Below are 57,671 nucleotides of genomic sequence, written 5' to 3'. Positions count from 1 at the left end.
GATCACGCGCTCGCGGCGGCGCATATTGATCGCGTCGACCTCGCGCAGGAACGTCAGTGCCTGATCGGCGCCGACCTCCCCGGCGCGAGCCATGAAGGCGCGAATGTCCTTCGGCAGGCAGCCGCCGCCGAAGCCCAGGCCGGCACCGAGGAACTTACGGCCAATGCGGTCGTCGTGACCAATGGCGTCGGCAAGCTGCGTGACATCCGCGCCGACATTCTCACAGACCTCTGACACGGCGTTGATGAAGCTGATCTTCGTGGCCAGGAACGCGTTCGCTGAGACTTTCACCAGCTCAGCAGTCTGCAGATCCGTGACGATGAACGGGGTGTCGTTGTTCAGCGGCTCCGCGTACACCTCGCGGGCGACAGCTTCTGCCGTCGATGTTCCTTCGTTTTGGGTGTTCACACCCAAAACGATGCGGTCCGGGGTGATCGTGTCCTGCACGGCGTAGCCCTCACGGAGGAACTCCGGGTTCCACGCGATCTCCACGCTGGCGCCCTTGCCCGCCTGCTCGGCGAGCCTGTCCGCACGCTCCTGCAGTGCCGCCGCCGTGCCGACGGGAACGGTCGACTTGCCCAGGATCACGTGGTCACCCTCAAGGTGCGGCACGAGACTATCGACGGCAGCCTCCACATAGGTCGTATCCGCCGCATAGGACCCGCGCTGCTGCGGAGTGCCCACTCCGATGAAGTGGACGTTGGCGAACTGAGCGGCTTCTTCGTAGTCCGTGGTAAAGCTCAGACGCCCATTGGAAATGTTGCGCTCCAGCACCTCCGGAAGCCCCGGCTCGAAGAACGGCACCCTGCCATTCTTCAGAGCGTCGATCTTCGCCTGGTCAACATCAATCCCCAGCACCTCGTGCCCCAGCTCCGCCATGCAGGCGGCGTGAGTTGCTCCGAGGTAACCAGTGCCAATAACAGTCATGCGCATGGGGGCCATTATGCCCACTCAGCACGCATGTAAAAGGCTTTCACGGTTAAGCCTTGTCTAATAAGTAATGAACAAAGCGACCCAGAGGCTTAGTTGACGCTTTCGTCCTCGTTCTCGTACGAGCGCGGCTCCTGACGCTGTGCCGGCTCAATGCCGTCGTTCCAGGATGCGTTCTCGTTGTAGCCCTCCGCCTTATCGACGGTACGGACAGCCGGGTTCGTACCGTCCTCGTTCACCGTGTCCGGGTGGGTGAAGTCCTTCTCTTCGCCGTTGTCGCGGGTCTCGCTGTTGTTGTCGCGGCGGCGCTCCTGGCACTGCTGGCACGCGCAGTCGCCGTGGTCCGGAACACCACCCTCATTGCGGTGCGCGCCCTCATTGCGGTGCGCGCCCTGCTCACCGGCGTGGCCATGGCAGTGGCACTCACCGGGAGGGCAGTCGCAGGTCTTGTGGTGGCCGCAAGTGCAGCCTTCACCGTGGTTACCGCAGGTGCAGCCCTGGCCATCCGCGTGAACGTCCTTCACGCCCAGGTCAACCGGCTCGGACTTGACCACGCGGCCGTCGTCAAGCGTGCGCTCGTCGCGCAGGTGCGTGTCCACGCTGCCGTCGCGCCGCACACCGTGCTCCTCAGTGGAGGTGTCACGTGCAGAGTCGTGCAGGTCCTCGTTGCGGCGATCAGTGTCGGCGTAGCTACGGTCCGGTGCGTTATCTGCGTTGTCAATGTCACCGGTGCGGTTCTCGGAATCGAATGGGCTGGTCATGATGTCACTCCTAAATGTTGGTTCATCCGGTTTCCCCTAGCGAAAATGTTTTTCGTTGGTGAAAACCTCTTGAAAACCACGGTAGTGACAGATTGACCTCCGCGCTGTGACGGAGGCCCGCTGTGACCAAATTGTGAGGTTATGCGAACCCCTAGGCGCCAAACATCAAACAAGCGGCCCCAGAAGAGACCGCTTGTTTGAAATCCTATACGGGTGATTCCCGCGCTGTACTGTGGATTATAACGGTTGATCGGGCGGCACTGCAAGGGGGGGGGGACGTTGAAGAAACGCATAGCGGATGACGTAATAAGCCGGATCCCGGCACCCAGGTTCGCAACCTATTTGGCAGAGACCGACTCTGGGCAAGGACCAAACCCCTACACAGCCTTGGATCTCTACTTATGGAACATCGAAGCGGCGGCTGCAGTTACCAGCACGACATCGATTGTGGAAGTAGCCCTACGCGACTGCATCGACCAGCAGCTGAGGATATGGAACCAGGAAAAAATCGGCACCAAGGATTGGATTACAAAGCCAGCGGTTCCGTTATCGCACATCGTCAGGAGCACTCCACCACGCTCATGGCGCCCTACTACCAAGCGGCCCCTGTATAAATACTGGTGGGAAACCAAAGCACGTGAAAGGTGCACTAAAGATAACCCCAACCACGATGACCTAGTCGCGGCTCTATCATTCGGCACCTGGTTGCAGCTCATCCCGAAACCGCCCTCCTTAAACGGCCAGCGTTCGGGCCCTCGCGTCGACCTTTGGGAGGACGCTCTCAGCCAAGGCTTCAAAGCGTCGGCTTACCAGGCCTACACATGGGCTGAAACCTTGAGGCAAGCACGAAACCGGGCCTCGCACCTTGAACCGCTCCTCAATCTGCAGCAGCTGCGTCACTGGCACCGAGTTTCAAGCCGGCTTCTCAATAGCCTTTGGCCCGAGGCACACGTGCTAGTTAGCGGCCCAGCCCGTATACCTCGGGTAATCCAGCGCTATCCCTTGGTCACCGGAAGTTGAGGTACGCCTTCGACGGCGTCGGCCCCCGCTGGCCTTGGTACTTCGACCCGAGCTTCGACGAACCGTAAGGCGTTTCGGCCGCTGACGACATCTTGAACAGCGCGAGCTGCCCCACCTTCATGCCCGGCCACAATGTGATCGGCAGGTTGGCCACATTCGACAGTTCCAAGGTGATGTGGCCAGAAAAGCCCGGATCAATGAAGCCTGCGGTGGAGTGGGTAAGCAGGCCCAGCCGGCCCAGGGAGCTCTTGCCTTCGAGGCGGCCGGCGAGGTCGTCGGGAAGCGAGAAGGTCTCCAGCGTCGCCGCGAGCACGAACTCGCCCGGGTGCAGCACGAACGGCTCGCCCTCTTCCACCTCGACCATGGTGGTCAGATCCGGCATCTCCTGTTTCGGGTCGATGTGCGTGTACTTCGAGTTGTTGAACACGCGGAACAGGTTGTCCATGCGCACGTCGATACTGCTGGGCTGGATGTTCGCCTCATCGAAGGGGTCGATACCCAGGCGGCCGTCGCTGATGGCTGTCGTGATGTCGCGGTCTGAAAGAAGCACGGCTTCATTCTAGATGCGGGCGTTTTTCGTGGGGCACGGTGGCGGTGCTACGATTGAGCCTGCTTCACATCAGACACCATTTAACCTGGTAGAAAGCATGCCGGCGTAGTTTAGTGGTAGAACATCAGCTTCCCAAGCTGAGAGTGCGAGTTCGATTCTCGTCGCCGGCTCCACTCTCGGCCCAGGCACACGCCTGGGCCTTTCGCCGTTTTGGCGCCCGCCGCCGCACCGCGGCCGGAATACTACTGGCAAACATTAGCGCTTTTGCATGTTTCTGACCAGCACGAATCTACGAGCAGTATTCCAGAAAAAGCCGAGCAGTATTCCGGCACCACCGAGCCGGGGTCCCCCCTCCCTCCACGTGCGGTATTTAAACTAGGGGCGTGCTCTTCAACGACCCCAGCTTCGACGCCCAGCACGCGACACCTGTCCTCTACGTGCACGGCATCAACAGCCGCACCATTGCTTTTCGACGAAACGCCCGCCTGATCTCCTCCCACGGCCACTGGGTCTGGGGGTACGACTACGGCAGGATGCTCATCCCCGGTCTCGCCGGGACTGGGCGGATCGAGGACATGGTCGACGAGCTGGGCGAGAACGTCGACCACGTACTGAGTGAAACCGGAGCATCGAAGGTGAATGTAGTGGCCCACTCCCAGGGCGGGCTGCTGACCAAACTGTTCATCGCTGCCGGCGGGGCCGAACGAGTCGAGCGCGTCGTGGCCATGGGCGCCAACTTCCACGGCACCGACCTGCGCGGATACGCCGCGCGCATCAACCCCATCACGGGCCGCAACCCGAAGTTCTGGGAACGCATGGCCAGCCCCAGCGCAGTACAGCAACTCGCGGGCTCGGAATGGTCGCACGAACTCGCCACTGTGCCCGATACCAATCCGCGCGTGATGTACACCTCGCTGTACTCCCGGCGCGACCACGTGGTCACGCCTGTGGAGACCTCCATCCTCACGCCTATCGACGGCGCCGACGTGGTCAACCTGGAAATCCCCGGCGCCCCGCTCCACCCCCTCATGCCGCGCGACAGGGAAACGGCCGAACTGACCTTGTGGGGTTTAGAGCGCGAGCCGGGTGAGACTGCGCCCAGTTAACCGGCTCTAGTCGCAGCGCACGATCGGCTGCGGGTCGTAGACGGTCGTTGTCGTTTCGCGGGAGATTTCGGACCCGCCCAGGTCGCGGATGATGCGGGTGTCGGACGTCGTAAAGCCTGGTGCTCCACCCGACGGGATGCAGCCGTCGCCGGACAGCGACTGCGTTTGCGGGGATGTCTGCGCCCAGCGGCCGCCGTTGACGGACTCGACCTCGCGGGACTTCACGCCCATCATTTTCACCGTGATCTGGCCGCCGCCGAACTCCGTGACGATCTTCACCGGGTGCGGAGTGTCGTTCTTGAACACCAGGTCAATCGCGCCCTCGTAGACGGTGGCCTCGCGGCCGGCCGGGTAACGGGAAATGTAGTAGGAGTGCGGCGTGTGCGCCACGTCCGTCATGCCAGCGAAGTAGCTGGCGTTGTACAGGGTCGTGGCGAACTGGGAGATGCCGCCGCCGACCGCGCGCCCAGCGCGACCCTCGATGATGATGCCGGACTCGACATAACCCTGCGCCGTACCGCGCGGGCCGGTGAACCCGTTGAGGGAGAACTCCTGGCCCGGGCTGACAATCACGCCGTTGACCTGTTGCGCAACGATCTTGATGTTGTGCCCCGACGCCGACTCAAACCCGCCGGTGGTGAACGAGCCGACCTCCTCGTTGAAAGTGGCCTTCTCCGCATCCTCCGTCTTGAAGGTGGCGGGGACAGCCTCGTATTTGGCCTCCCACTCACGCGGTTCGTCACCGATCACGCGCTTGTCGAAGTCCTTCATCGTCTCGTCCCACTTGATCTCGTTGCCGTCCTTGGACGGAGTGACCTCGCCGGAGGCGCTGATCGTGGCGTTTTCCATCTTGGTCACAGTGTCCTTGAGCTGCTCGCCGAAGATCTCCTGTGCTTTGGCGCCGTGGACCTCAGGGATGATCTTCTTCGCCTCGGGGTCATTGCGGAACGTGACCACTTCACCCATCCGGGCCTTCTCAATGACCGCGTTGGTGTCCTGCTCCCCCTTGAGCGTCAGCGGGCCTTTCAGGGCTTTGTTGGCCGGGCCGTCGACGATCTGCTTGATCATATCGTCATTAATCGCAGGCTGCGTCACCTGCGGCTCGACCTCGACACCGTCCGGGTTGAGCCACGTTAGCGACATCGCACGCTCGAGCTCCTCACGGTTGACGGCCTGGCCATCCTTCGGGTCCGTCACTTTGACTTCGCCGCCCTCGAGGGCCACGGCGCCATCCTCCGGCTTCACGCTCAGGTCGCCAGCCACGCGCTCAGCGGAACCGACCAGCTTGTCGTGGTCGATCGTGGAGACAATGTCCACCTCTTTATTGCGGAAAAACCCAGCCAGGCGGGAGACCGGGTTGAGGGACTCCACACCGGCGTCATCCACCGTGCGCTGCCAGTCACCGCTCAGCCCCGCCTGCTCAGGGACGAATTCAGTACTCTGCTCACCGGCGGCGGCTTTCACCGGCCGAGAGCTGACGCCTCCGAGCTCTTGCTCAAGCTTGCTCACCGCCGCAGCCGGCTCCATGCCGCCGATCTCCACACCGCCGACAGTCGTGCCGCGCGGGACATGCCCCCGGTTGAACGCCACGTCTGCCAGGTACAGACCCAACAGCAGCACGAGCATGCCGACGAGGAATCCGGCCACAATCCGGCCGGTCCGCGAACCGCTACGTTGCTCGTTTCCAGCTGCGTTTATAGAACTCACCCACATAAGGTTAGTGGACTACCGAGCAACTCACAGGTTGGCATCAATAAATTGCTGCTGGACACGCGCAGCAGCAGCGTTGATCCGCTCCTCCGGAATCTCGCCGCGCTCGACCGCACCGACCGTCGCATCGATCGCCGGGCCCAGATCGCTTCCCGACGACCACAGCGCCTGATCCGCCCCAGCCGCAATTGCACGGCGCACCGCCTCCGGGGTGGGCATGAGATCCGTGATGGCGCGCATGCCGGAGAGATCATCGGTCACCGCGACACCCGCAAAAGGCTTCCCACCTGGATAGTTGCCCTCCCGGAGCATCCGGTACGCAGCCGGGTTCAACGACGACGGCGTGTTCGGTTCACCAACCCCCGGGACCACCATGTGCCCCACCATGACAGACCCCGTAGGAAACTGCGGCAACACCGTCCCGTACGGGACCAGGTCTGAGGCGTTCAGCTCCTCGATCGGCGGCGTGACCGCCAAAGTGAGGTGGGTGTCGCCTGAGGCACGGCCGTGGCCGGGGAAATGCTTGAAGGTCGGGGTGACTCCGGCGTCGACAAGCCCCTGCGAAAAAAGGGTCGCGACTTCTGACACACGCTCCGGTGTCTGACCGAACGCGCGGTCGCCGACGATGTCCAGGTCCGTGACGTCCAAGTCCAGCAGCGGCGCGTAATCGACATTGATGCCGTGCTTGCGCAGCGTGACCCCGATGTCGTAACCGGTGCCGCGGATGACTTCCGGCGGTTGATTGGCCAAGTCGCGCGGCGCGGGGAAGGAACCGAGCACGTCCGAGTGGCGCTGCACCCGGCCGCCCTCAAAGTCGATGGCCACCGTGAAGGGGCGGTCGAACTCCTCGCGGAGCGCATTGATGTTGCGGCCCGGCTCTGTGAGCAGCTTCGGGTCGGCCCAGCTGGGAATGATCAGACCGCCAGCTCCCTGCTCTAGCGCGGCGCGGGCCTGGTCATAGTCCGCCGCACCGACCACCATCAGCGAGGCCACCCGCATGCGCAGGTCCTCCGGCACGCGTTCTTCCGCCGCGGTCTTCTCCGGCACAGGTGTCACCGTGACCACGTTCGTTTCCGTTGCGGTGACCTGGACTTGCTCGGACTGAGCCTCCTCGTTGCTGGGCTGACCTCCCGGAACGCATGCGGCGCACGTCAACGCGACAGCTGCGATGGCCGCTGCTGGTCGTACGTGCACAGGTCGCTCCTTGGGTTGGTCCGGACGGGGCCGGTTGATTGCCGAGACAATCTTAGCCCCTGACCCTTGGAGACAAAACTGCGGAAAACTTTACATGCGAACCCGCTTATTGGTCCGTCCATGCAGGTCAAAAAGTGGGGCCTTTCCATCAAACGGCGGCGGACGTCAACTTTTCCGCAGCGGGCCTGCACAGACACCTGCCGGACCCCAGAGAAGACCCCAGCCGCACTTGCACAACGGCTCTGGCCTCGCACACCTGCCGTGGTAGGGTCTATGACCATGACGAACCGATTCGCTTCCTGGCCCCGCCGCTCCATCGGCCCGGTTTTGGCCAGCACTGTCACTGGCGTTGTGCTGGGGATTGTGGGCGTGATCGGCATCGCTAGCTTCTCCGGCCAGAACCAGGTCCCGGCGGGCAATGCCGTTCCCGCTGACCAGGCAGTCCTCGGCGGGCCGGAGTACGGGTCCCGACAGTAGAGGGCGCCATGCGCACGCTGCGCATTCCCCGCCGCGGTACCAGCGGCACTGCCGGCCCCCACGCTAGCCGCACCAGCCCACATCCCCTCGCCGGAATCAGCTCTGAGGCCCGCACCCACCTCATTGGCTGGATCGTACTGGCCCTCATTTCCTTCCTCCAACCCCCAGGCCGCACCGCCGCCGACACGAAGTTCGATCTGTCGGCGGACCCAGCCGGCTTCCTCGCCCAGGCCACGCAGGCCTACACCGACACGTTCACGCTGGGCCAGATCCAGAACCAGGCCTACGGTTACCTCTTCCCCCACGGCTTATTCTTCCTGATCACGGACCCGTTGCCGGATTGGGTGGCGCAGCGGTTGTGGTGGACGGTTGTCATGGGGGTGGCGTTTTCGGGGATGTACCGGTTGAGTGGGTCGCGCATAAGCGCAGCGCTGTACGCGCTGAGCCCACGGATTCTGACCACCTTGACCGCGATCTCGTCGGAGGCGTGGCCTGTTGCGCTGGTGCCGTGGACGCTGGTGCCGTTGATGCAGCGCAGCCCGAATGTTGCGGCGGCGGTCATCCCGGTCGCGCTGATGGGCGCGGTGAATGCGACCGCGACGATGATGGCGTGTTTGCCCGCGTTCGTGCTGCTCATCTGGCTGCGTGCGTGGCCTGCGCTGGCGAAATGGCTCGTCGGTGTCGCGGCAGTGAGCGCGTGGTGGATCGGGCCGCTGCTGGTACTCGGCCGTTATTCGCCACCGTTCACGGACTTCATCGAGTCCTCATTCGTGACCACGCGCTGGCTCAACCTCGCCGAATTGCTGCGCGGCACAACGTCGTGGTCACCGTTCGTGGACACCGAGCGCGTCGCGGGGCATCTGCTGGTCACCGAGCCGGTGTTTGTGCTGGCCACGCTCGCGATCGCCGCGCTGGGCATCGCCGGGCTCGCGCTCGAAGGCCGCGGTTACCCCATCGTGTTGCTGTGCCTCGGTGTTGCGCTCATGGGCACGCATGCCAGTTTCTGGCTTTCCCTTCTCGACGCCCCCCTCGCCCCCTTCCGCAACCTGCACAAACTCGATCCACTGGTCAGGCTGCCCATCTGTCTCGGCGTGGGGTACGCGGTAGCGCGGATGAAACCGCGCGGGCCGGGGGTTGTGGCCGTCGTGCTCGTTGCCGTGATCGCGGTCGCGCCGGCGTGGACGCTGCGGCTGCTGCCGGAAGGCACGTGGACGGAGGTCTCCGAGGACTGGCAGACCGCCGCTGCATTCCTCAATGAGGAGGCAGCCGGCACCCGCACTCTCGTCGTGCCGGCGACATCCTTCGCGCGGCAGACCTGGGGCTGGACGCGTGATGAGCCGATCCAGGCCCTCACCGATGTCCCCTTCGCCGTCCGCGACGCCATCCCGCTTGTGGACCCAGAGGCCATCCGCGGCCTCGACGGCCAGATCGCCGCGCTCGACCCAGAGGCGCTGCGTTCGATCGGTGTTGGAGCCGTCGTGGTGCGCGGGGATCTCGCCGCCGACCCCGAGCTGCCTGAGCTCGCTGAAGGCTTCGGAAAGCCCAAGGTCTTCGGTGACCTCTCGGTCTACCTGTTCGACCGCGAGCGCGGCATGATGATCGGCGCTGACCCCGCGGCGGTCGCCGGCGGAGGCGAAGTCCTGCCGCTGCTCGACCGCGAATTCGGCTACTCCCCGCGCACCCTCACCGCCTCGCCTGCAGACGCCGACATCATCACCGACACCCCCGCCCTGGTGAAACGCAATTACGGCACGCTCAAAGGCCCGACAACGGCGCACCTGCCCTACGGCACCATCGAGGACGACATCTGGGAGGGCGGCGACGTGCACAACCGTCTCCCCGACTACCCCTCTGAGGGTCGCCTTGTGGGGGTGAGTGAGGAGGGGATTGGTCGGGCGTCGTCAAGCGCCGCGGACGTCGACGCATTCGGCGGCGCGAAACCATCCAAGTCCATGAACAGCGCGTTCGACGGCATTGAGGACACCGCGTGGCACCCCGCGCCGGGCGACCGCGACCCGTGGATCGAGGCCGTCGCCGACGGTGAGCCCGGCGCGTTCACGATCACCGCGACCGACGACACGACCGTGCACTGGTCCGGCACGCTTGACAGCGGCACCCTCGAGCTACGCGCCGACGAGCCTGAAGCGGTCGATATCAAGGGCGACTCGGTCACCATCGAGCTCACCGAACCCGTCGGTATCAGCGAACTCGAGTTCGGCGTGCGCCGCATCGTCACTGTCGACGGCATCGCCGACACCTACTTCTTCCAGCGACTTTTCCCCGCAACCGAGCTTCTGCACCGCTCCTTCGAGACAGAGGCAGGCACATTCGAGCTGTCCACCCGCGCGCTTATCGACGGCACACCCCGCCCCCCAGGCCCCGTCACCCTCAGCGCTGGCCGCCACACCATTGTGACCAAATCCGAGACTGTGGCCTTGACGCGCGCGGGTGCTGAATCCGGCGCTGCTGCTTCGCCGTGGGAGCCCTTCGACGGCACCGTCACTGCTTCCGGTCCTGCTTCCGATCGTGATCGGATCATCATGACCGCCCGCGCCTACAACTCCGGGCTGCGCGGTTTCATCGGCGACGTCCCCCTCGAGCCGACGCGCATCGATTCCGGCATGCAAGCTTTCACCGTCCCCGCCGGCCTGACTGGCGAGTTCAGCATGTCCTTCGCCGGGTCTCGATTCTTCTATTTCAGCCTTGTTTTCGGCGGCGCGCTCAGCCTGCTCGCCGTGGCCGCCTGCCTGTGCATCGACTCGCGCCGGCCGCGCTCGGCCGCGGCACCTTTCGCGGCTAATGTTGCCGCCGCCCCCGCCGCGTGGGCCTCCCAGGTAGTGACCGCGCTGGCCACGCTCGCCGCGACCACCCTCGTCGGTGGCTGGTACGGGGTCGGCGCATGGTTGGTCACCCTGCTCATCCGCCGTTTCACCTTGATTCCCGGGTGGGCGCTCGCAGCCGGCGCTGTGGGATTCATGGGTCTCTGGCTCGCCCGCGCTCCCTGGCCTGCCGCCAACTACGCGGGTGACTCGGTGCTGGTGACGATAGCCGGGTGCGTCGCCATCACCAGCCTTGCCGGCGAGTGGTGGCGGCGGCGGTAGTCTGCAAAACCCCAGGGACTCCGCAATGCGGAGTGGCCGCAGACCCCGCGAACGAGCACCCACCCAATCCCCGGAATACTGCTCGGCCTTTTCCGGAATACTGCTCACATAAACGCGCTGGTCAAAAGCATGCATTCAAGCGCATATGGGCGAGCAGTATTCTGCGGGGCTCTGGGGTTGCTACTGCCGGCGGCCGCGCCCAGTCCGCCTAGCCCGCCTGCCCTGACCCGCCGCTTGAGTCGGTGGGCGGCCGAGAATGAGGCGCATGGCGGAGGCTTCGACAAGCACGTAGCTGATGTACGCCACTGCTACGGACACAACGACAGTGAATGCCAGCACTGTGGCGAAGTCCAGAACACTGCCGCTGAACAAGTCCACCCCCAGCACTGGAAACGCCATCTCCAGCACGGCGACGTGCCAGAGGAAGATCCCATAGGACCACTTCCCCAGCGCGCCCATCACGGGCCCGGCCAAGAACGGTGGCTTGGAGTGCCGGCCGGCCCCGGTCGACGGCGCCAGCGCGAACGGCACGACGAACAGGGCGGCGAAGACCGTCCCCAGAATGATGCGCACGTTGAACTCGGCCGGCGTCGGGTGCTGCAGACCGGGCGGGCCGAGATGGCCAGACACCCACGCGACCACGAGGGCCACGACCGGAAAGATCCAGCGGAAGCTGGTGAATCGGGTCAGGGGCGGTGCCGCGGATAAGCGCTCGAACTCCGCGCACAGCAGCCCGACCGCAAACCATGGTGCGTAGGAGGGGGGCCAGATTTGGAGGTTGACGGGGGCGTCGATAAGCGTGATCAACCACGGCCAACTCAAACCGAACACGACAACCGCGAGCAGCAGGATCCCGCGGGCGCGGGGCCCCAGCACGAGGTAAAGCGGCAAGACCAGGTAAAACGCCACTTCAACGCAGAGGCTCCACAGCTGAGTGAGTCCCGGAACAAGCCCCTCGGGCACGTAGATCTGCAGCATGAACACCTGCGCCACCGCCTGCAACGGCGACAACCCGGTCAGGGAGGGCAGCGCCGCCATGACGATGCAGACGCACGCGAGGTAACCGGGCGCGATGCGGGCGAAGCGCCGTCGATAATAGCCTCGCCGCCGCGGGCCACGCGCGAGCAAGAACGCGGACAGTGCGAAGAACACAGCGACGAAATAATCGAAACGCTCCAGCAACCGCGACCCCAACCCGGTCTGAAACGAAACGTGCGTGACCACAATCCCGAGGGCGGCGACCGCGCGCAGGCCCTCGAGCTCCGGCAGCTTGCTAGTGTTCGTAATACCGAAATTGTAGAGGAGTCCCATGAAACGTCTGTGGTGGTGCTTGGCGGTGTTCGTCATCGCGCTCGCGCTGGGCAACTTCGTGGCGCCGCCGGTGATCGGCGCGATGAAGCTGATCGACAACGGGACCTACACGCTGACCTGGGACGATGGTTCGACAGAGACGTTCGAGGTGTCCGGTCCGCGCAAGTCAGCGCGCATCACCGGCGACGGCATCGACGCGGAAATGTCGCGCGACTCCGGCGAAACCAACCGCGGTCAGGTCATTTTCTTCCCGTGGGAACCCGACCGCCGCAGCTACGACATTTACGACGGCACACGCGTCGACTACGTCGGCCCCGGCACCGTCGACGGCATGCGCACGCTGCGCTTCAGCGGCGATGGGCGCACGTACGAAATTGAGCGTCGCACGGGCACGCTTATCGACGCCACCAACGGCCCCGCCCGCCTCTCCCCCGACACCCGCAATGAGAAGGTGGCCGAAGCGCAATCCAAGGTGAGGGTGCTGTGGTGGCTGCAGCTGCTAGCCGTGGTCGCCCGGCTCGTGGCGCTGGCGGCGGCTGTGACCGGGGCGGTGTTCCTTGTCCGGCGGAGATAACGGTGCACGCTTCCCCGTCGCGCGGGTACTGCTCGTCGCCTGGGGTGTGTTCCTCGTCGGGTCGCTGACCTGGCCTTTCCTGCTCGTTTTCGGCGGGGGTTCCTTGGCCCTGCGCGACATGATGGTGCTGCCGCGGCCCTACCTGACCCACGCGTCGCTGGGGTTTGGAGACCTGCCGGGGCGCAACGCGCCGCAGGACGCGGTCCTCGCCGTGGTGGGAGCGGTCGTGCCGGCGACGTGGTTCGTGGCGCTGTTCATGGTGGCTGCGGCGGGTGCGGCGGCGTGGGTTGGCGCGCGTTCGGGCCGCGGCTTGTGGTCCTCGGCCGCTGCTATGACGATCGCTGTGTGGAACCCCTTCGTGGTAGAGCGTCTTCTGCAGGGCCAATGGTCGCTCGCTGCGGCGGCCTGGCTGCTGCCAGCCGTGGCGTTGTGTCGAGGGCCGGGGCAGATTCTGGCGATGTGGAGTGCTTCACTTACCCCGACCGGCGGATTGTTCGCGCTGCTCACGGGGCTCGCCGTTAACCAGCGATGGTATGTGGCCGTCGCCGGTGTGGTGGGCTGCCTGCCATGGGTGGTGCCGAGCGTGCTGAGCCTCGGATCCGGGACAACCACCGCGACCGCCGCCTCCGCAACCGCCTTCGCACCCCGTGCAGAGACCTACGCCGGCACCCTCGGTTCCCTCATGGGGCTCGGCGGCATCTGGAACGGTGACGCGGCCCCCGCTTCCCGGCAGGTCGGGTTTGCGCTGGTAGGAGTTCTGTTGTTCGCGCTGCTCTGCGTGGCCGCGCGACGGGTGCCGCGCCCGCTTCTCATCCTGGCCGGCATTGGATTCGCTGTCCCTCTGGTGTCGTGGCTGCTCCCCGGCGCAATGGGGTGGCTCGTGTCTACGATTCCGGGCGGCGGACTTCTTCGCGATGCCCAAAAGTTCACTGCCCTCGCCCTCCCCGCCTTCATCGTGGCGGCGGCCTCGCTGCGTGTGGTCGACCCGCGCCTTCCCGCCGTCGCTCTTGTGCTCGCCCTGCTCCAGGTCCCCGACGCGCCACGGGCGGTGGCGCTCCTCGCGCCAGTAGAGGTCGCCGTTCCCGAGATTGATCACCGTGGCCGGGACGTCTTCTTTGTCGACCGGCCAACACTCCTGACGAGGTCCGACGGCATCCCGGTCATCGACCCCGCCACGAAGGCTATGAACGTGGTCGAATCGGGATCCCTCGTCGTCGACGGCACCGAAACCGACACCCCCTCCCCCCGCTGGCGCACCGCAAACGAGATCTTCGCAGGTGCAGAGGCCGGCGAGTACGACCCCGCCACGGCCCGCTACTACTCCGACCCCGAAGTCGGCCTGGTCGTTCGCCCCGACGCGAACGGGTTCACTGTCGAAGACGCCGGTCTTCCGGCCCGCAAACGCAATGGGCTTGGTCTCGGCTTGCTGGCGCTCTGGTTCGCAGTGCCGCTCCTCGGCCTCGCCGCCCGCGGCACTTCTCCCCGGGATGCTTTTGCTCGGCGCAGGCGACTGCCCGAGGCAGATTCACGCCACTCAACCCCCGGAATAGATTTTTAGTATCGCCTTCTGACGTCTCGGGTGAAATCCCACCTGGGAAAACGCCGCAGGCGAAGCCTAGAAGGCGATACTAAAAATGTATCGGCCGGCTCAAACCCTCTCAAGCCCCAGTCCACCCCAGCCGATCACATCCGACAGCAGCCGCTCGCCGCTCTACCGCCCCCGGGCACCGCCCCCAACGAACCCCTCCAGCAGCGCAGCGAACTTCCGGCCGGTCTCCTGCCAGGAGAACTGCGCTGCGAAGGTACGAGCAGCCGAACCCAGCGCTTCCCGCCGATCCGAATCGGCCAGCAGGCCACGCACCACCGTGTGAAACTCCTGCTCAGTGGACACGAGCACACCGGTCTCGCCGTCCACAATGGAATCGCACAGGCCACCGGCGGAGCGGTACCCGACGGTGGGCACGCCGTGCTGGGCGGCCTCGGTCACGGCGAGCCCCCACCCTTCCTTGCGCGACGGCATCAGGTGCAGCGATGCCCGGGCGAGGACGGCGTGCTTGTAGGTGTCGTTGACGTGGCCGTGGAAGACGACGCGGTCGCCAAGTTCGGCGGCGTAAGCTCGCAGCTCGTCTTCCCACCAGCCGGAGCCGATGATGTCGAGTGTCACCCCGTCGATCCACCGCACAGCATCGATGGCCTGCTCGATCCGCTTGTGGGGCACCAGACGCGACAGCACCACTACCCGCAAACCTGAACCGCCAAGAACAGGCAGGTCAGCGGGCACAGGGTCGACACCGTTCTCGATGATCGCAATGTCCTCCCGGCGCACCCCCAACGCCACCAGGTCCGTCCGCGACGCCTCCGACACCGTCACATACGGCGCGCCCCGGTACACCCGCGGCGCCAACCGCGACTCCAGGAACCACCCCAGCCGCCCGATCACAGGCCCGGCCACCGGCCACTGCTCCTGGTGGCAGTGGTGCGTGAGCAGGACGACCGGCCGACGGGTGAATAGCCGCGCGAAGAAGGGGATCCCGTTTTGCGTATCCACAATCACGTCAGGCCGCTGCCGCCAGATCGCGAGCGGGGCCAGCAGGTAAACGGAGTATTTGCCGCCGAGGCGCTGGAAGAGGATGCCGTCGCGAAGCGACCGTCGTGAAGCGTCTGTGTGCGACGCCGTGCGATACACCACCTCGTGCCCCTGTTCAGCCAGGTAGGCGCCGACGCGTTCGAGGTAGCGTTCGCTGCCGCCGCCCTGGGGGTGGGTGGTGTCGCGCCAGCAGAGGAGGAGGATCTTCATTCCCGTCCACCTTACCGTGGCTAGAGTGGCGGGAATGAAGGCACCGCGCACACGCAGACTGGCCACGCTTCGGCGCTCTTTCGGGCTGTTGCGGTCATTTCGCCACGAGCAGTCGCGCCCCGACATCTTTTACGGGGGGCTTGCGCGCGACACCCGCCTGCTTATCGACGCCCTCTCCCACGACCTCACCAACCGCCCCCTCCACGGCCAATCCGTGCTGGATGTCGGCGGCGGCCCCGGTTACTTCGCCACCGAGTTCGAGCAGGCCGGCGCGTGGTATGTCGGCCTTGAGCCGAGCGTGTCCGAGATGTCAGCGGCCGGGCTGACCGGCTACGGCGCCGTACGTGGCGACGGCACCGCCCTCCCCTTCCACGACGGAACCTTCGACATCGTGTACTCGTCCAACGTCGTGGAGCACATCCCCGACCCGGACGCGATGTGCGACGAAATGCTGCGCGTGACCAAGCCGGGCGGGCTGACCATCATCAGTTACACGGTGTGGCTCGGCCCCTTCGGCGGCCACGAAACGGGCCTGTGGCAGCACTACGTCGGCGGGGAGTTCGCCCGCCGCCGCTACGAGAAGAAACACGGCCACCCCCCAAAGAACGTCTGGGGCACTTCGCTTTTCGACGTCCCCACCACCTGGGGCCTCACCTGGTCCCATCAGAAAACCGAAGCCGGCGTCGCCGACCTATTGCTGACCTTCCCCCGCTACCACCCGAGCTGGGCCTGGTGGGTGACAAAGGTGCCCGGCCTGCGCGAGTTCGCAGTCTCCAACCTGGTACTGGTCCTCCAACCGCGGTAGCCTGGCGCGTCCGGCGCGCCACGCTGCGCGAGCCCCCGCTGCAAAAGATGACAAACTCGATTTCGATTTCCTCACCGAAATCGCCCTGACCTGCACGGATGCTTCTAGGCAGGATTGGAGTTTGTCAACGTTTGCAGGACTCACCCCCTCATGCGGAAAAGTTGACAATCCTGACCCCGCCCAAAAGACGGAAACCGCTGTGACCAGCGGTTTCCGTTCTAGAGCGAAATCGAGTTTGTCAACTTTTCCGCAGTGGCCGATCATTCCGGGCCTAAATCAGGCCCGGGCTCGCGCCGACCCCTAGATCTTGGACTTGGACTTCTCCAGCTCGTCGAAGATCTCCTGCGGGACGCGGTCACCCAGGGTCTTGAGGTATTCCTCACCCTCGGCGAATTCGGTCTCGAAGTCGGACGGGGTGACGGCGAGGGCCTCGCGGACATCCTCGATGTCGGTGTCGAGGCCGGTGAGGTCGAGGTCCTCGGCACGAGCGACCAGGCCGGCGGGGGTCTCGTCGGCGTCGACGCGGCCTTCGATACGGTCGACAACCCACTTCAGGACGCGGGAGTTCTCGCCGAAGCCCGGCCAGAGGAAGCGGCCGTCGTCACCGCGGCGGAACCAGTTGACCAGGAAGATGGACGGCATGCGGTCGCCGCCCTCGGCGCCGCGGTCGATCCAGTTCTGCATGTAGTCGCCGACGTTGTAGCCGATGAACGGGAGCATGGCGAAGGGGTCGTGACGCAGGGAGCCGACCTTGGCCTCCAGGGATGCCGCGGTCTGGCCGGAGGCCAGCAGCGCGCCGATCTGCGTGCCGTGGTTCCAGTCGCGGGCCTGGGTGACCAGCGGGACGGTGTCCGGGCGGCGACCACCGAAGAGGATCGCGTCGACCTTCACGCCCTCCCAGTCGTCGAACTCCGGGGCAGCGGCCGGGCACTGGGAGATCGGCACGCAGTAGCGGGAGTTCGGGTGGGCGGCCGGGGTGGTGGACTCCGGGGTCCAGTCGTTACCTTGCCAGTCGATGGCGTGGGCCGGAGCCTCGCCGTCCATGCCCTCCCACCAGACGTCGCCGTCGTCGGTCAGGGCGACGTTGGTGAACAGGGTGTTGCCCGGCTCCATGCTGCGCATGGCGATCGGGTTGGACTCGTAGTTGGTGCCCGGGGCGACACCGAAGAAGCCGTTTTCGGGGTTGACGGCGTAGAGGCCGTCGTCGCGAAGCTTGAGCCATGCGATGTCGTCGCCCACGACCTGCGCGGACCAGCCCTCGATGGTCGGGGTGATCATAGCCAGGTTGGTCTTGCCGCACGCGGACGGGAATGCCGCGGTGATGTGGTAGTTCTTGCCCTCCGGGTCGGTGAGCTTGAGGATGAGCATGTGCTCAGCCATCCAGCCCTCTTCACGTGCCATGACGGACGCGATGCGCAGGGCGTAGCACTTCTTCGCCAGGATGGCGTTGCCACCGTAACCGGAACCGTAGGACCAGATCTCCTTGGTCTCCGGGAACTGGGAGATGTACTTGGTGTCGTTGCACGGCCATGCGACGTCTTCCTCGCCCGGCTCGAGCGGAGCGCCGACGGAGTGCAGGCAGTGGACGAAGTCGCCGTCCGGGCCGATCTTGTCCAGGGCTTCCTGGCCCATGCGGGTCATGATGCGCATGGACATGACCACGTACTCGGAGTCGGTCAGCTGCACGCCCAGCTTCGGGTCCGGATCGGAGATCGGGCCCATGCAGAACGGCACGACGTACATGGTGCGGCCCTTCATGGAGCCGCGGAAGTGCTCGGTCATCTCGGCCTTGAGCTCGTCCGGAGCGACCCAGTTGTTGGTCGGGCCGGCACCGTCCTCGGTCGGCGTGGAGATGAAGGTGCGGGATTCCACGCGCGCCACGTCGGACGCGTGGGAGCGGGCGAGGAAGCTGTTCGGGCGCTTCTCTTCGTCGAGCTTGATCAGGGTGCCCTTTTCCACGAGCTCAGCGGCGAGGCGGTCCCACTCTTCCCGGGAGCCGTCCGCGAAAACCACGTTGTCCGGCTGGAACAGGTCTACTGCCTCGTTGATCCACGCAATCAGCTGCTCGTTCTCGGTGGGGGCCTGACCCTCAAGGCCCTTCACTGCGGTAGCCATGTACTCTCCTCACACTCGGCGGTTACTGTTCTCGGCGTTACAAAATGAACTTTTTGTTAACCCCAGCGTATCCGACGATCGTAGGATTCCGCTGGCAGTTGCGAACCTCGCATTTAAGCGCGTTGTTGGCACAGATTACACACCCCCGAAATAAGGTGGCGCCTAAATTTCGGGCTTTCACCAGCCATAGTGGACAATGTCAGCGTGACTGAATCTATTGGTGAACTTCCGCACGGCCGCCCTCCGCAGACTGAATTTGATACGGGGCTGGATTATCCGCGCCTCGGGTCGGTGACGTTCCGCCGAGGCACGCTCACTGAGAATCAGCAAGCGCTTTTCGACGAATGGTGGCCGCGGCTCGGCGTTGTTCTCGAAAACACCGAAGACGAGCAGCACATCAATTACGACGAGTGGTTCGGCCGCGCTGGGCACCCGACGGTGGTGGAGATTGGGTCGGGGACGGGGACGTCGACAAGCGCGATGGCTCCGCTGGAAGCGGACACGAACGTGATCGCCGTCGAATTGTATAAGCCGGGGTTGGCGAAGCTGCTGGGCTCGGTGGTGCGCGGCGGGATTGAGAATATCCGCATGGTGCGCGGTGACGGTGTGGAGGTGCTGGCGCGCATGATCGCGCCGGAGTCGCTCGACGGCGTGCGCATTTTCTTCCCCGATCCGTGGCCGAAGGCGCGCCACCACAAGCGGCGCATTATTCAGTCGGGGACGCTCAATCTCATTGCCACGCGGCTCAAGCCGGGCGGTGTGCTGCACGTGGCCACCGATCACTCCGACTACGCCAAATGGATTGATGAGCTGGTCAATGTAGAGCCAATGCTCGAATACAAGGGGTGGCCGTGGGAGAATGCACCCATATTGACGAACCGTCAAGTAATTACGAAGTTCGAAGGCAAAGGCCTGGATAAAGAACACGTTATTCGCGAATACCTCTGGGAAAAGAAAAATGAATGACCTCCACAACATGACCCACCCCTACGCGCCCGGCGCAGAGGCGGGTCCGGACAGCCTGCTGCTGGTGTGGGACGCCCCCAACCTGGACATGGGACTGGGAGCGATTCTGGGCGGGCGGCCCACGTCTTCGCACCGCCCGCGTTTCGACGCAATCGGCCGCTGGCTGGTCCACCAAGCCGAAGATCTTTCTGCCCGCACGGGCCGGCGCATCGAGCCGGAAGCCACCGTGTTCACCAACGTCTCCCCCGGCTCGGCCGACGTGGTCCGCCCGTGGGTCGAGGCGCTGCGCAATGTCGGTTTCGCGGTCTTTGCCAAGCCGAAGGCTGACGACGACTCCGACGTCGACGGCGAAATGATCGAGCACATCGAGCGTCGCCGCGCCGAAGGCGTGCTGCAAGGCGTGGTCGTTGCGTCCGCCGACGGCCAGAACTTCCACGAGCTTCTCGACGAGCTTTCCGCCGACGGCCTGCCCACCACCGTCCTAGGTTTCCACGAACACGCCAGCTGGGCAGTCACCTCCCCTGCCATCACGTTCGTAGACTTAGAGGACATTCCTGGCGTGTTCCGCGAGCCGTTGCCGCGCGTCAACCTTGACCAGCTGCCGGAGGACGGCGCCTGGCTGCAGCCTTTCCGCCCGCTTTCCGCTCTGCTCAACAAAGGTTAGGAGGCTTCTTGTTCTACACGTGGGGCCGCATCGCCTACCGGCACCGGAGGATCATCCCTGTCGTAGTCATCGCCATCATCCTGCTCATGCAGGTGTTGTGGGGCTCGAAGCTGGGCGACCGCCTATCGCAGGAGGGGTGGGAGGACCCGCACGCGGACTCCACCACCGCGGCTGTGATCGAGGAAGAGACCTTCGGCCGCGATAACGCCGGCGATGTGATCCTGCTGGTCACGGCAGAGCAAGGCGTGGCCTCCCCGGCCGTGTTCGACTCCGCCAAGACGCAGATTGACGCGCTGAAGAACCGCCCGGAAGTCGACCACATGGCCAGCTACTTCGACGCGAAGAACCCGCAGCTGGCTAACGCGACCGGCACGAAGGCCTTCACCGCAATCGGCCTGGCCGGCGACGGTGAGCAAACCTTGAAGGACTACCGCGCGCTCGAGGAGCAGCTCGAAGCGATCGAGGTCCCCGGCGCGACCGTCCAGGTCGCCGGCGCCACCGCTGTAGCCGATGCCCTTGACCAAGGCATGGCCGACGACATCGCCCGGGCCGAGCGCATCGGCCTCATCTTCGTGGCCGTCATCCTGCTGTTCGTTTTCGGCGGTGTCGTGGCGGCCGGCATGCCGCTGGTGGTGGGCATCTTGTCCATCATCGGCTCGATGTCGATCCTGTCTATTCTGGCGCAGTTCCAGCAGGTGAATGTCTTCTCCCAGTCCGTCATCACCCTGCTGGGGTTGGGTCTGGCTATCGACTACGGCCTGTTCATGGTCTCGCGCTTCCGCGAGGAGCTCGACCGGCGCGGCAACACGCCTGCCGATATAGAAGACGCCGTGGCGGAGACAACCACCACGGCCGGCAAGACTGTGTTTTTCTCCGCGCTCATGGTGGGCGTGGCCCTGTCCGGCCTACTCATGTTCCCGCAGGCCTTCCTCAAATCGGTCGCCTACGGCGCGATCTGCGCGGTGGTGCTCGCCGCCGTGATTTCGGTGACGGTGTTGCCGGCGCTGTTCGGGATGCTAGGACGCGGCATCGATAAGTGGTCGGTCCGCCGCGCCTCGCGCAAGGCCCGCAGGCTTGAAGACACCATCTGGTACAAGATCCCCGCCTGGGCAATGCGCCACTCTAAGGCTGTCATCGTTGCCGTCACGGGCGGATTACTGCTGCTCACCCTGCCGATCGTGGGTATCACCTTCGGCGGCATCAACGAGAGCTACCTCCCGCCCAGCAACGAGGTCCGTCAGGCCCAGGACGAATTCAACGAGGAGTTCCCCGCCTTCCGCACCGACCCCGTCAAGCTGGTGGTCACGGGCGCGTCGAACGAGGAGCTTGTCAACGTCGTCATGCAAACCCGCGGTGTGACCGGCCTGGCGTCCCCGCTGGCACCGTCCAAGCCGACGCAGGACGGCACGACGGTCCTGTCGGGCACGCTGGCGGACCGCAACGGCGGCCAAGACGTCGTCGATCAGCTGCGCGACATCGAGGCCCCGGAGGGCGTGGACCTCTATGTCTCCGGAACCCCGGCGATGGAGGTCGAGTCCATCGAGGCACTCCTGAACCGCCTGCCGTGGATGGCGCTGTACATGGTCGCGGCCACGTTCCTGCTCATGGCCGTGCTGTTCGGCTCGATGATTCTGCCGATCAAGGCCGTGATCATGAACGTCCTGGGCATTGGCGCGACCCTGGGCTTCCTCACCCTCGTCTTCGTCGACGGCGTCGGCTCGGGCCTGCTCGGATTCACGCCCGGGCCGCTGATGAGCCCGGTGCTCGTCCTCATCATTGCGATTCTGTACGGGTTGTCCACCGACTACGAAGTGTTCCTGGTGTCGCGGATGGTGGAGGCGCGGCACAAGGGGGCGTCGACAAGCGATGCCGTGAAATATGGAACCGCGCACACGGGCTCCATCATTACCGCCGCGGCGCTGATCATGATTGTTGTGGCTGCGGCGTTCGCGCTGAGCGAGATCGTGATGATGAAGTACATCTCCTACGGCATGATCATTTCGCTGGCGCTCGACGCGACGCTGATCCGCTTGCTGCTTGTGCCTGCGGTGATGCACGAGCTGCGCGAGGACAACTGGTGGGCGCCGCGCTGGGTGAAGAAGGTCTACGAGTCCTTCGGCGAGGGTTCAGACCCCACCCCGACCGCGCACACGCACCCGTACACGGGCGACATTCCCGTTAGCGGAACCGTCGCCGCGAACCGTCACGTGCGCTCCGGTGTCACCGTCGACCAGGACGCGGACCTCATCCCCTTCGACGAGCTGATGCGGCGGTTGAATGGATAAGCGGTGGATCGGATGGATTGCGCCAGTCGTCGTGCTGGCGGTCCTTCTGTTCGCCTTCCGCAACGAGCTGGACTTCCTCGGCGACGCGTTCACCGCGCTGCGCCACGCCAACCCCGCCCCCATCTGCGCGGCGGTGGTCACCTCGTTGCTCGCGATCGTGGCCATGGCCGCCGTCATGCGCATTTTGCTTATCGACGATGGCGTCCGCTCCACCCTCCCCAACTGCACCGCCATCACCCTGGCCAGTAATGCTTGGTCCACCTCCATTCCCGGCGGGCCCGCACTGTCCGCATGGCTGACCTACCGGGTGCATAGGTCCTGGGGAGCTTCGACCGGACGGTGCGGATGGTTCTTCGTCATCTCCGGGGCACTGTCCACCGTGTGGATGGTGGTCATCGGCATCGCCGCCGTGATCTTCCTCGGCGCGCGATTGTCGGTGTGGGCGCTTGTCGGCTCGCTCGTGGTGGCGCTGGTGGCCATTGGTCTGGTGTTCTGGGCGGCGTTCAACCCGGGTGTGCTGACCCGGTGGGCGCGGGTCCTTCCGCCGGCTGTTGAATTGCGGGTTCTGACCGTGATCAACCAGCTCTCCGCGATCCGCATGACGGTGCCCGAGTTTGTCGCCGCCGCGACGTTCTCTCTGCTCAACCAGCTTTTCGACGTAGCCACCCTCTACTTCTCCGTCTGGGCCGTCACCGCCGCCAGCGGTTTGTCCGCCCCCGGTTTCACCGCCGGCCCGGGTGAGACCACGATCCAGGGCGTCGCGCTGGCGTTCATCATGACCAAGCTCGCCGGTGCCGCCCAGATCACCCCCGGCGGCGTGGGCACTGTCGAACCTGTCGCCACAGCCTCCCTGGTGGCCTCCGGATTGACCCTCGTCCACGCCACCGCCGCGACGCTGGTCTACCGGATCATCTCTTTCGCCTTCATCACGCTCATCGGCTGGGTAATCTACCTGGTGGTCTACGCCGGAAAAGGCTTCATGCTCGGCAGGCCGCAGGCGAACGGGCCCGATTGAGGCGTCGCGGTACTCCCGCTCCCGTCGTGAGCACCCTGTGGTTCCCTAGCCCCTCGTGCTTGCTGCGCACGACGTAAGGAAGGGGTCTACAGTGGCAACTATGAGTGCTACTCCGGGCTTGCTCAATCTAGCGGGGGTAATCACAAATGCCGCCGCAAACACAGCGACGAGAATTGCCGGCGCCCCACGCATGGACGGACGGCGCATTCAGCCGGTGGGGTGGAATGCGCATCAAGGAAGCGTCGATACGCTCACGAGCAGCTTCGTTGCCGTGCCCGGCGGGCAGCGTGTGCGCTTAGCCAAGCGCACGTCGAATCTCTTCCGTTCGCGCGCTGGCGGCGGGACCGGTCTCGACGTCAGCGGCCTCGGGGGTGTCATCGAGGTTGACCCCGTCGCAAAAACTGCCGATGTGCAAGGAATGTGCACCTACGAGGACCTCGTCGACGCAACACTGCCGTTCGGGCTGGCACCGCTTGTCGTGCCGCAGTTGAAGACCATTACCCTCGGGGGCGCGGTGTCTGGAATGGGCGTGGAATCAACTAGTTTCCGCAACGGTCTGCCGCACGAGTCCGTCCTGGAAATGGACGTCATCATCGGGACCGGAGAGATCCTCACGTGCTCGCGCGAACGCAACGTCGAATTGTTCCGTGCCTTCCCGAATTCCTACGGGTCTCTCGGTTACGCCGTGCGGCTGAAGATCGAACTGGAGGAGGTTGCCCCGTTCATTGAGCTAAAGCATGTTCGCTACAGCGACCTAGACACGTTCCAGGCGGCGCTGGCGCAGCTGGCCACGTCGGGGGAGTGGGGAGGCCGCGACCTGCACGGTCTCGATGCCGTTGCTTTCTCCCCCGAAGAGCAGTACCTGGTACTGGCGTTTCAGGTTGACACCGCTGCCGGCACCTCCGATTACACCCGGCAAGGGATCTACTACCGCTCGATCCAACACCCGGAAGGCACGAAACACGACTACCTGACCATCCGCGATTACATCTGGCGTTGGGACACCGACTGGTTCTGGTGCTCCCGAGCATTTGGTGCCCAACATCCGCAGGTACGCGCGGTGTGGCCGCGGGAGCTACGGCGCAGCTCCTTCTACTGGAAACTGGTGGGCGCGGACAAGAAGTACGACCTCGAATACCGGTTTCTGAAGAAGCCGAAAGGTCTGCCCCGCACTGAACGAGTAGTCCAAGACATCGAGGTCACAGATGACCACGTCGCCGAGTTCCTCTCCTGGTTCTTCAGCGCCAGCGATATCGAACCGGTGTGGCTATGCCCGATCCGCCTGCGCGCAGGCGTGGAGGAACTCTCCGGGGTCGGATTCAGCGAATCCGAACCGTGGCCGCTGTACCCGCTCAAACCGGGAACCACATGGGTCAACGTCGGGTTCTGGTCAGGCGTGCCCGCCGACCACGTGTCTGACAAACAGGCACCGGGCGCCTTCAACAAGATCATTGAAGCGAAAGTCACAGAGCTGGGCGGGCACAAATCACTGTATTCGGAGGCGTTCTACAGCCGCTCCCAGTTCAAGAACCTCTATGGCGGTGATCTGCCGGAGCAGATGAAGCAGCGCTACGACCCAGAGCTGAGGTTCCCGGGCCTGTACGAAAAGACAATTGACAACGCATAGGAGGACACCATGATCACTGACAATCTGCACAGCTCTTTCACCCCCATGACCGTCGCAGAGATCGTGGACACCCTCTTCCCCACCGGCAACCCCTTCCGCTGGGAAGCTTTCGACGGATCGGCCACCGGCCCCGAAAACGCCGATCACACCGTGTGCGTGAGCAGCCCCGAAGGGTTGTCCTATATTGCCACCGCCCCGGGCGACTTAGGTCTAGCACGGGCGTGGGTGACCGGTGGACTCACCGTCGAAGGCGAGCACCTCGCGCACCCCTACGGCATTTTCGATGACCTGCGCACCCTGTACGACACTTTCGAGCGCCCCGATGTCGCCACCGGCCTGCGCATCGCACGCTCGCTGCGCTCCATGGGTGCGATACAGATTCAGCCAATCCCCGAAGCTGAGCAGGCGTCATGGCTCGAGCGCCGCGTGCGCCAAGGGCTATCCCGCCACTCGAAAGAACGCGACGCGGATGTCATCTCCTCCCACTACGACGTCGGCAACGAGTTCTACGAACTCTTCCTCGGCGATTCCATGGCCTACACTTGCGCCTACTATCCGACGCCTGATGCGAGCCTGGATGATGCGCAGGAGAACAAATTCCGCCTCGTGTTTGAAAAACTGCACCTCTCACCGGGCGACCGCCACCTCGACATCGGCTGCGGCTGGGGCAGCATGGTGCGTTATGCTGCCCGCCGCGGCGTGAAATCACTCGGAGTAACCCTGTCCAAAGAACAGGCCGAGTGGGCACAGGCCACGATTGAGGAGGAGGGCCTCGCCGACCTCGCGGAGGTCCGCTACCTCGACTACCGCGACGTCGACGAGACCGATTTCGACGCGATCTCATCGATCGGCCTGCTCGAGCACATCGGCGTGGACAATTACCCCTCCTACTTCGAGTTCCTTTCAGGCAAGCTTCGCGACGGTGGCGTCCTAGTCAACCACTGCATCACCTACCCCGACAACCACAAGACAAAGAGCGGCGAGTTCATGGACCGCTACATCTTCCCCGACGGTGAACTCACTGGCTCCGGCACCGTGGTCAAAAACATGCAGAATCACGGATTCGAGGTCTTCCACGAAGAGAACATCCGCCTCGACTACATGCGCACCCTCCGCGATTGGTGCGAGAACCTCAAGGCCAACTGGGATCGGGCCGTCGAGCTCGTCGGGGAAAACACCGCCAAACTCTGGGGAATGTACATGGCCGGTTCTGAATGGGGCTTCGAGCATGATGTCGTCGAGCTGCACCAAATCGTGGGCATCAAACTAGCTCACGACGGCTCACGCGCCGGCACTCCCGAACGCCGCTGGTGGAACGACTCCGTCTTTTAGCCCGCCCGCCGCATCTGGCAAGCAGCCTAGCTCCCCCCACATGTTTCGAACCGTTTGCATCGAGCAACACTGTTCAGGCCCATATTTGCCAGGCACGCAAACCGAATGCATGCCTTCAGGGGGCTAGAGTCGAGAACATGAAGATCACTAAGCCGACCGCCGTCGCCCTGGATTTCCTCGCTATCGCCATCTTCGCTCTGCTCGCCCGGTTGGCCCACCAGTCAGACGACATGCCGTTCAACGTTGCCGGCTGGGCCTCCACTGTGTGGCCTTTCGCTATCGGAGTCGCCCTAGGCTGGGTCATCGTGGAGTTTGGCCTGCGCACAACCGAACCGTCCGCAGACACTGGGACTACCAAAGCCACCGGCCACGGCCCTTTGATCTGGTTGGTCACCGTCGTCACCGGACTGGCTATCTGGGGTATCCGGAACCAGGCACTGCCGCACTGGTCTTTCGTCATCGTGGCGTGCGTGATGTCGGCGCTACTGATGTTGGGGTGGCGCGGCATCTCTGGCGTGCTCGCCCGATAGTAAGAGCGAACTAGTCGGCGACCTACGGAGAGTCACCGACTTTTCTTTTACATCCAATCTGCCTCGGATCTGACGCTGAATCGAGGCACAACAACGGCCCACGAACCCTATCCGTCATCCCCCCAGTGACCTCACCGCTTTCGACAAAGGGAAACCCCGCCGGTCAACGCCTTGCTGCGAACCGACGGGGATATGGGAAACAGGCGGGGATTTACAACCCGATGTCGAACTTGCCCTGCTGGACGTTCCGGACAATCCAGTTCAAGTAGTTGGCAATTTCAGCGACGATGTCGATTGCGCTGCTCAGCATGGAAAAACCTCCTGAAAGAGTTTGGGTAAAAGCATTACTCAATCTGTATCTCCGAGCGTGACCAAAACGTTACAGTTTCGGCGAAAAAGGGAAAAGACGCAGCGCAGCGATCTACAGCGGCCGGATTGCGTGCTTCTTCGGCAGGTCGTTTTCGTACTTGGTGGACAGCTGGCGCAGGGCGCGGCGCAACGTCAGACGGGTCTCAGACGGCTGGATCATCGCGTCGAGGTAACCACGCTCGGTCGCGACGTACGGGGAGGTCATGTTCTCCTCGTAGAAGTCCATGAAGACCTTCTTCATGTAAGCACGCTGGTTCTCGTCGTCAATCGCGGCGAGCTGCTTGCCTTGAATCATCACGGCCGCAGCGGCCGAGCCCATGACGGCGATCTGCGCGGTCGGCCACGCGAAGTTCAAGTCACCCGTGAGGTTCTTCGACCCCATCACGGCATAGGCACCGCCGTAGGCCTTGCGGACGATCAGGGAGATCTTCGGCACGGTGGCCTCCACAACGGAGAACGCGAGCTTCGCGCCACGGTGGATCAAACCGACCTTCTCCTGATCCACACCGGGCAGGTAGCCAGGAGTGTCCACGACGAAGACCAGCGGGATGTTGTAAGCGTCGCAGGTCTGGATGAACCGAGCACCCTTGTCAGCGGCATCGGCATCAATGCAGCCGGCGAAGTGCATCGGGTTGTTGGCTACGAAGCCGACAGGCCTGCCGTCGATACGCCCAATGGCGCAGATCAAGTTGGGGGCGTAGTTCTCTTGGATCTCCAGGATCTCTTCGTCGTCACCAAGCTGGACCAGCAGGTCCATCATGTCGTAGCCGGCGTTGGTGTCGTCGGGCATGAAGTCGTCGAGTGCGGAGTCGTCAAGGTCCTCGTCCGCTGGGGCCCAGACAACGGGCGGCTCGTCGAACGTGCTTGTCGGCAGGTGGCCAAGCAAGTCGCGGACGAACTCGAAAGCCTCATCCTCGCTGGTCACCGTCACGGTGACGTTACCGTTCTGCTCCTGCTGGACGGCGCCGCCGAGCTCGGCAGACGAAATCGCCTCGCCCGTGACCTCCTTGATCACAGCCGGGCCGGTGACGTACATCTCGGCCTGGCCCTCAACGGCGACAATGAAGTCCGTGGTCACCGGCGCATAGACAGCACCGCCGGCGGACTTACCCAGCATGATGGAGATCTGCGGCGAACGGCCCGACAGCGGCAACTGGCGCCGCGCGATCTCGGAGTACATCGCCAGCGACGTCACCGCGTCCTGAATGCGCGCTCCGCCGGAGTCCTGAATGCCGATGACCGGGCAACCGATCTTGATGGCGAACTCCATGACGTCGACAACCTTGCGGCCGAACGTCACGCCGACCGACCCGCCGTAGACAGTCTTGTCGTGGGCGTAAATGGCCACCGGTCGGCCGTCGATCCGTCCGTACCCCGTCACAACTCCGTCAGAATAGACCGCGTCCTTATCGCCGGGAGTGCGGGCCAGCGCGCCGGTTTCCACGAAGGATCCCTCGTCGAGAAGCGCCTGGATGCGCTGGCGCGGGGTGGTTTGGCCAGCGTCATCACGCTTCTTGCGCGCACGCTCGGAGCCGGGGTCCTGCGCACGCTCCAGACGTTCGCGCAGTTCAGCGAGTTTTTCAGCGGTTGTCATCTATCCACTCCTGCATATGCTTGCCGACGATCCCCACCGCCGGCTCATCCACCACCGCCAAGTGATCACCCGGCAGCTGAACGATGGTCAAGTCGTCCACGATAGCGGCCCAGCCACCATCCGGATCAATCTCCGCGTAGGCCGGCTCCAGCATGATCGCGCCCTCATGCATGCCCTCAGAACGGAACAGCAGGACGGGAACGTCGACATCCTTCCAGCGCTGCATGTCCACCTTCGCAAGAATCTGGTTGTCCACGAAGGAGGCACGCTGGTGCTCAAGCACACCCGCCGCCAGACCGTGCTGGGAAGCATCGGTCGTGGCCAAGAACTCGCCGAGCATGTTCAACAGCGCATCCTCACCAGCGGTGTCGAGCAGCTCGTACGGCACCTCGAAGTCCAGCCCGTAGGTGTCCTTCGCGAACTCCGCGTAGCGGTCCCAGCGGGCACGCACATTCTCCGGCGTGTCCGGCGTCGGGTTCGACGGCTGGGTGGTGTCCAACAGGGAGATGAACTTTACCTGCACGTCCGCTTCGCCGCGTCGTTTCAGCTCGTCGAGCTGAAACGCGATTTCGTACGCCAACGCACCACCGAAGGACCAGCCGCTGAGCACAATCGGCAGGCCTGCGGACAGTTCACGGATGTCCTCGATGTAGGCGGCAGCGCGCTCCTCGAGCGAGCCTTCGAGTCGTTCCAGCCCGTAGACCGGCACGTTGTCCGCTAGACGACGCGTCAGCGGCTGGTACACCGCATTCGACCCCCCAGCCGGGTGGAAGACGAAGACGGAGGGGGTGGTGTCGTCGGTACGCTCGCGCAGCACGCGGACGTTACCTTCGACGGGAGTTTCCAAGCCCTCGCGGACGATATTGGCCAACGGCTCGAGAGTCTCAGCTTCCTTGACCTGCTCGGCGGTGACCTCGATGCCGGAACGATCACTCAGGTGAGTGGCGATATCTGCCGCCTGCTCGTCCGTGATCGGATCCAACTCACTGGTCACACCCGCGGCAGCCGCGCCGGCGTACTTGGCCCACGCGCCGAAGACCATGCGCTCGGACGCGTCACGCGGGGCAACGCCAACGCCCTTCGCCTTCGCGGCGGCCTGGCTCGGATCGCGGTTCGGATCATTCTCCGCCATCGGCTGGGGCTCTTCGGGGCGGCCTTCGACCGCGTCTTCGACCATCGTGATCACGTCGGCAACGGAGGCGTCGCGAAGCGCCTGGAGCTGCAGCGGCGGAATCTGAAAGTCATTCTCCACGCGGTTCTTAATGCGCATACCCATCAGCGAGTCAAGGCCCAGGTCAATGAGCGGCAGCTCGACCGGGAGATCGTCAACGTCATAACCCATCGACTCAGAGACGATGGAGCGCAGGCGCTGCTCAACGGTCTCGGTGGCCGGGTCCCAGCGCACGGCGTCGATCTCGGAATCAGCCTTCGCACCGGCGATCATCTTCTCGCGGGCGGCGGCCATCTCGGGGGCCTCCGGGGCGTTGGTCACGCCCGGCAGGCTCGTCTCCGCGAGGTTGAGCGTGGACGCGAATCCTTCCGCGACCAGCACTGCCCCGTTGTAGACATGCACGGTGAGACCACCGAGAGAACGGCGGACCATTGTGGTCAGCTCGCCCGAAGCCGGTAGCGGCGCGCGCTCCTCTGCAGCAACGACGTGGGCATCCGGGTCCACGTCGGCCGCGGCGAGCTCCACCAACTGGATAGAGGAGAAGATCTGGTCGGCTGGGGTGGCGTAGGCGTAAGTGGCGTCGGGAAGCGACACGCGCGCACCCAGCGGACCGGAACCGGAACTGGACGGCCGTGCGTCAGTCCACAGCTCGTTGCGGTGGAACGGAGTGTGCGGCACGTCCGCGCGTGGACCGTCGCCCGCAAGCGCCGCGAAATCGACCGGCATGCCGTTCACGTAGAGCTTCGCGGCGAGGTCCAGCAGCGTCGCAACCTCGTTCTCCTTGCGCTTGAGGGAGAACAGCAGCTGCGCGTCGGGCTTGCCCACGGAGAACGCCGTGTTCATCATGCCCATGATCGCCACCGGGTTCGGGGAAATCTCCACCAGCGTCGTGTGGCCGGCGGCGAATGCGGCCTCGGTGGCGTCCTGGAACATGACCGGCTGGCGCGTCATGCGGACCCAGTAGTCGACGTCATGAATCGTCTCGCCCGCGTGGTGCGTGCCATCGACGGAGCCGAAGTGCGTGATGCTCAGCGGACGCGGCTGGGTGCCGGCGATTTCCGCAGCGAGCTCACCCAGGATCGGGTCGAGCATGCTCGTGTGGCCCGCACCGCGCACCTGCAGCTTGCGGGCGAACTTCGACTCTTCTTCCAGCGCTGCGACCAGGTAGTCGACGGCCTTTCCGGGGCCACCGACCGTCGTCATGCCCGGCCCTGCGTACACAGCAGGCTCCACGCCCTGAGCCTCGGGGTGCTTATCGACGAATTCCGTCAACTGCTCCCGGCTCAACTCCACCACCGCCATGGCACCCTCACCGTCCGTGCCGGCAACCTGCTGCTCGCCTTCACCCATGAGGCGGGCGCGGGCGCAGGCAATGACGATGGCGTCCTCGGCGGACAGACCGCCAGCGGCGTATGCCGCGGCCATCTCACCCATGGACATGCCCATCGTGGCGGCCGGAGTAATGCCGTAGCTGGCTAGCAGATCCGTCAGCGCGATCTGGATGGCGGTGATGGTGACCTGGCCGGTCTCTGTGTCATAGGTCTGCTCATCGTCCATGATGAGGTCCACCATGGACCAGCCGGATTCAAAGCCGACGACCTTGTCCAGCTCCTCGATGCGCTGGCGGAAGAAGACCGAGTGCTCCATAAGCGGCTTAGCCATCTTGCGGTGCTGCGAACCAAAACCGGAGTACACGAACACGGGGCCGCTAGTCTGCGGGGCATCCGCAGAGGCAATGCCCGGCGCGTTCTTGCCTTCAGCAACCGCACTGAGCCGTTTGACTGCTTCCTCGACGGAGCTCGCTGTGACGACGGCGCGGGAGCGGCCGTGGTTGCGCCCACCCAGTGTGCGCTGAACGGCGCGCAGATCCGTTTTCGAACTCAGCGTCTCGGCGATCGTCGCAGCCATGTCGCGGCGGCGCGACGGCAATAACCCGGAGACAGGGAGCAGGACCAGGTTGGGATTCTCCGGGTCGACCAAGCCGCCCTCGGCCGGGGCCTCGGAAGAGTCTGCCGACGTCGGGTAGTCAGCCGGGTCGAAGTCCGTGACCACGACGTGCGCGTTCGTACCGCCGAAGCCGAAGCCGGACACACCGGCAACGCGGCGGCCGGAGTACTGCGGCCACTCGCGGGGGTCCTCAACGACCTCGATGCGCGTGGCATCAAAGTCGATGTACTGGTTGCCCTCGGTGAAGTTTGCGCTCGGCGGAACAGTGTCATGGGTGAGGGCCTCGAGCACCTTGATCATCGCCACCACACCAGCAGCTGATTCAGTGTGGCCGATGTTGGACTTGGCGGAGCCAAGCAGAATCGGCTCCGCGAGCGGGCGGTTCGCACCGAGCACCTCGCCCAGAGCGGACGCCTCGATCGGGTCGCCGAGCGCCGTACCCGTGCCGTGGGCTTCAACAAGGTCGACGGTGCCCGGATCGACACCAGCGTCGGCATACGCGCGCAACAGTACGTCCACCTGCGCCTCCGGGTTCGGGGCGGTCAGCCCGTTGGAGTGGCCGTCCGAGTTGGTGGCGGAGCCCTTGATCACGGCGAGGATCTCGTCGCCGTCGGCAATCGCGTCCTCGACGCGCTTGAGCACGATGAAGCCGGCTGCCTCAGCGCGGACGAAACCATCGGCGTCGTCGGAGAACGCGGCGATGCGGCCGGACGGGCTAATCACTCCTAGCTCAGCGAACGCAGTGGAGATGAACGGGGAGGCGAGAATGTTCACGCCGCCGGCCAGGGCGAGGTTCGTGTCCCCGTCGCGCAGCGCGCGCACAGCGTGGTGCACTGCCACAAGTGACGATGAGCAAGCCGTGTCCACATTCATGGACGGGCCGCGGAAATCGAACGCGTAGGAAATGCGGTTCGGGATGATGGAGCTGGCCGTGCCGGTGAGCGCGTACGGGTGCGCTGCTGCTGGGTCAGAAGACACGAGCATGCCGTAGTCGTTTGAGGACGAGCCGACAAAGACACCGACGGGCGTACCGCGCAGCTCATTGGCTGGCTGGTGAGCATCCTCGAGAGCCTCCCACGCCAGCTCCAGCATGATGCGCTGCTGCGGATCCATGTTGGTCGCCTCCAGCGGCGACAGCCCGAAGAACTCGTTGTCGAAGCTGCGGATATCATCCAGGTAGCCGCCCTGGACGTTCTGTTCGCGCATCTTCGCGCTCATCACCGGGTCGGTGGAGTACTCAGACCAGCGGCCCGCCGGCAGGTCACCGGTCACGCACTGGCCCGCAACCAACAGGTCCCAGAACTTGTCCACGTCCGCCGCACCGGGGAACCGCCCCGCGCGGCCGATGATGGCGACATCTCCAGAACCGGTCCCGGCACGGCGGGTGGCCGGCGCGGATGTCGTCGACAAGCGTGCTTTCGGCGCGAGCAAACCTTGCGCCAACGCTTCCACCGTCGGGTACTGGTACGCGATGGTGGGGTCGAGCTTGGTGTCCAGGAGCCGCTCGAGCTCGCCGGAGAGGATGACCGCGTCGCGCGAGGACAACCCCAGGTTCTCCAGAGGCAGGGTCGGGTCGACGTCCTCAGCTCCCGTCGCGCCAGCAATCCACTGCTGCAGCCACGCTACGAGTTCACTCTCCGTCATGGGCACCTTTCTGTTGTCGGACACGTCTACTTATCGTCGGCCGCGATGAATTTGTTGCGGTTCACCTGTCGCGCAATCTTTCCAGAGCTAGACCGGGTGATGTCATTCGGTGCGTAGAAGCGGATGACCTCGGGGCTAATGCCGTGGGTGTGGGAGATCGCGCCGCGGATCGCGTCCTCGGCGATAGGGTCTGCGGCAGCGTCGGCGTCCTCGGCACGCTCGACGAGCACGACGAGCTTTTCGACGTCCTCACCCGGCACCGCGAACGCCGCCACCGAATCCGCACGGACGTGGTCGGAAGCTTCCATGACGGTCGCCTCGATGTCCTGCGGGTAGTGGTTGCGGCCGGCGATGACAACGAGGTCCTTCACGCGGCCGGTGATGTAGAGGTGGCCCTTGTAGAAAGTAACCAGGTCACCGGTGGCCAGCCAACCCTCGGACGGAGCGTCCTCGGCGACGGTGGAGCCTTCTGCCAGACGTTCGCCGAGAGTGTTGCCGAAGGTTTGCTGGGTTTCTTCCTCGCGGCGTTCGTAGCCCACGGCCACATTGTCGCCGTGGATCCACAGCTCGCCGACGGTGCCCTCTGGCACCTCATTACGGGTCGACGGGTCCACGACCGCGTAGTGCATGTCCGGCACCGGCTGGCCGTTGGAGGCGAACGGAATGCCGTTCTCGGCCTCGACGGCGGTGCCTTCACCGATCTTCTCGCGGTCGAAGAGCACGAAGTGCGGGCGCTCCTCCGTCTGCGGGGTGGAGACGATGAGTGTCGCCTCTGCCAGACCGTAGGACGGGCGCAGCACCTTCGGGTCCAGGTTGGACGGCGTGAACGCCTCGACGAATGTCTCCACGGCCGCCTTGGTCACGGGCTCAGAGCCGACGATGATGCCGTCGACATTGGAGAAGTCGTAGTCGCCCGGGTTCTCCGGCGCTGCGTAGCGGGCGGCCAGGTCGAGGGCGAAGTTCGGCACGACGGTGTAGGTGAACTGCTCCTCGTCGCCCTCACGGTAGGTGAGCTGATCAGTCCACCGCTTCGGTTGCTGAATGAAGTCTTTCGGGCCCATGAGCTCGAACTCGATGCCCATGATTGCCACGAAGATGGTGAGGATGATGCCCATGTCGTGGTGCAGCGGAAGCCACGTCGACAAGCGCAGCGGCATCTTCAGCTCCACTGCGTCATAGATCTGCAGGACGTTGGTGAGGATCGCGCGGTTGGTCAGCACCACACCGGCCGGCAGACGCGTCGAACCGGAGGTGTACTGGAGGAACGCGACCTGGTCGACGGGGTCGATGCCCTCGGGTTCGTCCGGGGTGACCCAGGACTCGGCCAGGGAATCCGGTAGGGAGTCCACCACCATGATGCGGGGGCGCTGCGGCTTCGGGGTCTCCGCGAAGAACTCGCGCACGGCCTTCGCGCCGAGGTTGTTGGTCAGCACGGTCTTCGCGCCGCAGTCCGCCAGCACAGCGGTGAGCTGCTCGCCGTGGCCCGGCTCATTCGGGTCATACAGCGGCACCGGCACCTGGCCGGCGTAGACGGCACCCATGAAACCGAAGAGGTACTCCGGCGAGTTGTTCGCCATGATGGCCACACGGTCACCGGGCTGGCCGGTCTGCTGCAAGCGCGCACCGACAGCCTTGATGCGGGTGATCACATCCTCACGGGTGTAATCGACGGCCACACCTTCGCGGTCTTCCGAGTAGTCCCAGTAGCGCAGCTGGTGCAGGTCGCCCGTGCCCATTTCTGCGCTGCCTTGGTAGAGCATCTCGCACAACTGGAACAGGGACAGTTCCGGCGGCAGGTCGATCTTGTCGTCGTCGTAGAACTGGTAGAGCAGTTGCTCGAGGTCCATGGCTCTCCTTACATGTTGTCAATACTCTCGCGAATCCACTCTACGGTCCATTGACTGGTCGTGGTGCCGGGAATCACATCGGGATTGGACGCATACATCGCGTGCACGCCGTTAGCTTCGGCGAGTTCGCGGGCGCGTCCCAGCGCATCGCCCACATTCGGCGGGGCGTCGCAGATCGAGTCATCCGGCGCGCAAATCTCAATCGCCCGGTCATTAACGGCGCCGAAACCGCCATCGCGCACCCCACGCATCGTCGCGCCCGGCACGACTGCCTGGACCACGGAGTTGAGCGGGTGCAGCGCGATCTCCGCGCCGATGCCGTTCAGCGGTACGCCGGGGTTGATGCCCACCGCGTTTTCGCGGCGGCCGTCGGCAATCATCACCGCGCCGCGCAACCGCTCCGGCGGGATGACGCCGCGGTGGTTGCCGATGTCGCTGGCAATATCGCCGACAATCACCGCGCCCTGGGAGAACCCGGCGAGAATGAACTGCGTCGACGGGCACGTATCCGCCACGAACTTCAGCTCCGCATTGAGCCGCTCGGTGCCCTCATTGCGCGAGTCGTCGTAGCTCATCTCCTTGCGCGACTGGATCGACTTGAACTGCGCGGTGTACGGCAGCGTCCACACACGCACGTGGTTGATGTCGTATTGTTCCTGCAGCGGCTTCGAGATCGAGAGCATGAAGCTCATCGGGTTCGCCGTCGGGTTGAACGGGTCATCGCTTTTCGACGACTCCCACGTCCCCGGTGCCGAAATCACCTCCACCGCAGGACACCAACCAGGCTCCTCGGCCGACGGCGGCGCGGGATCCTTACCCGGTTCAAGGGGGCCCTCACCGGGTCCAAACCATTGCGCAGCCCCCACCGCAATGACGGCGAGGACTGCGATGACGGCAATCACCGTCAATACGTTGCGTGCTTTCATTAGCTGCAAATGTGGTCGTTGGCGGAGGCGTCGATAAGCTCTGCGACCTTATCGGCGTCGAGCTTCGTCTGTTCCTGCTCGACCAGCTGACCTGCGACAGCGTCACGCGTGATCATGCTGCCGTCGCAGATGGTGCGAGCAGTGGAGACGAGCTGTTCTTCATTGCCGTCGACATTGACGCCGCCTTCGCGCAGCGCCTCGAGGTACGCCTCCTCCTCGGCCGGGCGCATCGGCTCGTCCGCGGGCGCCTCGACCTCGCTGGCCGCACCCTCATTGCCCAGTGCCGGATCAGCTTCGTCCGACTTTTCCGAGGTGGAGGTCTCGGTCTGCGTCTCTGTGGTTGCTTCCGTTGCGGTTGTGGACGGTGCCGACTGAGTCGCAGTGACGTCGTCGCTGTCCACTGTCGTGCCGCCGCACGCAGCGAGCGTGAGCCCTGCCGCAGCGAGGACAGCCGGTAGGAGTTTCTTCATGGTTTACTTCCGTTCGCGCACCTTGCCGAAGACCTGCTCGACCGTGCCATTCTCAAAGGTGATGGTCAGTCCACCGGTGGGGATCTTCTTCATGTCGGAGGTGGGCCAGCCCAACTCACCCTGCTCCCAGCCCTTCTTGCCCCAGTGGTCGAAGATTTCGCCGTAGTAGATCACGTGGGCGCCGGTCTTCGGGGACCAGTAGATGTTGCCCTTCTCGAACTCCTGGAAGAAGCCGCCGTTGATCTTGCGCTCATTCGACTTCGGGAAGCCCAGGTCGGAGCGGGCAGCACCCATCTCGCCGTACTTCGCGCCGATAGCGCCGAAGACCTGGTAGTGGCCCTTGTTGTCCGGATTGCGGGTCAGGTAGCCCTTCTCGAACTTCTGCACGTACCCGCCGCCGACAGCCTGTGCCTCCTCGACCGGGTAGCCGAGGTGGCCGCGCTCGTAGCCGGACTTGCCCCACTCGGCGAACATGTCGCCCGGGATCGCCTGCGCGCCAGTCTGCGGGGTCCAGTAGATGGAGCCGCGTTCGAAGTGGACGAAGCGGCCCTTGCCGTCCGGCGTCTTCAGCTCGCCAGTCTTCGGGAAGCCGAGCCAACCTGCCGGGCCCGACAGTGCGTTGTACTTAGCCAGGATCGAGCCGAAGAGCACTTGCGCGCCGGTCTCCGGGGACCAGAACGCGGAACCGTTGCGGAACTCCTGAGCCTTGCCCTTGCCGCCGGCGACGTCGTATTCGTTGTTCACGCAGGAACCCACCGCTCCGTTCTTCGTCGCTTCAGCGATGGCGCCGACCGCGTTGCACTCCGCGCCGCGGTCGCCCTCGGGGACGTTCAGCGCGTTCGCCATGAACGGCCATGCCTGTGTCATCTCGTACTGCCAGTACTCCCAGGAGTGGACACCGGACGGGCGGTAGCGGGTAATGATCGGCACGTTCGCCTTCTTCGCGTAACGCTCGAAGGTCTGGGTAGACATGCGCGAGATGACCTCCAGGCCCACACCCGCTGGGACAGCCGGGCCCTTTGCCACCGAGTCCGGCTGGCCGTAGTCATCCTGGCCAGAACCTGCGGAGACGTAGACGGTCTTGCCGCGCAGGTTCTCAATGCCCAGCTTCGGGTCGTGGTCGATCCAGTCCTGGGAACCGATCGGGCCCCACATGGCCTCAGAGTTGTAGCCGCCGGCATCCATCTGCGAGGCCTTGATGGCCGTCGGCATACCGGTCGTGGTGGTGTCCAGGTAACCGGAGAAGGAGCCGACGAAGTTGAACAGGTGCGGGTTACGCTCCGCCAGGTTCATCGCGGCGGTACCGCCCATGGACAGGCCGACGACAGCGCGGGAGCCGTTGGAGCGGAACTCGTTGTCCAACACCGGGACGAGCTCCTTGGTCAGGAACGTCTCCCACTTGTAGTGCTTGCCGTTGTCCGCCTTCTGCCAGTCGGAGTAGAAGGAGGACTCGCCGCCCACCGGCAGGACCACGTTGACGTTCTTGTCGGCGTAGAACTGCTCGATGTTCGTTTCAATGGTCCAGCCGGACTCATCCTCGCGTGCACGCAGGCCATCGAGTGCCCACACCTCCGGGAACTTCGCCTGGGGGTTGGAGTGCCAGTCGCGGGCGAGCAGGATCTGCACCTGAATCGGCTTATCCGGCATCGCGGCGGACTTGATGTACACGGCCACGCGGCGCTGGGTGAGCCACTCGATGCGGTCCACGGACACCCCCTCCGGCAGGCCTTCAACCTGCGGGTTGTTGTCCACCTCAATGGGGGTGCGCGGCGGCGGGTCGGACGGACGGATGCCGTCGGAGATGCCGCGGCCCGACGACATGGCGGACGACAGGTCGGAGCCGTTCTGTGCTTCGGCAGGAACGACGGCGATTCCGGCAGCGATGACGGTTGGTGCAGCGATGGCCGCCAGGAGCTGGCCCTTAGAAAGCTTGCGCATGTGGTTGAACCCTTAAATCTCGGATGACGAAATGACCGGTTCAGCTCACCACCCCAGGAGTTTCCCCTCTCCCAGGCCGGGCCTCGGTTTCTGTGGCAAAGTTTAAGTTTAACTTGAGACTTTAGGTCAGTGACACGCCGGGTGCCCACGACCTAATCGTGATGCTACAACAAAGCCCCTGGGCGAGGATCTTCCCAGGGGCCATGTTGTGCCGGTGCCGTGATTACCAGGCGTTCATGTGGTTCAGCACACGACCCTTGGTCTTGTACAGCTGGCTACCGAACTGGTCCCAGTTGTGCAGACCGTTCGGCGGGTAATCCGAGGTGACGTTCAGGCCCTCGGCTCGAGCCTTCGCTTCCCACACGCGGGTGGTCACCATCGCACCGAACTCCAGGCCGGCACCCGCCAGCTTCTGGTCATTCGGGTACTTCGCGTCCTGCGGTCCCGGGATGCCCGGTCCGGCGGAGATGTAGATGTCCTTGCCGCGCAGACCGTTCATGTTCAAGAACGGGTCGTTGGCGAAGCGCTCCGGGTTGACCATGGAGCCGTGCATAGCGTTGAGGTTGTACCCGCCAGCGTCGAGCAGCGCCACACGCAGCATGGTCTGCATGCCCGGCAGCGTCGTGGTCAGGTAGCCGGAGAAGGACAGGACCTGGCGGAACTGCTGCGGGTTCTTCGCCGCAAGGTTCATCGCCGCGGTGCCACCCATGGACAGGCCGATGACGGAGTTGTTCGTCGGGGAGACACCGAAGTGGCGCTGCAGGTAGCCCGGCAGCTCACGGGTCAGGAAGGTCTCCCACTTGTAGGGCTTGCCGCCCCCGTACTTCGGGTCGTGCTGCCAGTCAGCGTAGAAGGAGCCTTCGCCGCCGATCGGCATGACCAGGGTGATGTTGGCGTTCTCGTAGACGGCCGCAGCGTTGACGTCGTGCACCCAAGCGTTCGTCTGCTCGGTGGCGCGCAGGCCGTCGAGCAGGTACAGGCCAGCGTTGCCGCCGCGGGCAGCCGGGCGGATCTGCACCGGGATGTTACGGCCCATGGCCGGGGAGTACACGTCGCAGCGCTGCACCCAGTACTTCACCGGGTCCCACGTGCAGTGGCCGGTTGCGTCGGGGCGCAGCCAACCGCGCGGGTTCGCGTCAGCCTCGGGGGTGGCAACGAGCAGCATCATCGCGGCAGCGAATGCCGTGACAAGCGCCACCACAGCGCGGCGCACGGAAAGAGTCGCGTTCATCGGTTCACCAATCACTAGAAAAAATCAGGATGACTCAATTGAGTTCATCGTTCATCGTGATCGATATGTTATCAACCGGTTACTTTCTGTTCCAGCCGTGCCGTTGGCCAGAAGATCCGCGGCCCCTGCAAACCCACGTCCTCACCTGCGGCGATGCGGTCCAGAGTTTCCTGATCCAGGTACACCTTCGGGTCATCGCTCACTTCCAGAGTGCGTCCGTTTCTTAAAGAATACGCCATATTCTTCAAAAAACGCTTTGGACTCATCGGTTCACGCGACGTCGCCAAGAGTTCATTGAGCTCAGGCGTCCGCAGCGCAGCTCGTGCCTGCATCACCGTTTGCTTATCGACGTAATCCGGCATCCCTTCTTCCCCCACAGCCGAATCCGCCAGCTGCCAGTGAAGAGGCAGGTTCTTGTCATGTCCGATGCGTCCGTCCGGGTCGCGCGGCTGGCGGGCGCCCAGCGGGGTGGCCAGGCCGACCGAGTCGAGCACACGCACGTCGAGCGGGGCATTCGCCGATATCATGCCCAGGTTGATCAGGTACGCCGTGGTCGGGATGTCCTGCAGGTCAGTGTCCGCTGTCGTGCGGGCGCGCGGCACCCACGTGTAGTGGCGGGAGTTGTCGTCGAAGCGGATGATGGTCAGCGCACCGGAGTTTTGCCGCCGCGACTCTTCCAGGCCTTCCGGCCAGCCGTTGAGCAAGTCCGCGACGAGGAAGTCCTCCGCATACCGCGGCGGATCACCGGATTCACGCATCATTGCGGCCGTCCAGAACTCGCGCTCGTCCACGACGACGAGGTTTTCCGGGCTCTCCACGAAAACTTCGAAGCCGAGGTCATGGCCGCGGTAGACGACAATGCCCGCCCAAACCACCAGGGCACCCAGCCCGATTCCACTGACCAAGGTGGCAGGCACTGCCATGACGGGCAGCAGCAACGCGAACAGGGGCAACAACACCATGCGCCCGTGCATGAAGTCGCCGCCGACGCGCATGACGTACAGCATGTGCAACAGCCCGCACACGAGAACAAGCCCGACTACGACGACCTCGCGCGACTGCAACCGCAGGCCGAACCACACGCCGAGCGCCACCGCACCGATCAGCGGCAGCCACAGCGCATATGGCTGCACCGTGTCCCACACGTACGCAGCACCGCTCCCCCACGCTGAGTCCGACGCTGACTTCGCCACCGCGGTATGCGGAGTGAGCAGACCGTAATAGCCCATGCGGAAGATCTGGTACGCAGCGGGCACCGGAAGGGCTGCCGCGAGAATGCCGCCAATGCGCCGCCAATCCCGCCAGGAGAAGAACAACAGCACCAGTCCGGTCAATCCGCCGTAGAGCGCGAGTTCCGGCCTGACCAACCACGACAGTCCCGCCCAGAAGGCCAGCCAGTACACCACACGGGAGTCAGGCTGTTTCGCCCATCCGACCAGCAGCGCCCACCACAGGCCGATCCACGCCACGGACAGCCCCCACTCCAAACCGGAGGTGGCAAAGTCTCGGGCCGGGGGCAACGCCAGGTAGATAATGATGCCGAACGGCAGCACTGTGTGCCCCCACAACCGGCCCGATGCCCACGTGGCACTCGCAGCAGCGATCACGGTGAAGATGAGGGCCAACCACATCGAGACGTCTTCGAGCCGCACGCCGGGGATCCAGCCGAAGGCGGCGATGAGGTACTGCCAGAGTGTTGAAGTGTTGGCCTCCACGCGTTCCCCGACGTTGAACACCGGTCCGTTGCCCGCCAGGATGTTGCGGACTGTGCGCAGGACGATCAGCCCGTCGTCGCTCATCCAGCGGCGGGTCCATCCGCCCCAGAATGCGAAAACGCCCGCTATCGCTGCGGAGATGAGCAGGGAGAGGCGGGCGCGATCATGCATGGCAGTGATCTTATCCTGCGGGTGGGGCTACGAGAACGCAGGCACGATATAGACCGCCATGGCGATTGTCAGGATCCACAGCACCCCCAGCGCCTGGAGGACGCGGTCCTCCAGCACGATCTCATCAGGTGCGCCGCCGTTGCCGCTGTCGACTTCCGCGGCGTAGCGCAGGATCGCGATGATGAACGGCACCATCGAGATCTGGTACCACAGGCCCTGCTCCGGCGGGACACCGTTGGAAAGGGTGAAGCCCCACAGAGCGTAGGACATGACCACCGCAGTGGCAGACAGCGTCCACACAAAGCGCAGGTACGTCTGGGTGTAGCCCTGCAGAGACTTGCGGATCTTGGCTCCAGTCTGCTCCGCAAGCAGAAGCTCCGCGTAGCGCTTACCGGACGCCATGAACAGCGAACCGAAGGCAGCGACCAGCAGGAACCACTGCGACAGGTCGATGCCAGCAGCCACACCTCCGGCCATGGCACGCAGCATGAATCCGGAGGACACCAGCGCGATGTCGATCACCGGGATGTGCTTCCATCCGAAGCAGTAGCCGAGCTGCAGCGCAATGTACACGCCGACCACAGCTGCCAGCGCATTGCCGTCGGTGGCCAGGAAGGACAGGCCAACGGCCAGCGCAATGAGCACGACTGACATGCCGTACGCGAGGCCGATCGGCAGCATGCCCGAGGCGATCGGGCGGTAGCGCTTCGTGGGGTGCTCGCGGTCAGACTCGACATCGCGGGCGTCGTTGACCAAGTAGATGGAGGATGCCGCGAAGCAGAACGTGATGAAGGCCAGCAGAATGTCGATGGCCGTCCGCGAGGTGAAAGAGTCCAGCCCCGCCGCCAGCGGCGCCGCCACGACAAGGACGTTCTTGACCCACTGCTTTGGACGCAGACCTTTGATCATCGCGTCCGGGAGGTTCTTCGGCGGATTCTTCTTCCGGTTGTAGTCCACGCCCTCGGTGTGGGGCTCGGACTTCAGGAACGGCTCATCAACTGGCTCAGTCACGGGTGTTCCTCTCAATGTTGATCGCGGCGCGGGCCACCCCGGTACCCAGCAGGGCACCCACCAGGGTGTCCGTGGGGTAATGCACCCCCAGAACCATGCGGGAGGCCATCATAACGGGAATTCCGGCATACGGAAGGTTTGAGCCTGTGATGTCTGCCAAGTGCACCATCGCAGCGCTTGTCGACGTCGTATGCGACGACGGGAAGCTCAACTTCGATGGCGTACCCACACCGATTTTGACCCGCGGATCGTGCGGACGTCGGCGGCGCACGATGCGCTTGAGGATGACCGAGGTGGCGTGCGCGGTGAACGCGCCGGCCCCCATCGCGATCCACTGGCGGGATTTCTCGTGGTCCGCCACGGCACCGACGGCCGCGACGCTCATCCAGCCCAAAGCGTGCTCGCCGAACAAGCTCAACCCGCGGGCGACCGGAAGGACACCGGGGGCGTCGTAAAGCGCGTTTTGAAGCTCGCGGAGGATGTCTACTTCCGTCGAGTTCAACGAGTTATTGCTCATCGAAGATCTTCTTCCAGTTCTCATGGCTGGTCAGGTCAGGTTGGGCCGCACGGTAGGCGCGGGTCAGCTCCGGCCAGCGTTCATCAATCTCCTCGCGGAGCTCGCGTTGCTGGTCAACGAGATCGTCCGCGAGCTTCTTATCGCGCTTGCGGAAGGCCACGCCCGTTCCTCCAGCGGTCGACACCGTCGCCGAATCAACACGGGACAGGGTGTACCAGCGGGCTTCCTCGGCCGTGAGGTTGAGCTGCGGGGCCCCCCAGTGGGCGCGATCCTCCGGCTTGCGCATGTGCAGCAGGCTCTTGACCGCCCACGGAATCTTCTTCACCTTGGCCAGGCGGCCGCCGATCTTGTTCGTCGGCACACCCGGCGCACCCGTCGGCCCCGGCAGATCCGATGCGGACTCAATGACCTGCGCGTCAGAGTAGTCCTTGCGGATCGACTGGATGCGCGGCAGCGAGGACTCGAGAATCTCGAAGAGCTGGTCCGGGCCCTTGAGGAAGTCCTTCATCGCCTCGTTCTGGATCGCAATGGTCGAGTACTCCATGCACATGTAGTGCTTGAACGTGGACTTCGCCATGGACTTGAGCACCCCATCCGGCTCACCCTCGTGGTACAACGCGGCGACGATCAGGCGGTTGCGCAGGTGGAAGTACGCCTGCCAGTCGATCGCGTCATCCTTGTCAGCCCACGCCATGTGCCAGATGGCGGCGCCGGGCCAGGTGACCGTGGGAAAGCCTGCGCGGCCAGCGCGCAGCGAGTACTCCGTGTCATCCCACTTGATGAACAGCGGCAGCGGCAAGCCCATCTGCTCAGCCACTACGCGGGGGAACAGGCACATCCACCAGCCGTTGAACTCGACGTCGATACGCCTGTGCAGCGGCCGTGACGTCGTCTTCCTCGGGTCGAGGTCCTCTTCCTCCGTGCCGACGTACCCCAGCGGGTACTTCGCAAAGTCGTGGTCGTACACCGCGTGCTCCGCCGCACCCCACATGAAGTCCGCGCGGTTGACGCGCTCGCCGGAGGTGCGCAGCTGACTGCGGTCCTGCAGGTTGAGCATCTGACCACCGACGAGAATCGGGCTCTTCGCGTACCGTGCCGCCTGCACCGCGCGCAGGATCGAGTCCGGCTCAATCGCAATGTCGTCGTCCATGTACAGGATGAACGGCGCGTCAGTCTGGTTGAGCGCCTCATACATAATGCGCGAGTAGCCGCCCGATCCACCAAGGTTGCCCTGCGGGAAGATCTTCAACCGGCCCTGCAGGTTCTGTTCCGCTTGGGCGAAGTCCGGCTCATCCGCCGGGTGCTGGTTGCCCTGGTCCGGCATGAGCACATCCGTGATCGCGCCGAGCACCAGCGGATCCTCCGCAAGCGCGTGCAGTGCATTGACGGCGTCGCGGGGGCGGTTGAACGTCGGGATGCCCACCGCCACCTTCTTCTCGGAGGGGGCGATGGTGGTGCCGTCGGGAAGCGTCTGCTCCTGCGGTTCGCACGGCGCACACCAACCCGCGTTGCTTATCGACGCCTCCGACTCCGCGTTCACGTCAAACCACAACCATCCGCCATCTTCAAAGTTGGCGAGCTTCAGCGGAATCTCAACGCGCTCGTCCTGCGCCTCAACATTGACCACCGAGATGCGCGTGCCATCGTGCTTGGAGCGGTACACGGAAATTGTCGCCGCGCCCTCCACATCCATAGCCAAGACGACCTCGCTGAGCTGCGACCAGCGGCGCCAATAGCTCGCCGGGAACGCATTGAAGTACGTCTGGAACGAGACCTCTGCCCCCTCCGGCACAGCGACCCTGCTGCGATCCGGCCAGCTCACACGCTGCGTGTTGTGATCCGACTCGATCAGGTAGAGCATCCGCACATCATGCGGCTCACCCTTCCGCGGCAACAGGATGCGCTGCAGCACATCCACAGATTTGACGGATTTATCCTCGGGGTTTTCCACGGGACTCGCTTTCGTCTAGTTAACCAGTCGGCTTATCGACACCAGCGTAATCGTTCTGCCCGGTCGACTCCTCTCTTGGCGCGCGGTTGGCTGGGGGATTCCGTAAGGAATCTCAGGTTGAGGTGAGCTCGGCGCATAGCCGGTTCCTCAAACCCCAGAGGCGCCGCAGCGTGGACTTCCTCCGCAAAACCCCAGGGACTCCGCAATGCGGAGTGCAATCCGTCAGGCCCCGGAATACTGCTCGACCACATAAACCAAACCGCACGTTTTTGACCTGCATGTTTACTTGAGCAGTATTCCGGAAAACAGCGAGCAGTATTCTGGCCCCACTTGGCGTCACCGGACCCCGCAAAACCCAAGGGAGTTCGCAGCGCAGACTGGTCATGAGGATCCAGCGGGGGCCGCGTAGGGGCCAGGAACGCCCCCCACCCAGTGCGGTCCACCCTGAACAGGTAAGACACCTTTCAGGAAATGGAGCCTACCCCCGCCTAGAAATGCCGAATAGCCCCGCCGAAGCGGGGCCATTCGGGTGCTAACTCTTCGTTAGCTAGAGGGGGTTATGCGGCAAGCGCGGCGTCCGCGTACATAGCGGCGTCGAGGGTGCCGTCAGCGATTTTGGTGAGCTCCGCGATAGCGGCGCGCTCTGCGCGAACCGGGATCCACTTGGTCACCGTTGCACGGTCCATGTGCTCAGCCAGTGCCATTGCGAAGACTGCGTCGATGACGTCGGCGTCGACGGCACCGCCGAAGCGGGCGTGCAGGTCCTGGGAAATGTTCTTGATTGCGATCATGGCATCCTCCTTTCAAGTTTTTGCGATTGCCATGAAGTTGAATGTGTTCTGCCCGTGGAGGGGGACCTCCTCGGGCGAGGTTCAAAGTGAACTTCTCGTTCCCTCTGCGTTAACCTGCCGTTAACTTTAGCAGATAGTTGGTCGGAGTCAAGCTTTGGTCCATATCAACCTATTCTCACGCCGTTTACCAGCATAAAAGGCGCGACACGCCGACGCGCATTGTTGCCCCATCAACCGACTTCACCATGGGTTAACTTTGACGCGACCCAACAATCCGGTTTGTTAACCTGGCATTCGCATTTCAGGTCCCCGGCCCGGCGCAGTTGCCGTGTTAGTCTCCTTTTGTGTCGACAACGACCAGAAACCGCCTGGCCATAGCCCTGGAAGGCCCTCGTTGGGCCGTGCTTCTGTATGCAACCATGCTGTTCGCGCTCCTCCACGCGGCCGTGACCGTCCCCTTCCAAAATCCCGGCACTGACTTCACGCCGGTGTGGACTGCAGCACGCAAATATCTTGCTGGGCAGACGGTGTTCGCCTCGGACTACACGATCGACATGCCGCACTACCTGTACACGCCCGCCGGGACGGTGGTGATCGCCCCGATCGGCGTCTTCAGCGATGAGTCCACTGGCCGGTTAGTCATGCTGGCCCTTGGCGCACTGTGCATCATCGCGGCGCTGGCGTTAGCAACGTGGATGGTGGCCAAACGCCACTTCCATTACGTCTTCCCACTCATAGTGACGGTCGTGTTCTTCACCCCGGAACCGGTTCGCGCGACGTTGTCCCTGACAAACATCAATGGGTTCTTGCTGCTGCTCATGGTGGTGTTCGTCTGGTGCTCGTTGCGCCTGCGCGGGGCCAACTGGAAAGAGCATTTCGCCCGCCCGGAAGCGTACGTGGCGGGCATCGTCGCAGGCCTTGCGATCTCTGTGAAACCGCAGTTCGGCGTGCTCATGATCATCTCGGTTCTGCTGTTCCAAGCAGCGGTGGTCGTTGTCGCCGCGGTCACCTGCGCGGTCCTGTTCGCTATTGGCTGGTTCACCATTGCACAGCCAGAGCTGTTTTTCACCAACCTGGTGCCTTATCTATCGGAGCCCCGCCCCCGCTTCAACGGCTCCGTCGCTGGCCTGGGCATCATGTTCGGCTGGCCGGAGTGGGTAGTCACGCTGCTGACACTGTTAGTTGTTGCGGCCACGCTCGCAGCCGTCGTCAAGCTCTGGCGCTGGCGAGATGTCGACGAGGTCATGTGGGCCTTCGTCACGCTTGGTGTCTGCTTCGCCGGTGGCTTCATGGCCAGCGGCTTACTGCAGACCTACTACTCGATCTGGCTGCTGCCGATGGTTCTCACCGTGGCCAGACCGCAATCCCCCATGCATTGGCCGGCGATGTGGCTGCTCATGTCGGTCATCTTCGCCAATCCGACGTGGCCATCCGACAGCCTGATCCTGCACTCGCTGCCGCCGCTGATGTTCCTGGCTCTCCCCTTCGTCGTCACGGCGTGGGCTTTTGCCACGCGACCATCTGCCCCGGAGATGCCAGGGCATCACGCTCGCTAGCGATCACTAGCCGGTCGATCTCGTCGAGCACTGCGTCGACATCGGCAGGGTTGTAGCGTCGTTCGTCGCGCGCCTTCTGCAGCTCTTCACTCGCCGCTTGGAGAGCGATACGTTGCAATTCAGCTGCGGCTTTCCGCGCCCGAGCAAATGCTTGACGACGTTCCTTCGCCCCCTCCGGGTCCACGTGCCTCCGCTCCGCGAACTCGCCCAGCCATATCTGCACCATCTCGTAAGACTCGGGCGCGAGATCTGGGCCGTGTTCTTGGATTGCTCGTCGGGCGGCCGTGTAGGCGCGTTTGTTGAGCTCGGCGTTGACCCGGTCACCGTGCGCATCGGGACCATTCTCGAGGTCCATGTGGCCCACCAGCCACGGCAGGAGCAACCCTGGAATGACCATGGTGAAGGTCAACACGCTCAGGGCGATGACAGAGAACTCGTAGTGGTACTTGGTCGTGCCCGCTGGAATGGAGAGCACCAGCGCCAGGGTGACCAGTCCGCGCATGCCGGCCCAGGTCATGAGCAGCACTTCCTGCATGCGCAACGGTGCCACATCGGTTCGGTTCATCCGCTTTTTGAACTGGTACAGCACCCACATGCAGGCGAAACGCACAGCGAAGGCGACGATGGAGAGAACGAATCCAATCCAGATGGCCTCCACGACCATGGTTCCGGCATCATCAATGGCGTCGCGCACGCTCATACCGATGAGACCGAACGCGAGGCCGGTGAACAGCAACTCGATGGTCTCCCAGAATGCGTTGCCGGAGAGACGATCCTCGGCAGTGAACGAGGCGCGCGAGCTCATTTCCACTGCCGCGATCACGATGGCGATGACACCCGACGCATGAATTTCCTCCGCCGCAATGAAGATCGCGAACGGCAAGACCCACGTGAACGCTCTGCGGATCAGAGAATCGTGGACAGTATTGACGAACAACGCCGCCAAACGGCCGGCGATCAGGCCAACGACCACAGCCACGACAGCAGAGTAGAGGAACTTGAGCGCGCCCTCACTGAAATCCACGTCCCCACCAGCGACGAGCGCGGTGAGCGCGACATTGAACGCGACGATGGAGGCAGCGTCGTTGAACAGGCCCTCAGTTTCCAACGTGCCGGTGATGCGTTTGGGGATGCCCGCCGAACCTGCCACCGCGTCGACAGCCACCGGGTCCGGCGGGGCGATCGCCGCAGCCAGCACCATTGCCGCAGCGAGGCCGATGCCCGGCATGAGCCACATCGCTGTTGCTGTCAATGCCGCGATGGTGAGGAAGACCAACATCACCGACATCACAAGCACCACATGCACTTGTGCGCGGATCATGCCCCAGCTCGTCCGGCGAGCAAGCGACCAGAGCAGCGGTGGAATGAAGATCGGCAAAATGAGGTCTGTATCCAGGCTCACCGTCTGAATACCTGGGATGAACAGCACCGGCGCAACAACAATGGTCAACAGTGCAGACCACGGCAGCCCGGTGCGTTCACCGATCGCGGCGACAAGGGCAGTGGCGAGAAGGAGACCGATGATGGCAAGAAGGATGGTCACGCGCTCATGGTAGCGGAGGGGTGGGACATTCCTCTCAACCTTGATGAAGGTGCCTAAGGACCCAGAGCACCGATCGGCACTACCGCCACTCCGTCCTTTCGTCGAAGAGCCCGACCCCCCGAGGTAATAATCACCAGGGCTGGTTCTTCCTCCAAGTGGTCCGCAAATCGCTTCAACGAATCTGCGGCTTGCTCGATGACCTCCGGACTGTAACCCAACTTGACCTCCACGAGCACATCCCTACCTCGAACGTTGGCGATGGCATCGACTTCACGTCTGGTGTTCAACCTGGCGTGGTAAACCTCACGGCCTGTGAACGCTCGCAGTTCGTGAACGACTAAGGACTCAAAAAGTTGGCCGAAGTATGCCCTGTCACGAAGCAGATGCTCGGGCCCGCGATCTAAGGCGGCCATTGCGAATGACGGGTCCGCCAGATGCCGCTTCGGCGCTTTTCGCAGCGTTGCTTTGGAACGGAGATGCGTGAACCAAGCGGGCTGATCTACAGCAACGAAAATGCTCGCCAGCGCGTCCAGATACTCTCGCGTCGTCTCGCGGGAAGATGCAGCATCGGTCGCAATCGTCTGCAACTCCAACTCTGTCCCAATCCCGCGCGCCAACGAGCGGATAACCCTCTTGACCCGCTGGGGATCCCTGTTCGTTCCGTCGACGGTGCGGATGTCTACTTCTCCGACCGTGGTGACGTAATCCCTCACGTTTTCCAGCGCTTCATCCAGTCGCAGACCCACGTTGTACGGCAGACCTCCGCGGCACACCCGTTCCGCCAACTGTTGCAGGGTGAGCGTCGGTTGGACGAAAGGAATTGAATCACCGGTTGCGACAGCTTCCAAAGAGACGGATCCGTCGGACTCTCCGGATTCGAAAAGTGTCATCGTCGACATATTCAACCGCGCAAAACGCCCAGCCCCTGAGTGGCGGGTCGCACTAGCACCAGGATCCGTCGACCCAGTGAAGATGAACTGGCCCTTGGCCTGACGGTCGTCGATAGCGTGACGGGCGAAATCCCATAAGCGCGGCTCGATCTGCCACTCATCGATGAGACGCGGCGTTTCGCCCTCGAGAAGCAGACGAGGATCGGTTTCCATTGCCAAGAGCACCGCTGGGTCCGTCTCAACGTTGAGCGAGCTCATTGCTTGGCGCTTGGCAGTTTCAGTCTTTCCGCAGCCCTTAGGCCCCTGGATCAAAACCCCTCCTTGACGGCGGAGAGCCCGCTCCAACTCACCGTCAGCCAGACGGGGAAGATAATTGCCGCTCATGAGCACCATCGTAGCAGGTAGATTGGATCACTTGGCATTCTGAAACGGTTTCACTTGGCATTTCGAAACGGTTTCACTTGGCATTTCGAAATTTTGGACAGTTACACCTCGTCGAAGAACTCGACATTTGTGCCGTCGATGACCTTCGACGGCACACCGATCTTCCCCTGCTCAGTAATCTCTTCGTACCCCGCCAGGGTGTCGCGGTATCCGAGGAAGGTCTTGAAGATTGCGGATGTCGGTGATGTCGAGGAGAGCGGCATCCCCGAACTGAGCCGGGTCGGCGTTGAACTGCTCGATGACGCTGGCGCAATGAGGGCACTGGTGGTGGACGAAAATTTCAGTCTGCGGTTCCATGCACCCGACGATAGTTAAAGAGCTCTAGACGCCGAGGATCAAGCGCAGACCTTCGCGGAGGTCGCCGACAACACGATCCGCCTCCGCTTCGTCAGCCCCCAGGTTGTCAATCGTCAAGCCGTTCACCATCGCGGTAATGAGCCGTGCTTTGCGCTCGGCGTTGTCCTTGTCACCCAGCTCAGCCACGACTCCTTGCTGGAAATCACGAAGCACCTGACTGTAAAGGTCGGCTATCCAGTCGCGCGTTGCCGACGCTGAGCCGTAGGTGACCCAGATCGCCGCATCCTCGTGACGCTCACCATCGAGGGGGAGTAACTCAGAGAGTCGGACAACCCAGGCCTCGAATACATCGTTGGGGATCGGCGCCTCGTCCACGCGAGCCGTCTGCCGCTGAATGGAGCGAATGAACGCGTGCGCGAGCAGGATCTCCTTGTTCGGGGCGTGGTACTGCACGGAGCCCGCAGCGAGACCAGATTCTTTGGCTACTTCGCGCACGCTCACTGCGTCGAGGCCGCGGGAAGCGATGATCCTAATGGTCGCATCGGCGACGGCAGCGGACGATGCCGAGAACTGGTGGTCCAGCGAAAAATCATTCATGGTTGCACACAAGCTTAGTCTGTCGTACGTTCGTAAGGGATTAATACGTTCGTACGACAGAGAAGGTTCTCCATCATGCACTCCCTCATTCCGCTCGTTGGTTTGGCCCTGCTCGACAGCTTGAGCAGCGGCACACTCGTCATCCCGTTGGCACTCATCGTCATGTGGCGGTCGGTTCGCGTGCCGGCACTCGCCGCGTACCTGCTCACCGTCGCGGCGGTGTACTTCGCCCTCGGAGTCGCCATGTTGCTGGGGTTCACCGGCCTGAGCGCCTACGTAGAACGAATCACCGATTCCCCCGTCTTTCCGTGGATCACACTGATCCTCGGCGCGATTCTGGCCATCTACGGAACCTTCGGCCCCGACCCGGTCAAACCCGCGCCGGGCGAACTGCCGAAGCGGCTGAACAAGCCCATCCGGACCAGCCTGCCCAAAATGATCATCTTGGGTTTAGGAGCTTCACTGACGGAAGCGGCGACCATGCTTCCTTACATCGCAGCAATGGGAATCATCAGCGACTGGGATACGCCTATGGCTGGACAGCTATTAGCGATCGCCGCCTACTGCGGCGTCATGATCGCGCCGACGGTGATTCTGGCAATGATTGCCCTCGTGGCGGGGCAGAAGTTCTTCCCGCGCCTCGAGAAGGCCATCCCCCGCCTGCAATACGAAACCAAGGTGACTCTGCTGTGGATCGCGGCCATCGTCGGCATCTACATGGTCATCCACAGCGTGGGCGCTATCCGCTAGTGCCCGCGCGGCTGGTCGATCGCCTTGCCGTCCTCGAAGTAGGGGCGAACGTAGGTATTCCAGGACACGCTGTGGAAGGCTGCCTACAAACTGCGCGGTTCCATGGAGGCCTCCCAATATAAAGAGATCCTTCTTGGCCTTGTCTTCCTCAAGTACGTCACCGACGCTTTCGATGCACGCGCCACGAGGTCAGAAGCGAGCTCGAGGAGGAAGGCACCACTAAAGAGGAAATCCTTGAGGAGCTCGAGGACTGCGATGCCCACCTGGAAAAGAACGTGTTCTGGGTTGCGCGGAAAGCCCGTTGGGAGCATCAAGCTCAGACCTTGGCGGAGGTCTCCGGCAACACGATCTGCCTCTATCAGTCGTGTTTAGCGCTCAGCTTGCTCCGTGCAGCCAAGCACTTCTAGAACCGCGTTCTGGAAATCGTCGAGCACGCAAGTGCAGAGGTCAGCTATCACCGAAGGAGTTAAGCTCCTCCCGCCTATCACAAGCAGGACTGACCCCGAATTGATCAACTGATTGAACCCAGCACGAGAGGACGCCCCATGCTCTAGCGCACATACTCGCGCTAAAGCGTGGGGGCGTCGTGCAGCTCGACTTCTTGCTCGACGGCAAGCTGCGCCGGCTCGATGGCCGGCTCTTGCTGTTCGAGCGCATCGCTTGGGGATACGGTCGAGGTTCCTGCACCGGCTTCATACGCAGCGATAGCCTCCGGGTCGGCGTTGGTGATCTGCATATCCTCAATGACTTCTGAGGGCGGCAATGCCCCTGGCACGCGCCCGTCACCACCGAGGATGACCTCGTCAGACAGCAGCTCTCGCAGCTCAGGCATTCCTTAGAGCCAAGCCGATAAAGACCTTCGGCCAACAGACGTAAAGTGCGTGCGGCGCATCCTGCCACCTACCGCTCCACGGCACCGCCTGCCATACTTGTAGCTAAAACCACGACACGAGAAGGGTGCACCAATGATTTCCCGAGAGACGATTCGAGCGGCACACGAGGAACTTGGCCGACCTACAGATGACGCAACGATACAAGCAGCTTTCCAGGAAGCGCTTGAAGCAGTCGGAGAGCGATGCGACATTCACTTCTCGCGACTCATCGCGCAGTGGAGCAAGCAGAATGGCGACAACCATTGGGTACCTAGCGAGGCCACTGCACGCTGCCACTCCCAAGCCGTGCGCTTGGCGGAAGAGGAGATCTTGGAGGAGTGGTACAACGAGCCGATCCGCGCTCTGATCGACCGTAAGGTCGAAGCTGGGGAAGACGGCTGGTAGCTATTCACTCACACGACGATGTGGCTCCACGGTTCGCCGTGGAGCCACATCTCTTTCCTGCAGCGCCCCTATTCAGCACCGTCTCCTGAACCTAAAATATTCCAAAGTTTTTCGTAAGATAGTCGTTAGATTTTGTACCGATCGCACCGGTTTAGGAGATTCTCGTGGCCAAGAAACGCAAGCTGAAGCGAAACGACAATCAGATGCAGCTGTCCGAAATTCTCGCCGATTCTTCCGATGAGATTCCACGATCCACACCGCAGCAGCCGGCTGCATCTCCATCATTCCAAGCCAGGCCCGCTAGTTGAACAGGCGCACACGTGGTCGGAAAGCAAGGACAAATCGTGGACCCTACCTGGCCAACCTCCAACAAGCGACCGCGCCGAGGCCACCGGCAAAATGGTCTCTACCCTGCGGGATGTGCTGGCCTCTCACGACTCAACCACGCAAGTTCCGCTTGTCAGCATCGCCGGAATCGAGTTCCAGGCTACCTACACACCTTCGAACTCATCGGCGTCGATCACTCCGGCCAACCTGAAGGTTCCAACCGAAGCTCTGGCACAAAGACTGTCTATTTCCACCAGTGATCTCGGCCTACCCACCTTTGACGGCCCTCCCAATTCTGGCGAGTATGGCGCGATGAGGCGTGTCGAAAACTTCGTGAAAAACCTGCCTCATCTGGTAGATACAGTCGACGAGCAACTCACCAAGACCCGTATCAAGGCCAGCCAACTCGCATCCCCCGAAGACGAAGACACATTTCTTCACGCGGACCGGTTGCGAGAAATTACTGCACGGCGAGACCTGCTGGAAGACACGTTGTCCAAGATTGACCAATCGGCGGCAGCCCAGCAAGAGCGCCAGCAACGAGCCTCGCGTTACGCCGAACTAGGGCGGGAGGTTGGTTGGTCACTGCGGCTGAACCCGACCAAGGCGTATGCCGAGGAAGTCGAAGGCACCACCCCAAGTGAACTTGTGCGCAGTTGAAGCGTCCTGGTTTTCGTTCCGCTTATTGAACGCCCAACGGGTGGGCGTGTGATTGTTGATAGTAGGCGTCTTCCATCTCTTGTGGGGTGATGTATCCCAATGACTCGTGCAGGCGGTGGTTGTTCCACCAGTACACCCAGCGAAGGGTCGCGATCTCGACTTCCCCAACCGACGCCCACGGCCGGTGGGGATAGATCAGCTCGGTCTTGTAGAGACCGTTGACCGTTTCCGCCAACGCGTTGTCGTAGGAATCGCCGACGGTGCCAACGGACGGATCGATCCCAGCTTGAGCAAGTGCCTCACTGTAACGAATGGACACGTACTGCGAGCCGCGATCGCTGTGGTGGACAAGTCCTTCAGCACGAAGATCACCTGCGTGATAAACAGCGTGCTCAAAAGCCTCCAAAGGCAGCTCATCGGTGCGCATGCTCGCCCTGGTGGCAACCCCGACAATCTTGCGGGAGTACGCATCGGTGATGAACGCGGTGTACGCAAACCCGGACAGGGTACGCACGTAGGTGATGTCAGCGACCCACAGCCGGTGCGGCGCTGACGCGGTGAAGTCACGATTGACCAGATCAGGACGACAATCCGGGACATCAGTCCGAAGCGTTGTGATCGGAGTGCGGCCCCTTCTGCGGCCTTGGATGCCGGCGAGTTTCATCAACCGGGCGGTCTGATCACGACCGATGTCCCAGCCGGCGCGCTGCATGGCCTTCCACATCTTGCGTACCCCGTAGACGCTGAAGTTGTCCTCGAAGACTTTCACCAATTCGGGGATAAGCAGCGCGTCTGACAAGCTCCTGGCTGACGGGGCTCGTGTTTTCGCTGCTCGGTAGCCGCGAGAGGTGATAAACCCACACTCTGTCTCTTTCAATGTGCGACAGATGGCCTCGACCCCGAAGCGATCGCGATACGTGTCGATGTATTCGATCATCTTCTGGTGGGACGGTCGAGTTCCGCTGCGAAAAAAGCTGAAGCGGTCTTTAAGATCTCGTTTGACCTGCGCAGCTCTTTGTTCTCTTGCCGCAGACGCTTCAGTTCGTCGTCGACCGACTCGCCAGTGCTCCGCTGAACGTCGGGGGACGCTTTGACAGGTTTCAACCAGTTGTTGAGCGTGTGCGCCGAGACGCCGAGCTTCTCGCCGATCTCCTCCGCCGCCGCCCACTTCGAACACCCCTCAAGCTCAACGAGCTCCTCGGCTAACCGCACCGCCTTGTCCTTGAACTCGTCACTGAACTTCCTAGGCATGATCCAATCCTCCTCTAGAAACGATCGGAACTAAACCCAGGACACTTCATTTATGGTAAAATGTAAACTATAAAAGCAAGGCGTTAAGCATGAATTGAGGAACCGATTATGACTGTTGTTAACTACAGCACTTTGCGTGGTGTTGAGGGCTACAAGGCCGCGTTTCCTAACGCATTGCGCGGTCTGGAGGGCAAGCGTCTGCGCTCTGTCGTGGAGGCCGTGCACAGTGGTGTCCTCGAGGGCTGGCGACCTACTGAGGAGAACGTCGCGGACATCGTCGGGCCTCGAGAGCACGGTCAAATGACGTCTGAGCGAGCGCAGGCGATCTGCGATCGAGTGCGTGCTCGCCGCGCGCGCAGCAAGTAGATCCCCCGTGGCAGGAAATGCCGCGTGGGATCGTTTTTTCTATCCCGGCACACATGTTCTCCAGAACAAGTTCAACGAGCGTGATGAAGATGCACTCGCCGAGATTGAATACGAGATCACCGGTGAGATTTACGAAGACCTCATCTCTGGGGACATCCCGATTGAAGGTGCAACGGCGCAAGAAAAGCTCCAGTTCATCCACGGATCTCTCCTCGGAAGTATTTACGACTGGGCAGGCCAGTTCCGCGATGTGAACATGAGCAAAGGTGGCCACTCGTTTGGTGATCACGCCAGCATGGGCATGTACATGCGCCAGCTCCAGGGGAAGATCAACCGCACCCCCTGGAACAACCTTGATTATTCAGCAACAGTTGATCAGCTCGCAGCCATCCACACTGATCTGAACTTTGCCCACCCGTTCCGAGAAGGAAACGGGCGGGCATCTCGCGTGTTCATGACCGATCTGGCCGCTGAGCACGGTGTGGAATTGGACTTCTCTTTGGTCGGCGATAAGCAATGGAACCAAGCCTCGGCCGATACATTTCTCGATCCTGGCGGGCTCAACCTCACCGCGGAACCGCTCAAAGAGGTCTATAGAGAGATTGCATCCCCACAGGAAGAATCCAGCTCACTGGATCACCAACCTTCCGCTGACGTGATTGCCCTCGCGCAACATCTCGTCCAGTCAGGCACCCTGGTCGCATGTGGCGTCGGGCCGGCAGGTACCGGCAAGACACGGGATGTTGTCTGCCGGGCGATCGCGCGCGATAACCGGCAACGCTCTGCGACTGACATTCGCACCGAAGCTGAGCAGTACGCCACCAGCCGCGAACGGTTGGAGAAACTGTATCGCTATGGCCTGGACATGGCCACCGCGGATTTCATTGACCGTCAGCTCGACGGATGGTGGGACGCGCTTGACGCCGATGCCGCCGACACGCTTACTGATGAGGGCAGGCAGAAAGTGCGCGCCGCGTGGCGCGACGTTCTCGCACGCGGCGTCGACCCGCGTGATCTCATGCCGACCGCTGTGTTCAATCTCGGTGGCGTCGAAGAAGCTGGGGCGGTCATCGCCTGGCGGTTGCGCAACGAGGTCGACCTTACTGGGGCGAGGCCCGACGACGTTGGGCTACGGCCACCTGTCACGCGCGGAGCTGACCGTGAACTGATTGACTGGCTCGATGAGACGCGGCAGCGTCTGGTGGACTGGACTCGTGATGTCACCGAGCCTGCCACCGAAGACGGCCTGGATGAATTAACGGTTGAAGTGGAGCGGCTGCGCGGCGAACTTGCTGACGCGCAGGACCGCTACAACGACCTCGACCAGGCCCACAGCACCGCCAAGGGCCATCTTTACGACGCACAGCGCTCAGCGTCGGAGCGCAGCGGGTTGGCGCGGCTGCGCTCCAAGGCCCACGATGAAGAAAAGATCGCGCACTATCAGCGCGCGGTTGACCACGCCGAAGCAGACCTCACCGAGGCCAAGGGTCAGCGTGATGATGCCCGTCGCGCCTTTGAGCGCGCGCTGCAAGAGCGGCAGGACTATGCCG

Annotated in this window: 46 protein-coding genes, 1 tRNA gene and 1 pseudogene (1 of these 48 running past the window's edge); 21 read left to right on the top strand and 27 right to left on the bottom strand. The window is 63.3% G+C overall.

Annotation, left to right across the window (positions count from 1 at the left end):
- The 3 genes from KBX18_RS05250 to dcd all read right to left on the bottom strand — a co-directional run.
- A protein-coding gene (locus tag KBX18_RS05250; RefSeq protein ID WP_255995113.1) for a UDP-glucose/GDP-mannose dehydrogenase family protein crosses the window boundary here: on the bottom strand, positions 1 to 933 show its 5' portion. 405 nt of this gene lie to the left of the window's left edge; only the first 933 of its 1,338 coding nucleotides appear in the window; its start codon is at positions 931 to 933; its stop codon lies off the left edge, out of view.
- An 89-nt stretch (positions 934 to 1,022) separates the two neighbouring features.
- Positions 1,023 to 1,691 (bottom strand): hypothetical protein, encoded by a 669-nt coding sequence (locus KBX18_RS05245; protein WP_005288164.1) that lies wholly within the window; start codon positions 1,689 to 1,691, stop codon positions 1,023 to 1,025.
- A gap of 1,006 nt (positions 1,692 to 2,697) precedes the next feature.
- Entirely contained in the window at positions 2,698 to 3,261 is a 564-nt protein-coding gene (dcd, locus tag KBX18_RS05240) for a dCTP deaminase (RefSeq protein WP_255995112.1), read from the bottom strand.
- Positions 3,262 to 3,360: 99 nt separating this feature from the next.
- Here dcd and KBX18_RS05235 point away from each other — a divergent pair.
- Together KBX18_RS05235 and KBX18_RS05230 are read left to right on the top strand one after the other, a co-directional pair.
- Positions 3,361 to 3,434, top strand: a tRNA-Gly gene (locus KBX18_RS05235).
- Between the two features lie 210 nt (positions 3,435 to 3,644).
- Positions 3,645 to 4,367 (top strand): triacylglycerol lipase, encoded by a 723-nt coding sequence (locus KBX18_RS05230; RefSeq protein WP_005288154.1) that lies wholly within the window; start codon positions 3,645 to 3,647, stop codon positions 4,365 to 4,367.
- A 6-nt stretch (positions 4,368 to 4,373) separates the two neighbouring features.
- Here KBX18_RS05230 and KBX18_RS05225 read toward each other — a convergent pair whose 3' ends face one another.
- On the bottom strand, positions 4,374 to 5,993 hold the full coding sequence (locus KBX18_RS05225; protein WP_255995147.1) for a VanW family protein: 1,620 nt from the start codon (positions 5,991 to 5,993) through the stop codon (positions 4,374 to 4,376).
- A gap of 111 nt (positions 5,994 to 6,104) precedes the next feature.
- Positions 6,105 to 7,271, bottom strand: a complete 1,167-nt coding sequence (locus KBX18_RS05220; protein WP_005288149.1) for a glycoside hydrolase family 3 N-terminal domain-containing protein — start codon at positions 7,269 to 7,271, stop codon at positions 6,105 to 6,107.
- A 273-nt stretch (positions 7,272 to 7,544) separates the two neighbouring features.
- On the opposite strand from KBX18_RS05220, the gene KBX18_RS05215 reads away from it, so the two are divergent.
- Both KBX18_RS05215 and KBX18_RS05210 read left to right on the top strand, forming a co-directional pair.
- Positions 7,545 to 7,748: a DUF2613 domain-containing protein gene (locus tag KBX18_RS05215; protein WP_005288147.1), complete on the top strand. Its 204-nt coding sequence runs from the start codon at positions 7,545 to 7,547 to the stop codon at positions 7,746 to 7,748.
- 8 nt (positions 7,749 to 7,756) lie between these two features.
- Positions 7,757 to 10,849: an alpha-(1->3)-arabinofuranosyltransferase family protein gene (locus KBX18_RS05210; protein ID WP_255995111.1), complete on the top strand. Its 3,093-nt coding sequence runs from the start codon at positions 7,757 to 7,759 to the stop codon at positions 10,847 to 10,849.
- 180 nt (positions 10,850 to 11,029) lie between these two features.
- Here the strand turns inward: KBX18_RS05210 and KBX18_RS05205 are convergent, their stop codons facing one another.
- Positions 11,030 to 12,160, bottom strand: coding sequence for an acyltransferase (locus tag KBX18_RS05205; RefSeq protein ID WP_255995109.1), 1,131 nt, complete (start codon positions 12,158 to 12,160; stop codon positions 11,030 to 11,032).
- Between KBX18_RS05205 and KBX18_RS05200 the strand changes: the two genes are divergently transcribed.
- Both KBX18_RS05200 and KBX18_RS05195 read left to right on the top strand, forming a co-directional pair.
- Positions 12,159 to 12,734 carry a DUF3068 domain-containing protein gene (locus KBX18_RS05200; protein WP_255995108.1) on the top strand — a complete coding sequence of 192 codons (576 nt, stop codon included), beginning with the start codon at positions 12,159 to 12,161 and terminating at the stop codon, positions 12,732 to 12,734. The genes KBX18_RS05205 and KBX18_RS05200 overlap by 2 nt on opposite strands.
- Complete coding sequence (locus KBX18_RS05195) at positions 12,718 to 14,292, top strand: hypothetical protein (protein ID WP_255995107.1); 1,575 nt, start codon at positions 12,718 to 12,720, stop codon at positions 14,290 to 14,292. The genes KBX18_RS05200 and KBX18_RS05195 overlap by 17 nt, the downstream gene beginning before the upstream one ends.
- A gap of 153 nt (positions 14,293 to 14,445) precedes the next feature.
- On the opposite strand, the gene KBX18_RS05190 is transcribed toward KBX18_RS05195, so the two are convergent.
- Positions 14,446 to 15,531, bottom strand: a complete 1,086-nt coding sequence (locus KBX18_RS05190) for a glycosyltransferase family 4 protein (RefSeq protein WP_255995106.1) — start codon at positions 15,529 to 15,531, stop codon at positions 14,446 to 14,448.
- 34 nt (positions 15,532 to 15,565) lie between these two features.
- On the opposite strand from KBX18_RS05190, the gene KBX18_RS05185 reads away from it, so the two are divergent.
- Positions 15,566 to 16,336 (top strand): class I SAM-dependent methyltransferase, encoded by a 771-nt coding sequence (locus KBX18_RS05185; RefSeq protein WP_255995105.1) that lies wholly within the window; start codon positions 15,566 to 15,568, stop codon positions 16,334 to 16,336.
- A 300-nt stretch (positions 16,337 to 16,636) separates the two neighbouring features.
- Here the strand turns inward: KBX18_RS05185 and KBX18_RS05180 are convergent, their stop codons facing one another.
- Complete coding sequence (locus KBX18_RS05180) at positions 16,637 to 18,451, bottom strand: phosphoenolpyruvate carboxykinase (GTP) (RefSeq protein ID WP_255995104.1); 1,815 nt, start codon at positions 18,449 to 18,451, stop codon at positions 16,637 to 16,639.
- A gap of 189 nt (positions 18,452 to 18,640) precedes the next feature.
- On the opposite strand from KBX18_RS05180, the gene trmB reads away from it, so the two are divergent.
- The 7 genes from trmB to KBX18_RS05145 all read left to right on the top strand — a co-directional run bounded on the left by trmB (position 18,641) and on the right by KBX18_RS05145 (position 26,870).
- A complete protein-coding gene (gene trmB, locus KBX18_RS05175) occupies positions 18,641 to 19,417 on the top strand; it encodes a tRNA (guanosine(46)-N7)-methyltransferase TrmB (RefSeq protein WP_255995102.1) in 777 nt (258 codons plus the stop codon).
- Entirely contained in the window at positions 19,410 to 20,081 is a 672-nt protein-coding gene (locus KBX18_RS05170; protein WP_255995101.1) for an NYN domain-containing protein, read from the top strand. The genes trmB and KBX18_RS05170 overlap by 8 nt, the downstream gene beginning before the upstream one ends.
- A gap of 8 nt (positions 20,082 to 20,089) precedes the next feature.
- Positions 20,090 to 22,366 (top strand): MMPL family transporter, encoded by a 2,277-nt coding sequence (locus KBX18_RS05165; protein ID WP_255995100.1) that lies wholly within the window; start codon positions 20,090 to 20,092, stop codon positions 22,364 to 22,366.
- Complete coding sequence (locus tag KBX18_RS05160; RefSeq protein ID WP_255995099.1) at positions 22,359 to 23,381, top strand: YbhN family protein; 1,023 nt, start codon at positions 22,359 to 22,361, stop codon at positions 23,379 to 23,381. Before KBX18_RS05165 ends, KBX18_RS05160 begins: the two co-directional genes overlap by 8 nt.
- Before the next feature lie 100 nt (positions 23,382 to 23,481).
- Positions 23,482 to 25,008 carry an FAD-binding protein gene (locus tag KBX18_RS05155; RefSeq protein ID WP_370687225.1) on the top strand — a complete coding sequence of 509 codons (1,527 nt, stop codon included), beginning with the start codon at positions 23,482 to 23,484 and terminating at the stop codon, positions 25,006 to 25,008.
- A 9-nt stretch (positions 25,009 to 25,017) separates the two neighbouring features.
- On the top strand, positions 25,018 to 26,340 hold the full coding sequence (locus tag KBX18_RS05150; protein WP_255995098.1) for a cyclopropane-fatty-acyl-phospholipid synthase family protein: 1,323 nt from the start codon (positions 25,018 to 25,020) through the stop codon (positions 26,338 to 26,340).
- A 137-nt stretch (positions 26,341 to 26,477) separates the two neighbouring features.
- Complete coding sequence (locus KBX18_RS05145; protein WP_255995097.1) at positions 26,478 to 26,870, top strand: DUF3054 domain-containing protein; 393 nt, start codon at positions 26,478 to 26,480, stop codon at positions 26,868 to 26,870.
- 421 nt (positions 26,871 to 27,291) lie between these two features.
- On the opposite strand, the gene KBX18_RS05140 is transcribed toward KBX18_RS05145, so the two are convergent.
- From KBX18_RS05140 to KBX18_RS05085, 12 genes are all read right to left on the bottom strand, one after another.
- Complete coding sequence (locus tag KBX18_RS05140; protein WP_255995096.1) at positions 27,292 to 28,833, bottom strand: acyl-CoA carboxylase subunit beta; 1,542 nt, start codon at positions 28,831 to 28,833, stop codon at positions 27,292 to 27,294.
- Entirely contained in the window at positions 28,820 to 33,595 is a 4,776-nt protein-coding gene (pks13, locus tag KBX18_RS05135; protein ID WP_255995095.1) for a polyketide synthase Pks13, read from the bottom strand. Before pks13 ends, KBX18_RS05140 begins: the two co-directional genes overlap by 14 nt.
- Before the next feature lie 26 nt (positions 33,596 to 33,621).
- On the bottom strand, positions 33,622 to 35,442 hold the full coding sequence (locus tag KBX18_RS05130; RefSeq protein ID WP_255995094.1) for a FadD32-like long-chain-fatty-acid--AMP ligase: 1,821 nt from the start codon (positions 35,440 to 35,442) through the stop codon (positions 33,622 to 33,624).
- 8 nt (positions 35,443 to 35,450) lie between these two features.
- Positions 35,451 to 36,368, bottom strand: a complete 918-nt coding sequence (locus KBX18_RS05125; RefSeq protein ID WP_005288096.1) for a cutinase family protein — start codon at positions 36,366 to 36,368, stop codon at positions 35,451 to 35,453.
- Entirely contained in the window at positions 36,368 to 36,838 is a 471-nt protein-coding gene (locus tag KBX18_RS05120) for a DUF732 domain-containing protein (protein ID WP_255995093.1), read from the bottom strand. The genes KBX18_RS05125 and KBX18_RS05120 overlap by 1 nt, the downstream gene beginning before the upstream one ends.
- A gap of 3 nt (positions 36,839 to 36,841) precedes the next feature.
- Positions 36,842 to 38,776, bottom strand: coding sequence for an alpha/beta hydrolase-fold protein (locus KBX18_RS05115; RefSeq protein ID WP_255995092.1), 1,935 nt, complete (start codon positions 38,774 to 38,776; stop codon positions 36,842 to 36,844).
- 223 nt (positions 38,777 to 38,999) lie between these two features.
- Positions 39,000 to 40,007 (bottom strand): alpha/beta hydrolase family protein, encoded by a 1,008-nt coding sequence (locus tag KBX18_RS05110; protein WP_005288087.1) that lies wholly within the window; start codon positions 40,005 to 40,007, stop codon positions 39,000 to 39,002.
- Positions 40,008 to 40,078: 71 nt separating this feature from the next.
- Complete coding sequence (locus KBX18_RS05105; protein ID WP_255995090.1) at positions 40,079 to 41,893, bottom strand: hypothetical protein; 1,815 nt, start codon at positions 41,891 to 41,893, stop codon at positions 40,079 to 40,081.
- 27 nt (positions 41,894 to 41,920) lie between these two features.
- Positions 41,921 to 42,904 (bottom strand): decaprenyl-phosphate phosphoribosyltransferase, encoded by a 984-nt coding sequence (locus KBX18_RS05100; RefSeq protein ID WP_255995088.1) that lies wholly within the window; start codon positions 42,902 to 42,904, stop codon positions 41,921 to 41,923.
- Positions 42,897 to 43,421, bottom strand: a complete 525-nt coding sequence (locus KBX18_RS05095) for a phosphatase PAP2 family protein (RefSeq protein WP_255995087.1) — start codon at positions 43,419 to 43,421, stop codon at positions 42,897 to 42,899. The genes KBX18_RS05100 and KBX18_RS05095 overlap by 8 nt, the downstream gene beginning before the upstream one ends.
- Complete coding sequence (locus KBX18_RS05090) at positions 43,411 to 45,372, bottom strand: glycosyltransferase (protein WP_255995086.1); 1,962 nt, start codon at positions 45,370 to 45,372, stop codon at positions 43,411 to 43,413. Before KBX18_RS05090 ends, KBX18_RS05095 begins: the two co-directional genes overlap by 11 nt.
- 557 nt (positions 45,373 to 45,929) lie before the next feature.
- Entirely contained in the window at positions 45,930 to 46,163 is a 234-nt protein-coding gene (locus KBX18_RS05085) for a three-helix bundle dimerization domain-containing protein (RefSeq protein WP_005288070.1), read from the bottom strand.
- 401 nt (positions 46,164 to 46,564) lie between these two features.
- On the opposite strand from KBX18_RS05085, the gene KBX18_RS05080 reads away from it, so the two are divergent.
- Positions 46,565 to 47,719: a glycosyltransferase family 87 protein gene (locus KBX18_RS05080; RefSeq protein WP_255995085.1), complete on the top strand. Its 1,155-nt coding sequence runs from the start codon at positions 46,565 to 46,567 to the stop codon at positions 47,717 to 47,719.
- Here the strand turns inward: KBX18_RS05080 and KBX18_RS05075 are convergent.
- The 4 genes from KBX18_RS05075 to KBX18_RS05060 all read right to left on the bottom strand — a co-directional run bounded on the left by KBX18_RS05075 (position 47,655) and on the right by KBX18_RS05060 (position 51,490).
- A complete protein-coding gene (locus KBX18_RS05075; protein WP_255995084.1) occupies positions 47,655 to 49,262 on the bottom strand; it encodes a sodium:proton antiporter in 1,608 nt (535 codons plus the stop codon). The genes KBX18_RS05080 and KBX18_RS05075 overlap by 65 nt on opposite strands.
- A gap of 53 nt (positions 49,263 to 49,315) precedes the next feature.
- The gene (locus tag KBX18_RS05070) at positions 49,316 to 50,536 is read right to left on the bottom strand and encodes an ATP-binding protein (protein WP_255995083.1); all 1,221 of its coding nucleotides are present in this window, start codon (positions 50,534 to 50,536) and stop codon (positions 49,316 to 49,318) included.
- Positions 50,537 to 50,637: 101 nt separating this feature from the next.
- Positions 50,638 to 50,799, bottom strand: a complete 162-nt coding sequence (locus KBX18_RS05065; protein WP_255995082.1) for a hypothetical protein — start codon at positions 50,797 to 50,799, stop codon at positions 50,638 to 50,640.
- Between the two features lie 118 nt (positions 50,800 to 50,917).
- Positions 50,918 to 51,490: a TetR/AcrR family transcriptional regulator gene (locus tag KBX18_RS05060; protein WP_255995081.1), complete on the bottom strand. Its 573-nt coding sequence runs from the start codon at positions 51,488 to 51,490 to the stop codon at positions 50,918 to 50,920.
- Positions 51,491 to 51,565: 75 nt separating this feature from the next.
- On the opposite strand from KBX18_RS05060, the gene KBX18_RS05055 reads away from it, so the two are divergent.
- Both KBX18_RS05055 and KBX18_RS05050 read left to right on the top strand, forming a co-directional pair.
- Positions 51,566 to 52,240: a GAP family protein gene (locus KBX18_RS05055; RefSeq protein WP_255995080.1), complete on the top strand. Its 675-nt coding sequence runs from the start codon at positions 51,566 to 51,568 to the stop codon at positions 52,238 to 52,240.
- A gap of 102 nt (positions 52,241 to 52,342) precedes the next feature.
- Positions 52,343 to 52,612, top strand: coding sequence for a type I restriction-modification system subunit M N-terminal domain-containing protein (locus KBX18_RS05050; protein WP_255995079.1), 270 nt, complete (start codon positions 52,343 to 52,345; stop codon positions 52,610 to 52,612).
- A 196-nt stretch (positions 52,613 to 52,808) separates the two neighbouring features.
- Here the strand turns inward: KBX18_RS05050 and KBX18_RS05045 are convergent, their stop codons facing one another.
- Positions 52,809 to 53,072, bottom strand: a complete 264-nt coding sequence (locus KBX18_RS05045; protein WP_255995077.1) for a hypothetical protein — start codon at positions 53,070 to 53,072, stop codon at positions 52,809 to 52,811.
- 133 nt (positions 53,073 to 53,205) lie between these two features.
- On the opposite strand from KBX18_RS05045, the gene KBX18_RS05040 reads away from it, so the two are divergent.
- Together KBX18_RS05040 and KBX18_RS05035 are read left to right on the top strand one after the other, a co-directional pair.
- Positions 53,206 to 53,517 (top strand): hypothetical protein, encoded by a 312-nt coding sequence (locus KBX18_RS05040; RefSeq protein ID WP_255995076.1) that lies wholly within the window; start codon positions 53,206 to 53,208, stop codon positions 53,515 to 53,517.
- Between the two features lie 420 nt (positions 53,518 to 53,937).
- Complete coding sequence (locus tag KBX18_RS05035; RefSeq protein WP_255995075.1) at positions 53,938 to 54,504, top strand: hypothetical protein; 567 nt, start codon at positions 53,938 to 53,940, stop codon at positions 54,502 to 54,504.
- 22 nt (positions 54,505 to 54,526) lie between these two features.
- Here KBX18_RS05035 and KBX18_RS05030 read toward each other — a convergent pair whose 3' ends face one another.
- Both KBX18_RS05030 and KBX18_RS05025 read right to left on the bottom strand, forming a co-directional pair.
- The gene (locus tag KBX18_RS05030) at positions 54,527 to 55,612 is read right to left on the bottom strand and encodes an IS3 family transposase (RefSeq protein WP_255995144.1); all 1,086 of its coding nucleotides are present in this window, start codon (positions 55,610 to 55,612) and stop codon (positions 54,527 to 54,529) included.
- Positions 55,561 to 55,755 (bottom strand): annotated as a pseudogene (locus KBX18_RS05025) (IS3 family transposase); the annotation flags it as partial. The pseudogene KBX18_RS05025 and the gene KBX18_RS05030, both read right to left, overlap by 52 nt.
- Positions 55,756 to 55,863: 108 nt before the next feature.
- On the opposite strand from KBX18_RS05025, the gene KBX18_RS05020 reads away from it, so the two are divergent.
- Both KBX18_RS05020 and KBX18_RS05015 read left to right on the top strand, forming a co-directional pair.
- Positions 55,864 to 56,121, top strand: coding sequence for a hypothetical protein (locus KBX18_RS05020; RefSeq protein WP_255995074.1), 258 nt, complete (start codon positions 55,864 to 55,866; stop codon positions 56,119 to 56,121).
- Between the two features lie 7 nt (positions 56,122 to 56,128).
- Positions 56,129 to 57,671 (top strand): Fic family protein (locus tag KBX18_RS05015; protein WP_255995073.1); only part of this gene is annotated, 1,543 nt, incomplete at its 3' end.

The sequence above is a fragment of the Corynebacterium sp. CCUG 69979 genome, assembly GCF_024454095.1.
GTDB classification, from domain to species: domain Bacteria; phylum Actinomycetota; class Actinomycetes; order Mycobacteriales; family Mycobacteriaceae; genus Corynebacterium; species Corynebacterium genitalium.
This window is presented reverse-complemented; position numbering and strand designations above follow the sequence as displayed.

Coding starts and splice junctions, on each gene's coding strand:
- KBX18_RS05245 (WP_005288164.1), bottom strand. CDS start 1,691: ATGACCAGCCCATTCGATTCCGAGAACCGCACCGGTGACATTGACAAC.
- KBX18_RS05225 (WP_255995147.1), bottom strand. CDS start 5,993: ATGCTCGTGCTGCTGTTGGGTCTGTACCTGGCAGACGTGGCGTTCAAC.
- KBX18_RS05215 (WP_005288147.1), top strand. CDS start 7,545: ATGACCATGACGAACCGATTCGCTTCCTGGCCCCGCCGCTCCATCGGC.
- KBX18_RS05210 (WP_255995111.1), top strand. CDS start 7,757: ATGCGCACGCTGCGCATTCCCCGCCGCGGTACCAGCGGCACTGCCGGC.
- KBX18_RS05200 (WP_255995108.1), top strand. CDS start 12,159: ATGAAACGTCTGTGGTGGTGCTTGGCGGTGTTCGTCATCGCGCTCGCG.
- KBX18_RS05205 (WP_255995109.1), bottom strand. CDS start 12,160: ATGGGACTCCTCTACAATTTCGGTATTACGAACACTAGCAAGCTGCCG.
- KBX18_RS05190 (WP_255995106.1), bottom strand. CDS start 15,531: ATGAAGATCCTCCTCCTCTGCTGGCGCGACACCACCCACCCCCAGGGC.
- KBX18_RS05185 (WP_255995105.1), top strand. CDS start 15,566: ATGAAGGCACCGCGCACACGCAGACTGGCCACGCTTCGGCGCTCTTTC.
- KBX18_RS05180 (WP_255995104.1), bottom strand. CDS start 18,451: ATGGCTACCGCAGTGAAGGGCCTTGAGGGTCAGGCCCCCACCGAGAAC.
- KBX18_RS05170 (WP_255995101.1), top strand. CDS start 19,410: ATGAATGACCTCCACAACATGACCCACCCCTACGCGCCCGGCGCAGAG.
- KBX18_RS05160 (WP_255995099.1), top strand. CDS start 22,359: ATGGATAAGCGGTGGATCGGATGGATTGCGCCAGTCGTCGTGCTGGCG.
- KBX18_RS05155 (WP_370687225.1), top strand. CDS start 23,482: ATGAGTGCTACTCCGGGCTTGCTCAATCTAGCGGGGGTAATCACAAAT.
- KBX18_RS05150 (WP_255995098.1), top strand. CDS start 25,018: ATGATCACTGACAATCTGCACAGCTCTTTCACCCCCATGACCGTCGCA.
- KBX18_RS05145 (WP_255995097.1), top strand. CDS start 26,478: ATGAAGATCACTAAGCCGACCGCCGTCGCCCTGGATTTCCTCGCTATC.
- KBX18_RS05140 (WP_255995096.1), bottom strand. CDS start 28,833: ATGACAACCGCTGAAAAACTCGCTGAACTGCGCGAACGTCTGGAGCGT.
- pks13 (WP_255995095.1), bottom strand. CDS start 33,595: ATGACGGAGAGTGAACTCGTAGCGTGGCTGCAGCAGTGGATTGCTGGC.
- KBX18_RS05130 (WP_255995094.1), bottom strand. CDS start 35,442: ATGGACCTCGAGCAACTGCTCTACCAGTTCTACGACGACGACAAGATC.
- KBX18_RS05125 (WP_005288096.1), bottom strand. CDS start 36,368: ATGAAAGCACGCAACGTATTGACGGTGATTGCCGTCATCGCAGTCCTC.
- KBX18_RS05120 (WP_255995093.1), bottom strand. CDS start 36,838: ATGAAGAAACTCCTACCGGCTGTCCTCGCTGCGGCAGGGCTCACGCTC.
- KBX18_RS05115 (WP_255995092.1), bottom strand. CDS start 38,776: ATGCGCAAGCTTTCTAAGGGCCAGCTCCTGGCGGCCATCGCTGCACCA.
- KBX18_RS05110 (WP_005288087.1), bottom strand. CDS start 40,007: ATGAACGCGACTCTTTCCGTGCGCCGCGCTGTGGTGGCGCTTGTCACG.
- KBX18_RS05105 (WP_255995090.1), bottom strand. CDS start 41,893: ATGCATGATCGCGCCCGCCTCTCCCTGCTCATCTCCGCAGCGATAGCG.
- KBX18_RS05095 (WP_255995087.1), bottom strand. CDS start 43,421: ATGAGCAATAACTCGTTGAACTCGACGGAAGTAGACATCCTCCGCGAG.
- KBX18_RS05085 (WP_005288070.1), bottom strand. CDS start 46,163: ATGATCGCAATCAAGAACATTTCCCAGGACCTGCACGCCCGCTTCGGC.
- KBX18_RS05070 (WP_255995083.1), bottom strand. CDS start 50,536: ATGAGCGGCAATTATCTTCCCCGTCTGGCTGACGGTGAGTTGGAGCGG.
- KBX18_RS05065 (WP_255995082.1), bottom strand. CDS start 50,799: ATGCCGCTCTCCTCGACATCACCGACATCCGCAATCTTCAAGACCTTC.
- KBX18_RS05060 (WP_255995081.1), bottom strand. CDS start 51,490: ATGAATGATTTTTCGCTGGACCACCAGTTCTCGGCATCGTCCGCTGCC.
- KBX18_RS05055 (WP_255995080.1), top strand. CDS start 51,566: ATGCACTCCCTCATTCCGCTCGTTGGTTTGGCCCTGCTCGACAGCTTG.
- KBX18_RS05050 (WP_255995079.1), top strand. CDS start 52,343: ATGGAGGCCTCCCAATATAAAGAGATCCTTCTTGGCCTTGTCTTCCTC.
- KBX18_RS05045 (WP_255995077.1), bottom strand. CDS start 53,072: ATGCCTGAGCTGCGAGAGCTGCTGTCTGACGAGGTCATCCTCGGTGGT.
- KBX18_RS05040 (WP_255995076.1), top strand. CDS start 53,206: ATGATTTCCCGAGAGACGATTCGAGCGGCACACGAGGAACTTGGCCGA.
- KBX18_RS05020 (WP_255995074.1), top strand. CDS start 55,864: ATGACTGTTGTTAACTACAGCACTTTGCGTGGTGTTGAGGGCTACAAG.